The organism is Enterobacter sp. ODB01, from assembly GCF_001623605.1.
Classification (GTDB): domain Bacteria; phylum Pseudomonadota; class Gammaproteobacteria; order Enterobacterales; family Enterobacteriaceae; genus Enterobacter; species Enterobacter kobei.
Window position 1 is genome coordinate 2352133 of sequence record NZ_CP015227.1, and the last position, 57671, is coordinate 2409803.

A 57671-nucleotide genomic window follows, 5' to 3' on the forward strand; every position below is an offset into this window, starting at 1 on the left:
CTCAGTTTTGGAAACGCATTAATAGCAAGCACGTCGGGGTGGGCAGATTTGAGGGCGTCACTGAACTGCCCCAGCAGAGGGGCATCGTCGGAAAAGAGCCCGATAATTCCCGCCTGTTGGGTTTTCTCCTTCAGCAGGTTGAAAACATCCTGATGATAAGGCACCAGAAAATCGCCGTTTGAGCGGACGATCTTCCGAAAGGGCGGATTTTTAAAATTAAAGTGCTTCTGATACATAACGACTTACCGTCTCTGATTGGGAATAGCAACAGGACGAGAAAGTAAAGCAACGCCAGGGGGTGGTCAATTTACACACAGGGTAAAAATATCCACTGGACGACGCCTAACATCTGGATTTTATACGGTCAATAGTTTTCTGTATGAAAGTTAGTGGCAAAGTCAGTGGTCGAATTTACAGCAGCTCATTACTATTTCCTCACATGTTAGCGCAGCACGACGCTGCTTATTTTCGCTTTGCTATAGGCCAGATGAAAAATGAGGTTCTCATTTCTGTCACGGTGGATAACCCCCTGTATTATGTTTGCGCTGTTGCTATTTTGCGGCCAACAAGGGTATCTGACGTTTAAAGATTATAAAAAAGTTACAAATAAGTTGGCTAATTCTGATGTGCAGCCGCTGAAAAAACGTCGCGAAGAAAAATTCTTCACGCTTTTCACGGCTGCTGTTCGCCAGGATAACGTCGAGATAGCGGCAAAAGCGCCGCTGGCAGCGGAGATCGAAGGTATCGTGCGCAGTGATGATGCCTGGCTCTCCTTCGCCGTCATTAAAACCCCCGGAGGGGCGAGAAGCTACCGGGAGGGCGAGCCGTTGACCGGTTTTACCGACGCGTTTGTTCAGGAAATTAATAAAGATAATGTGGTGGTTAATTATGAAGGTGCTACGCAGGTACTCGCATTAAATAAGCCGGATTATTTTAAGGGCGGCGTTGACAGCGGCCCGGTGACGAAATCGACGAAGGATGCAGGCGCGGAAAGCGTGCATCTGGATGATTATCTGGTGTTAAAACCTCTGATCGAAAAAGGCCAGCTGGAAGGCTACAACATTAATCCAAGGAACGCCTCCGCCTTCTTCAGCCATTCAGGACTGGAAAAGGGGGATGTGGCGGTAAAAGTAAACTCTGTCGATATGACCGATGAAGCAAAGGCAAAAAATATTATTGCCAACTGGTCGAAAATGAAAGAAGCGGAGGTCGTCGTCAGACGTCACGCTCACCTTGAAAATATTCGGATTAATGTTCTAAACAATTAACAAGTGTACAGCCATGAAGAAATTTCCTTGGGCGTGCGTGGCGCTGACCGCATTGTCGTTATATTCAGGTTCGCTGTTCGCGGCGAACTTTAGCGCGAGCTTTAAAAATACCGATATTCGGGAGTTTATCGATACGGTAGGCCGCAATCTTAATAAAACCATTCTTGTCGATCCGTCCGTTCAGGGCACGGTATCCGTAAGAACCTATAACGTGCTGACGGAAGATGAGTATTACCAGTTCTTCCTGAGCGTGCTGGACCTGTACGGCCTGTCGGTGATCCCGATGGACAACGGCATGGTCAAAGTGGTGCGTTCAAGCGTCGCCCGCACCGCCGGGGCGCCGCTGGCGGACAGCAGCAACCCGGGCAAAGGGGATGAAATCATCACCCGCGTCGTGCGCATGGAAAATGTGCCAGTACGCGAGCTTGCTCCGCTGTTGCGCCAGCTCAACGACGCAACCGGCATCGGTAACGTGGTTCACTTTGAGCCGTCCAACGTACTGCTGTTAACCGGTAAAGCCTCGGTGGTGAACCGCCTGGTGGATCTGGTGCAGCGCGTGGATAAAGACGGTGTTCAGCGCCGTGAAATTGTGCCGCTGCGCTTTGCCTCTGCCAAAGAGCTCTCAGACATGTTGAACAACCTCAACAACGAAGAGCAGAAAGGGCAGAACGCACCGCAGCTGGCCACGAAAGTGGTTGCGGATGACGAGACCAACAGCCTGGTGATCAGCGGCTCGGAAGCGGCGCGCACCCGCACCCGCTCTCTGATTCATGAGCTGGATCGCGAGCAGAACAACGAAGGGAATACCCGCGTGTTCTATCTCAAATACGCCAGCGCCACCAAGGTGGTGCCGGTGCTGACCGGGATTGGCGAACAGCTGAAAGACAAAGCGGGCGCGCCAAAGGCGAAAACCGCCGCCGCGTCCAGCGATCTGAATATTACCGCCGACGAGTCAACCAACTCTCTGGTGATCACCGCGCAGCCTAACGTGATGAACTCCCTGGAGAAGGTGATCGATAAGCTCGATATCCGCCGTCCGCAGGTGCTGGTGGAAGCCATCATTGCGGAAGTACAGGACGGTAACGGCATGGATCTGGGCGTGCAGTGGACCAGCAAGCACGGCGGCGTCCAGTTCGGATCCACCGGCCTGCCAATCGGGCAGGTCAAAAATGGCACGATGAAAGGGTTGTCGTATACCGGTCTGGCAACCGGCTTCTTTAACGGTGATTTTGGTGCGCTGATGACCGCGCTCTCCACCGGGTCCAAGAACGACATTCTTTCTACGCCAAGCGTGGTCACGCTGGATAACAAAGAAGCGTCGTTCAACGTCGGTCAGGATGTGCCGGTACTGTCCGGCTCGCAAACGACCAGTGGCGACAACGTCTTTAACTCCGTTGAGCGTAAGACGGTGGGGACCAAGCTGAAAATCGTGCCGCAGATTAACGACGGCGACATGATTCATCTGAAGATTGAACAGGAAGTCTCCAGCGTTGACGCTAACGCGACTGAAGACGCCAGCCTCGGCCCAACCTTCAACACTCGTACCATCAACAACGAAGTGATGGTACACAGCGGCCAGACCGTGGTGTTGGGCGGTCTGATGGAAAACGTCACCAAAGAGACCGTCTCCAAGGTGCCGCTGCTGGGCGATATTCCGCTGGTGGGCCAGCTGTTCCGCTACACCTCTGAGGATACCTCTAAACGTAACCTGATGGTGTTCATCCACACCACGGTGCTGCGCGACGACGACAACTACAGTGCGGCGTCGAAAGAGAAATATGACCAGATCCGTGCTCGCCAGCAGCAGCGCATGGAGGAGAAAAAGCTGGGCATCGTAACGAACAGCAATAACCCGGTGATGCCAGCATATCCGTCCGCGCCTTCTGCAGACGCGGTGCCGGTGAAAACCAGCGCAGCCGCAACGCGCAACCCGTTTAAACAGTAAGGCGGAGGGGCAACGTGGACGAACTGAGTAAAACCCTGTGTAGCAGCAGCTATGCAAAAGATAACGGCGTTTTATTTTACAACAATGACGTCTTTATCCGTGAAGACACCCCGGCATTTGCGCTGCTGGAAGTGCGCCGGGTGCTGGGACGCACGTTCGTCCCGGTGACTCTGACGCCAGAGGCCTTTGACGAGCTGCTGGCGAAAATCTGGCAGCAGAGCAGCGGCGTCTCTCAGCAGCTGGTGGACGATATGGACGCGGATATCGATCTGATGGCGTTAACTGAGGAGATCCCGGACAACGAGGATTTGCTCGACAACGACGAAAACTCGCCGGTGATCCGCCTGATCAACGCCATTCTTGGCGAGGCGGTCAAAGATGGCGCGTCGGATATTCATATCGAAACCTTTGAGCGCACGCTGAGCATTCGTTTTCGCGTCGACGGCGTGCTGCGCCCGGTGCTCCAGCCAGCGCGCAAGCTCGCGCCGCTGCTGGTGTCGCGCATCAAGGTGATGTCAAAACTCGACATCGCCGAGAAGCGTTTGCCGCAGGATGGACGTATCTCCCTGCGCATCGGCCGTAAGGCAATCGACGTGCGTGTATCGACCATTCCTTCGCAGTACGGCGAGCGTGTGGTGATGCGTCTGCTCGATAAAAGCAATCTGAAGCCCGACATCAACAAGCTTGGCCTGATTGATGAAGAGCTGGAAAAGTTGAAAGGGCTGATTGACCGCCCGCACGGCATCATCCTGGTCACCGGGCCGACTGGCTCCGGTAAAAGTACCACCCTGTACGCCATTCTTTCGGCGCTGAACGGTCACGAACGCAACATTCTGACCGTAGAAGACCCGATTGAATACGAACTGGAAGGGGTGGGGCAGACGCAGGTTAACCCGCGCGTGGACATGACCTTTGCCCGCGGACTGCGCGCCATTCTGCGTCAGGATCCGGACGTGGTGATGATCGGGGAAATTCGTGACGGTGAAACCGCGCAAATTGCGGTGCAGGCGTCGCTCACCGGTCACCTGGTCATGTCTACGCTGCACACCAACAGCGCCGCGGGGGCGATCACCCGTCTGCGGGATATGGGGCTGGAATCCTTTTTAATTGGTTCATCGTTGCTCGGTGTCATTGCCCAGCGTCTGGTGCGTCGGCTGTGTACGCACTGCCGGACCACCAGTCCGCTGGACGCCAATGAGAAAGCGCTGTTCAGCTTTATGGACACACCGCCAAAAGCCATCTACCGCGCGGTGGGCTGTGAACACTGCCGCCAGAGCGGCTACCAGGGGCGCGCCGGTATTCATGAGTTTCTGGTGGTGGACAGCACCATGCGCCGCGCCATTCATGAAGATAAAGACGAAATGTCCATTGAAACGCAGCTCTTTAAGCAGGCCTACAGCCTGCGTGAGAACGGCCTGCTGAAGGTCATTAGCGGCGTGACATCTCTCGAAGAGGTGATGCGCGTTACCGCCGAGCGTGGAGGAGATGCGTAATGGCCTTCTACGCCTGGACGGCAACGGATGCAGCGGGGAAAACCCAGCGCGGCACGCTGCAGGCTGAGGGGCAAAAGCAGGTTCGCCAGATGTTGCGCGAGCAAAAGCTGATGCCCGTCAGCATCAACGAAACCCGTGAGGCTGCGTCTGCCGGAAAAGCGAAAACCGGCGCAAAGCTCTCTACGCCGGTGCTGTCGATGTTTACCCGCCAGCTTTCCACGCTGGTCAACGCGGCGCTGCCGCTGGAGAGCGCGCTCAAAGCGATTTCCAAACAGACGGAAGACAAAAAGCTGGCGGCGATGGTGGTTGAAATTCGCGAGAAGGTGGTGGAAGGGCACACGCTGTTTGACGCCTTCAGCCAGTTTCCGCGCACCTTCGACAAACTCTACTGCACGCTGGTGATGGCCGGTGAAAAGACCGGTCACCTGGGCGACGTGCTGGAAAAGCTGGCCGAATACAACGAGCAGCGTCAGAAGATGAAAAGCAAGCTGACGCAGGCGATGGTCTACCCGATTACCCTGACGGTAGTGGCCATTGCGGTCATCAGCATTCTGCTGGTCGCGGTGGTGCCGCAGGTGATCGAACAGTTCACCCACATGAAGCAGCAACTGCCGATCACCACCCGCACGCTGATTGCAGTGAGTGATTTCCTGCAGGCTTACGGGATTTATATCGCGGGCGGCATCGGCGGGGGGATTGTCGGTTTCAAAGCCTGGGTCAGAAACGTCAAAAACCGCTTTCGCTGGCACAGCTGGCTGGTGAACGGTTCGCCGATCAAAAAACTGGTGTGCGCCATCAACAGCGCCCGCTATATCCGAACTCTGAGTATTCTGCAGGCCAGTAGCGTGCCGCTGCTGGAGGGGATGTATATCGCGATGGACGGTATCGAAAACCTCTACGCCCGGCAGGTGCTGGAGCAGGCGGCGGATACCGTCCGCCAGGGGGCATCGCTGTATGCCGCACTGGAGCAGGCGAGACTCTTCCCGCCGACCATGCTGTATATGATTGCCTCCGGGGAAGAGAGCGGCGAATTAGGTAATTTAATGGACCGCGCGGCGGAAAACCAGGAATCGGGATTACAGCATCGCATTACGTTAACGCTGTCGGTATTTGAACCGGCGCTGGTGGTATCCATGGCAACGATTGTTTTATTCATCGTGCTGTCAATATTACAACCGCTTCTGCAACTTAATAATATGGTAGGTTAAATCATGGCTTTAAAACGTAAAAACCTGGCTCGCCAGGCGGGCTTCACATTGCTCGAATTAATGGTGGTCATTGTTATTCTCGGCGTACTGGCGAGTATGGTGGTGCCCAATTTAATGGGTAATAAAGAAAAAGCGGATGCCCAAAAGGCGACCAGCGATATTGTCGCGCTCGAAGGTTCGCTGGATATGTATAAGCTGGATAACCACCGTTATCCGACAACCGAACAGGGCCTGCAGGCGCTGGTGACCAAGCCGGAAATCGCGCCAATCCCGAACGGCTACCGCGCGGATGGCTATATTCGCCGTCTGCCGCAGGACCCATGGGGTAATGATTATCTCCTCGTAAGCCCGGGTGAGCACGGTGCGGTTGACGTCTTCTCGTCTGGCCCGGACGGTGAAGCCAATACCGCCGATGATATTACGAACTGGTCTCTGGATAAGAAAGAGAAATAATGAAAAATCAACGCGGCTTTACGTTGCTGGAAATTATTCTGGCGCTGGTGATATTTGCCAGCTGCGCCATGATGGTGGTTTCAACAATACCTTCGCGCAGCGGTGCGGATATATTTGGCCAGCAATTAAAAGCCCTCGTTGATTATGGTTCAGACCGTGCGGTGATGGACGGAAATATCGTCGGGCTGGTGATCACCACGGATAACTATCAGCTGGTGACGCTCGAAGATAAAGAGGGCGAGCGTCGCTGGGTACCGTTATCCGCGGGCCGTATCACCACCAAAGGTGATTTCCCGGAGGAGATGCACGTATCGCTCTCGCCGCAGCGCCTGGCCGCGACGCTGACGTCCGATCCGCAGGTGCTTTTTTTGCCGGACGGCGAAATCAGCCGCTTCACGCTGACGCTGCAAAGCTATGACAAAGAGCACCATTTCCGCGTGGTGTCGCAAGGCGCGGCGCCCGTATCGGTAGAAAACGATGGCTAACGGTAAGAAAAAGCAAACGGGGATGACGCTGCTGGAGGTCATGGTGGCGCTGGTCATCTTCTCCACCGCCGCGCTGGCGCTGATGAACTCGGTGTCTCTGAACGTGCGTTTCACCCACGGCCTTGCCGATACGCTGCAGGCCAGCTGGGTGGCGGAAAACCAGCTGGCGGAAGTGCAACTGACTAAAAGCGACTTTCCCGATGCCGAAGAACGGGGAAGCGAAACCATGGGCGGGCGCGGCTGGACGTGGCGTAAACAGCGCATCAAAACGGCGGACAACCGCTGGGCAAACGCCATCAGCGTTTATGCGGAAGGTGACGACAGCCAGCCCGTGATATCGCTGCAGATTGTGCCGCCGGGAGAGATCAAGTGAACAAAGCCCGACGCCAGCGCGGATTTACCCTGCTGGAGATCATGATTGCGCTGACCATTTTTGCGGTGATCAGCACCCTGGCCTGGCAGATTCTGGACGGCGCGATGCGCACCAGTTCGGCAACCGACGCCAGCGCGGCGAAGCTCAATCAGCTTCAGCGCGCCTGGAGCCTGATGGAGCGCGATTTTTACCAGCTTCAGGCGCGCGCGCCGCGCAACGAGCCGGACCTGTTCCGTCAGGTCTATGATGCGCTGGAACTGACCACGCTCAACGGCGTGAGCGGTACGGTGCAACTCGAACGCGTGCGCTGGCGGCTGGAAGAGGGGCGTCTTTACCGCGATGTCTGGCCGGTCATTGACAGCCCGGCGGACGTTAAACCGGACGAAGTGCCGATCGTCAGCGAGGTGAAATCCCTGGCGTGGCGTTTTTACCGTCAGGGCTGGCAGAAAAGCTGGAGCGACCCGGCGCATCTGCCGGACGGGGTTGAGCTGACGCTGACGATGGAAAACGGTGATACCTGGCGCTGGGTCTTCACGACCCCGGGCGATCTGCCTGCGGTGGCTGCACCGGCACCTGCCACCGGGTCAGAAGCCGCGTCTGCCGCCGCGCCAGAGGCAGGGACTGCGCCGCAACCCGCGCCACAACCTGCTCCGGAGGCGAAACCATGAGTGCCTTACGCAAACAGAAAGGGGGGGCGCTGCTGGTGGTGTTGATCCTGCTGGTGATGATGTCGGCCCTGGCCGCCAAAATCAGCCAGCAGTTCTGTCGCAACCTGCAGAAAACGCATTACCAGGTCAGCCAGCAGCAGCTGCGCTGGGCGATGCAGGCCCAGGAAAAAGTGGTCAAAGACCGTCTGCAGAGTGACGCCAGCGGCGAGAGCAACGCGCTGTCACCGGAAGGGGACTGGCAGCAGCCGCTGGAAACGCAGGGGGAAGATTACACGGTGGTAAGCCAGGTCGAAGATGCCCAGGACTGCTTCAACGTTAATAACCTGCTGGCAGCAGAAAAGCCTGCCCAGGGGCAAGCGCAGACTGCCGTGCCGGAAAAGCCGCGCAACGAGCGAATTGTTGAGCAGATCCTGACGCAGAGCGGGCTAAGCCAGTCCACGGCGGAAGAAGTTTACCTCCAGCTGGTGGACTACCTCGATGGCGACACGACGACGGCCAAAGAAGGCGCCGAGAGTGATGCCTGGGCAGGCGTCGTGCCTGCCCGTCAGCCGGCTAACCAGATGATGCGCACCATTGCGGAGATCAAACTGCTGCCTGCGTTCCCGGCGGCGGCATATCCGAAGGTAAGCAAACTGCTGTGCGCGTTACCGGACACCGCCAGCAAGGTGGATGTGAATACCCTGAAACCGGAGCAGGCCGCCTTACTGGCCGCCCTGTTCCCGGAGAAATTAACTGAAGATGACGCCCTTCGCCTGATTGAATCGCGTCCTGAAAGCGGCTGGGAAAATATGGAGACCTTCAGCAAAGCGCTGGAGCAAACCTTCCCGCAGCTGAAAGATGACCTTCCGCAGGTGGCAGAGCTTCTCTCAATAAATAGCCGGTATTTCCGCGTTAACTACACCGGCAATACCGATGAATTAACGCTTCGTGTGGTAAGCCAGCTTCAGGTTAATAACGAAGCCGGTGAGATCGTGACGTGGCAGCGTCGTTACCGAATGATTGAATAAGAAAAGTAGATCGCTATGAAACAGGTACTTTTTGTTCGTCCCGACAGCTTCGAGGGCGGGAAAATAATGTGGTGTGTCTCCGGCACTCAGCAGGTGGAAACCGTGGCTAGCCTGGAGGCACTGGCGGATCATCCGCTGGCGACGCGCGTATGTCTGCTGTTGCCGGCCAGCAGCAAGATCTTCCGCCATTTTACGTTGCCGAAAAAGGTCGCTTCTCTGGCGACGGCGTTCTCGTGGATGGCCGAAGAGACGCTGATTGGTGACGTGGACACGCTTCACTGGACCGTGCTTAGCAAAAAGGGCGCAGAGGTCGACGCGGTGGCGATCGATGCCGACAGTCTTCAGGCGTGGTTAACCCGCTGTCAGGAGGCGGGTCTGACGGTGGTGCAGGCGCTACCGGATGCCTGGCTGCTGCCCGTGACGGCGGGCGGCAGCACGCTGGTTGCCGAAGGTGAAACCTGGTGGCTGCGGTTATCTCCGCACGTCGCGGGTGAAATGGAGGCCAACCTGCTGCCGCTGCTGATGCAGAAAGCCGGAGAGGGTGAGGTCTGCTGCTACGGTGATGCACCTGCCGGTGTGGATGTCGATGTTGTGCTGCCCTGGCAGCATCCGCTGGTGCTGATTCAGCCCCAGTGGCAGGCCTGCCGCGTCACGCTTCTGCACGGGGCGTTCAGCGCCAAAGCCAGCAATGGCAAAGCCGCCAGACGGTTAAACGTGGCGATGGCCGCCGTAGGGTTGCTCTCCCTTAGCCTGCTGCTGGGGCCGCGCATTGCGATGGCCTGGATGCTGGTACAGCAGGAAAATCAGATCCAGCAGGAGATCCAGCAGGTCTACGAACACCATTTCCCGAGCATGCGTCACAAGACCAATATTAAGTACCACTTTGGTCAAAACATGAAGAAGCAGGGCAAGGGGATCTTTCTTCAGTTTGACGATCTGGAGAAAGCCCGACAGGCCGTTCCGGCAATGGAAATCGACCTGCTGGAATACGATGCGCGGCAGAATACGTTGACGCTGAGCGTCAGCGCACAAAACCAGACCGCATTACAGACGTTTGTGAACCAGGCCAGTGAGAAATTTGATTTCACCCTGCAGCCCGTGTCCACGTCAGCACCTTATACCGCCATGATCGCAGGGAAATATAAATGAAACAGCGAATTGCGCAGCTTAAGTCTCGTTACCAGAATTACAGCGCCAGGGAAAAAGTCATTTTAAAAATATGTGCCGCCGCCCTGCTGGGGGCCGCGGTCTATTACGCCGGGGTTATGCCGCTGGATAATATGATTCAAAATAGTGCTTCGACCCTGGCCAGACAAAAAGAAACCCTGAACTGGATGCGCAGTGAAATAGATAAAAACCATTTGCAGGTTCAGGTAACCAAAACAAATAACCCGCGTGCGCTGGTGGAAAATAGCGCCCAGGAGATCCATCTTCCCCTGACGGATGTGCATCAGGATGGACAAACGTTATCGTTCGTGGTCAGCCGCGTGAACGTTTATGAATTAAAGAACTGGCTGCGGGAAATTAACCAGACCTCCGGCGTCAGGCTGCAGAAAATGAACCTTACGCCGGTGGATCATCTCAGCGACGTGAAGGCTGAAGTGCAACTCACGTGGGGTGAAACCGCATGAACAGCGTTGCGCTGATGCGGGACGTCTACCTGGTGGGGTTCGCGATCGCGAGCGCGGTGTTAGGCGGCATGGTGGGCAGTTTTCTCGGCGTTGTCGCCGAACGCGTGCCGGCCATGGTAAGGGAAGAGGAGGGATGCGGAAACCTGCTCTTTCCGTCCTCGCACTGCCCGGTGTGCCAGCACGCGCTGGCGGCCTGGGAGAATATTCCGCTGGTGAGCTGGCTGCTTCTGCGCGGGCGATGCAGCCAGTGCAAAACCGCTATCCCGCTGCGAATCTTTCTGGTTGAGCTGGTTTCCGCCCTGTTTTTTGGCCTGACGGCGTGGTGTATGCCCGACGTTCAGGCGCTGTTTTCTCTGTGGCTGCTGGCCGGCTTTTTACTCCCGCTGACGATGATTGACTGGCGGCATCAATTGCTCCCGGATTGCCTGACCCAGCCGCTGCTCTGGGCGGGACTGTTGCTTCATGCGTTCGATCACCAACTGCCGCTACGCGACGCGCTGCTCGGCGCGGTGGCGGGCTATATGTCTCTTTGGTTGCTGTACTGGGCGTTTCGTCTGGCTACCGGGCGGGAAGGACTGGGATACGGTGATTTCAAGCTGCTGGCGGCATTAGGTGCCTGGTGCGGCTGGCAGGCTCTGCCCTCAATTGAACTCGCGGCCGCGTTGAGCGGTATCGTTGGGTATTTTGCCTTAAATAATTTAAATAAAAATAACCTCACTATTTCTTTCGGACCTTATCTTTCTTTTGCTGGAATAGTTGTGTTTATTGGGCAGCAGTTTGCTTTCATATTTTAAATATACAGGTCAAGCTTTTTTATAAATTTTTTCGGCGGTGGAAGAGAAGGACGTCTCTTTGCGCTCAGTGTATCGTAAAGGATATAAGCTACACGGAATTTGGGCTTGTATCTTTTTATGGAGGAATACAAAGCAGCAAAACGTTTTTTTGTCTCGGTTGTCAGGTTAGTTAAATACGCATTACGCGAAACACGCCATGTTCTCAAGGAAGGCATGGGTATTAACGTTACGAATAAATTTATCAGGAAATAAAAATGAATTTTATGAAGCCTAAATATCTGGCGCTCTTTATTGCGGCGGCAACCAGCTCCGCATTCGCAGCGGCACCAGGCGCACCGTCCATTGGTTCCGGCAATGACAAATTTGCGCTGGTTGAAGTGGATCAGGCCGCTCAGGATTATAACAGTCTGGTTAAAGTCCATAATGACGGCGTAGATGTCAAAGTCGAGTGGAACGTCTGGAGCGGCGATGCGCCAACTTCAGCCAAAGTGCTGTTGGACGGTAAAACCGTGTGGACCGGTGCCGGCGGCGCGGCAGGTTCCGCAACGTTCAAAGTGAAAAAAGGCGGACGTTATCAGGAGCAGGTTGAAGTCTGTAACAACAGCGGCTGTACGAAAAGCGCCAGCAAGCTGATCATCGTTGCGGATACCGACGGTAGCCATCTGCTGCCGCTGAACACGACAATGCACGAGAACAACAAATCCTTCGCGCAGCATACCGATAAAGTGGTTGCGGCCTACTTCCCTGAGTGGGGCGTTTACGACCGTAACTTCCCGGTTGACAAAATTCCTGCTGCGAACCTCAACCACATTCTGTATGGCTTTATTCCAATCTGTGGCGGTGACGGCATCAACGACGGCCTGAAAACCGTAGAAGGCGGCAACAGCTACGGCGTGCTGCAGCGCGACTGCCAGGGACGTCCTGACTTTACCGTGGCGATCCACGATCCATGGGCTGCCCTGCAAAAACCGCAGGCTGGCGTGTCCAACTGGGACGACCCGTACAAAGGTAACTTTGGTCAGCTGATGGCGCTGAAAAAAGCGCATCCGGACCTGAAAGTACTGCCATCTATCGGTGGCTGGACCCTGTCCGATCCGTTCTTCCACATGGGCGATCCGGCTATCCGCGCACGCTTTGTCTCCTCTGTTAAAGATTTCCTGCAGACCTGGAAATTCTTCGACGGTGTGGATATCGACTGGGAATTCCCGGGCGGCGGCGGTGTGACCGAGACGAAAGGCAACCCGCAGCAGGATAAAGCGACCTATACGGCGCTGATGCACGATCTGCGCGCGATGCTGAACGAGCTGTCTGCCCAGACTGGCCGTACCTATGAGCTGACCAGCGCAATCGGTGCGGGTAAAGATAAGATTGAAGACGTGGACTACACCACTGCTCAGCAGTACCTCGACCACATCTTCCTGATGAGCTACGACTTCTACGGCGGCTGGAGCAACACCGAGCTGGGCCACCAGGCTGCGCTGCATGCGCCAGCATGGCGACCAGACACCAACTACACCACGGAAAACGGGGTTGATGCCCTGCTTCAGCAAGGCGTACAGCCTGGCAAGATCGTGGTCGGTGCGGGCATGTATGGCCGCGGCTGGACGGGTGTACACGGCTACACCGGTAACAATCCATTCACCGGTACCGCGACCGGTATGGTGAGAGGTACCTGGGAACCGGGCGTGGTTGACTATCGTCAGATCGTTAACGAGTACAAAGGCAAACCAGGCTGGGAATACGGCTACGACGCGGATGCAGAAGCGCCATACGTGTTCAACAAAACGACGGGTGACCTGATCACCTATGAAGACGCGCGTTCTACTGCTGCAAAAGGCAAATACGTGCTTCAGAAAAACCTGGGCGGTCTGTTCGCATGGTCCATTGACTCCGATACCGGCGACATCCTGAACGCCATGAACGAAAGCCTGCTGGGTGGCGGCTCTACGCCGGTTGATCCTGTTGTGACCAACCATGCGCCAATCGCCTCTTCTGCAGACCAGAACGTTTCTGGCCCGGCAACCGTTACGCTCGATGGTTCCGCGTCCAGCGATCCAGACGGCGATGCAATTACCTACAAATGGACTCAGGTTTCTGGCCCATCGGTCACCCTGACCAACAGCACCAAAGCGAAAGCGACCTTCAACGTCGCGGCTGCGACCAGCGATCAGACCATGGTGTTCCGCCTGACGGTTACCGACGCCAAAGGCCTGAGCAACGCGATTGACGTGCAGGTTGTTAACAAGGCGCCGAAGGCTAACCAGGCACCGGTTGTGAACCCAATGGAAGCGGTGACGCTGCAGGCGGGTGAAACCTATGTTGTGCATGCACAGGCTGCGGATCCAGACGGTGATAACCTGACCTATACCTGGAGCGTTCCGGCAGATATGCACGCGACCGGTACTGACACCGCGAACGTGACCATCACTGCGCCAGAAGTGGCTTCTACCTCTTCCTACACCCTGAGTGTGGTGGTAGGCGATGGTAAAACCAGCGTGCAGTCTAACGTCCAGGTAACGGTTAATCCGAAACCAGCCGACGTGACGCCGCCAGCTGATGACGTGACTCCGCCGTCTGACGAAGTTACACCACCTGCTGATGACGTGACTCCGCCATCTGACGAAGGCACTGCAACCGGCAGCTGCGACGCACCGGTTGACGCTAACGCCGGCAACTACGCCGCGTGGGATTCCAGCAAAATCTACAACACTGGCGATACCGTAAGCTTCGACCATCTGGTGTGGAAAGCGAAGTACTGGACTCAGGGCAACCAGCCTGGCTTCGGCGTGGACGCATGGGAACTTGCGAGCAACGTGAAGATGAACTGGCGTTCTGATCTGGTGTACAACGGCGGCGAAACCACTACTTACCAGGGCAACGTTTACCGTGCCAAATGGTGGACCCGTGGTGACAACCCAGCGAACAGCGATGTATGGGTCAAAGAAGGCCCAGCGACAGATTGCCAATAATCTGAGCTGATAAAGACTCCCCCCGTATAAGGGGGGAGTAAATCAAAAATGATTTTACAGGATGTTGTTAAGGAGAAATAAACGAAACGGTCAGCAGGTAAAAATGAAAAAGTTAATTTTTTTATTATTGATTATCAGCCAAAGCGCGCTGGCAAACTGTTGGGATAAAGCGGCACATTATTATCACGTCGATCCTTATTTACTGTACGCCATTGCCAATGTGGAGTCGGGAATGAACCCGTATGCGGTCGGCAGAAACCATGACGGTACGCGTGACGTGGGGTTGATGCAAATTAACAGCTCACATTTTTCGGCACTGGAGAGCAGGGGGATAGATGAATATCGGCTAATAACCGAACCCTGTACCTCGATTATGGTTGGCGCATCGATTTTATCCAGCATGATTAAAGTGTATGGCTATAACTGGGAGGCGGTCGGCGCCTATAACGCCGGATTAAAGAAAGAAAATTATCCGCAACGCATGATATACGCCCACAAAGTGTGGAAAAAATATCAGGAACTGAAAGCGACAGCAAACGAATGAGTTTTTTATTTTTGAAGAATTCCTGAGGGTGTTCTTCGAAAAGAGAAAACAGCTGTCTGCGGTTTATTTATTAACGGATTAATACATAAGCCTGGATTATTATTATTTAACTTAAATAAACAGGAATAGTGAAATGAACAAAAGGACGTTACTGAGTGTTCTCGTTGCCGGCGCATGCGTAGCACCGTTTATGGCGCAGGCTGCCTCGCTGCAAGCGACCACCAGTGAACCATACACCATGAACGCCAGCGATCTGGCGAAGAAAGAGAAAGAGCTGACCAGCTTCCCGCTGATGGATGCCGTAAAGGAAACCATTAAGACGCTGGACAACGCCCAAGTTGAACTGATTGAACCTGGTCGTGCGGCGAACCCGGAGAACGTGAAACGCGTGGAAGGGATCGTGAAAGCCAGCGACTGGGAATATCTCTTCCCGCTGCGCGCGCAGGCGTACACCTACAGCAACTTCCTGAAAGCGGTTGGTAAATTCCCGGCGCTGTGTAAGACCTACAATGACGGTCGCGACAGTGACGCTATCTGCCGTAAAGAGCTGGCAACCATGTTTGCCCACTTTGCTCAGGAAACGGGCGGTCACGAAAGCTGGCGTCCGGAAGCCGAATGGCGTCAGGCCCTGGTTCACGTGCGTGAGATGGGCTGGAGCGAAGGCCAGAAGGGCGGCTATAACGGCGAATGTAACCCGGACGTCTGGCAGGGTCAGACCTGGCCGTGCGGTAAAGATAAAGACGGCGACTTCCTGAGCTACTTCGGTCGCGGTGCGAAGCAGTTGTCCTACAACTACAACTACGGCCCGTTCTCTGAAGCGATGTACGGCGACGTGCGTACGCTGCTCGACAAACCTGAACTGGTGGCGGATACCTGGCTGAACCTGGCGAGTGCGATCTTCTTCTTCGCCTATCCACAGCCGCCTAAACCAAGCATGCTGCAGGTTATCGACGGTACATGGCAGCCGAACGATCACGATAAAGCCAACGGTCTGGTCCCTGGCTTCGGCGTGACCACCCAGATCATCAACGGTGGCGTTGAGTGCGGTGGTCCAACTGAAATTGCACAGTCTGAAAACCGTATCAAGTACTACAAAGAGTTCGCGAACTACCTGAAGGTCCCTGTTCCGGCGAACGAAGTGCTGGGCTGCGCGAACATGAAGCAGTTCGACGAAGGCGGTGCTGGCGCGCTGAAGATTTACTGGGAGCAGGACTGGGGATGGAGCGCGGATACGCCAAGCGGCGAAACCTACTCTTGCCAGCTCGTTGGTTACCAGACGCCGTTCAGCGCGTTCAAAGAGGGTGATTACAGCAAGTGCGTGCAGAAGTTCTTTAACGTGAACATCGTTAACGACGACGGTTCCGTTACGCCGGATGAAACCCCGGTAACGCCAACGCCTACGCCGTCAGAAGACGAAACGCCGGCGCCAGCGCCAGTTCCGGATGAAACCCCGGCTGAACCTGCTGTGGTGAATCACGCGCCGGTGGCGCATATCGCGGGTCCAATCGGCGCCGTTGAGGCGGGTGCACATGTCTCTCTGAGCGCGGAAGGTTCTACCGATGCAGACGGCAACGCGCTGACCTACACCTGGCGTTCCCAGGACGGTCAGACCGTAACCGGTCAGGATAAAGCGGTTGTCACCTTTACTGCTCCAGAGTCTGCAACGGCTCAGCAGATTGAAATCAGCCTGACCGTGAGCGACGGTGAGTTGAGCAGCACGACCTCTTATCTGCTGAACGTGAAAGCCAAAGCAGCACCGTCTCAGGACGAAGGCACGTCTGGCGATTACGCGGCGTGGAGCGCGAACAGCAAGTACAAGGCAGGCGATATCGTGAACAACCACGGTAAACTGTTCCAGTGCAAACCGTTCCCGTACAGCGGCTGGTGTAACAACGCCCCGGCATACTATGAACCAGGCGCTGGCCTGGCATGGTCTGATGCCTGGACCGCTCTGTAATAGCAAACGGCAACCGAAAGGTTGCCGTTTTAGTTTTTGCACCCTCTCCAGCGGTACGGTGCAGTTGTAGGCCCGGTAAGGCGAAGCCGCCACCGGGCAACAGGCTAGCGGTGCAGTTTCCCATGATCCCGTAACCACGCCGCCGTGCGCACAATCCCTTCATCTAGCGTCACCACCGGCCGATACCCCAGTTCGTTCTCTGCGCGTGAAATATCCAGCGTGAAATCAAAGTTGAGTTTTGAGACGCCGTAATGCGTCAGCGCAGGTTCTTTGGCCGCTTTACTGCCAAATCGCTCCATGCTGCGGGCAATCATGTCAAGCATGGGGTAGGGGACAGAACGGATGCGGCAGTCGATCTGCAGTTCATCAATCAGCCGCTGCACAATGCTGCGTAGCGTACAGGGTTCGCCGTTGGTGATGTTATAGGCGCGGCCAGAGATCAGCTTATCGCAGTCCGGCTGGCTGGCCAGCCACATGGCGTGGACGGCGTTTTCGTAATAGGTCATATCCACCAGCGCATCGCCACCGCGCGGCAGCAGCACGCTGCCGTAGTGATGCATCATCTGCGCCAGGCGCGGAATAAACACTTTGTCGTGCGGTCCGAACAGGCTCTGCGGACGCAGTACCGTAAAGCGGGTGTGCGGGTTCGACTGCGCCAGCAGGTCGATCACCTCTTCACTGGCCGCCTTGCTGCGCGCAAATTCACAGGCAAAGCGTGCCGGACGGAAATCTTCCTGCACATCGCGATGGTGGTGATAGTCGAAATAGAGCGACGGGGAGGAGATATGAATAAAGTTACGTACCCCCCAGGCAACGGCCCATTCGCCCAGACGGCGGGTGGCCCGCACGTTGGCGAGATCGAAGGCTTCCTGGGTCCCCCACGGAGAGGTAAAACTGGAGCAGTGCCACAGCGTATCGATTCCGGCGAGCATCACCTTCGCCTGCGAGGAGACCAGCTCCGTCAGGTTGGCATGGACGAACTCTGCGCCCATTTTTTGCAGCAGTTTTCCCATCGCCTCGTTGCGACCGGTAGCCCTGACGCTAATGCCCTTGTTGCGCAGAAATTCGACCGCATTTCGGCCTAAGCCGCTGGTCGCCCCGGTAACCAGTACCTTCATATCAATCCACTGTGTTGAAAAAGAATTTCGTGCGCATTCTTTCGTGAATTACGGCGCTATGCAATGGGAAAGGTGAAAGAAAAAGCGTTTTAATGAGTTATTTTCGTTTTTTGTTCTGCCAGTTGCGCAATTCGTTTCGCCATTCCCCGGAAGATAAAAAGATGGGCGGGGATCATGAACAGCCAGTAAAAAAGGCCCGGCATCCCGTGCGGGTGCCACCAGGCGCGGACGTCCAGTTCCCGGCGATCGCCTTTATCCTTGAGGGTGAAGCAGAGTCGCCCCAGCCCCGGCGCTTTCATACCGAACAACAACGCCAGCTGCTTTTCCGGCTCGACGATGATCACTTTCCAGCTGTCCACCGCGTCGCCCACCTCAAGATACGGGCGCGCCGGTCGACCTTTCGCCAGCCTGTGCCCCACCAGCAGATCCATTGTCCCCCGCGTTTGCCAGAGGAGATTGCCGAAGAAATAACGTTCTTTGCCGCCAATTTGGTTCACCACTTCCCACAGCGCCTCAAGGCTGGCAGAGGTTTTTACCGTGCAGCCCGCCTGTTTAGGGTAATAACCGTACTCCGGCCGCCAGCGGGCAAAGGCCTGCGCGTCATAACCCCAGTCGCTGGAGTTCACCAGCTGCTCTTCTTCTTTCAGCGTATTGCGTACCGCGTCGTCAAAACGGATCAGATCCTGAGGGATTAAGGCGCGCAGCTCGCGATCGTCCGCCAGCAGATCGTGTTTCAGCCCCTGAATCAGCGCTTTGGCGGTGGTCGGCGGCACGGAGGTGATCACATTTAAAAACCAGACTGAGATCCAGCGGGTCGGGAAAGGGATGGGGATCAGCCAGCGGCGGCGTCCGCTGACGCGCATGAAATGTTCGAACTGCTGCTGATAGCTCAGCACTTCAGGGCCTGCTGCTTCAAGCACCCGGTGTTGCTCCGCCGGGTGATCGAGCAATGCCACCAGATAGTGGAGCAAGTTCGCCAGCGCAATCGGCGTGGTGCGCGAGCGGACCCAGCGCGGCGGCGTCAGTACCGGCAGGTTGTAGACCATATCGCGCATCACTTCAAAAGCGGCTGAGCCCGCGCCGACGATGATCCCTGCGCGCAGTTCGGTGACGGGGATATTCGCCCCGCGGAGGGTGTCCGCCGTCAGCTGGCGGGCGCGCAGGTGATCTGACTGCTCGCTCTCAGGCGCCTGGAGCGAACTTAAAAAAATCACCTGCTTCACCGGCGTTTGCAGCAGGGCATCGCGGACGTTCAACGCCACCTGTCGCTCGTGGGCGATAAAATCGCCGCCTTCGCCCATGCTGTGGACCAGGTAGTAAAGCGTGTCGACCTCTTCCAGCAGCGCGGGAAGCGCCTTCGGCCAGTTGAGGTCAACGTTGTGGCAGGTGACGCCCGGCAACGCCAGCTTTTGCAGGCGGTCGGTGTTGCGTGCCGCTGCCAGCACCTGATGTCCCCGCTGGCTCAATGCCGTGGTGAGATGCTGACCGATATACCCGCTGGCGCCCAGCACCAGAATGCGTTGCGGCACGTGAGGCTCCTTAGCGCTGTAAAAACGCCTGCCAGTGTTTCACCACCTCTGCCAGCTGTTCGCGGTTCACGTCGAGGTGCATGACCAGACGCACCACTGGAGAGGCGTTGATCAGCACGCCGCGCGCTTTCATAAATTCGCCCAGCGCAGCGGCATGTTCGTCGCCCACGCGAATGAACAGCATGTTGGTGTCGTGGCGCATCACGTCCGCACCGATCTCGCGCAGCTGTGTGGCCATCCATGCGGCGTTATCGTGATCGTCTTTCAGGCGCGCCACGTTATTTTTGAGAGCATACAGACCCGCTGCCGCCAGAATACCGGCCTGGCGCATGCCGCCGCCGGTCATCTTACGCCAGCGGTTGGCGCGCTTGATGTAATCCGCATTGCCGACCAGCAGGGAACCCACCGGCGTACCCAGCCCTTTGGAGAGGCAAATGGTGAACGAGTCGCAATATTGCGTAATCTCTTTCAGCTCGCAGCCGTACGCCACTACGGCGTTAAAAATGCGCGCACCGTCAACGTGCAGGCCGAGCTTGCGCTCGCGGGTGAAGTCCCATGCCGCTTTCAGGTACTCGCGCGGCAGCACTTTACCGTTGTGGGTATTTTCCAGACTGAGCAGTTTCGTGCGGGCGAAATGAATATCGTCGGCTTTGATTTTTGCCGCGACCTTATCGAGCGGGAGTGTACCGTCCGGCGCGGCGTCAATCGGCTGCGGCTGGATGCTGCCAAGCACCGCCGCACCGCCGGCTTCGTAGAGATAGTTATGCGCTCCCTGGCCGACAATATACTCTTCGCCGCGCTCGCAGTGGCTGAGCAGCGCCACGAGGTTCGCCTGCGTGCCGGTCGGCAGGAACAGCGCGGCCTCCTTGCCACTCAGCTCTGCCGCATAGCGCTGTAACGCGTTGACCGTCGGGTCATCGCCGTAGACGTCGTCCCCGACCGGGGCGGCCATCATCTCTTCGAGCATGGCACGGCTCGGGCGGGTAACGGTATCACTACGCAAATCAATCATTTCACATCCCTTTATTTTAAGAGGTCACGTGAAATGTTTTACCTGAGCCAGTTGGTTTTTGCCAGTTCGATCACTTCATCACCTCGGCCGCTGATGATGGCGCGCAGCATATAGAGGCTAAAACCTTTCGCCTGTTCCAGCTTGATTTGCGGTGGAATAGCCAGCTCTTCTTTGGCGACTACCACATCCACCAGCACCGGACCGTCGATAGAAAAGGCGCGCTGCAGGGCTTCATCCACGTCAGACGCTTTTTCCACGCGAATACCGGTGATGCCGCACGCCTCGGCAATGCGCGCGAAGTTGGTGTCATGCAGTTCGGTACCGTCCGTCAGATAACCACCGGCCTTCATCTCCATCGCCACAAAGCCCAGTACGCTGTTGTTGAAGACCACGATTTTGAGCGGCAGCTTCATCTGTACCACGGAGAGGAAATCCCCCATGAGCATGCTAAACCCGCCGTCGCCGCACATGGCCACCACCTGACGTTCCGGTGCCGTCGCTTTTGCGCCCAGCGCCTGCGGCATGGCGTTGGCCATCGAGCCGTGGTTGAACGAACCCAGCAGGCGGCGTTTGCCGTTCATCTTCAGGTAGCGTGCTGCCCAGACGGTTGGCGTGCCGACGTCGCAGGTAAAAATGGCGTCGTCGTCAGCGAAATGGCTGATCTGCTGTGCCAGGTACTGCGGGTGGATGGCTTTGTCGCTCGGTTTGGCGAGATCGTCCAGCCCCTTACGGGCATCGCGGTAGTCACTGAGGGCTTTATCAAGAAACGCGCGATCCGTTTTCTCCTCGAGCAGCGGCAGCAGGGCGGCCAGGGTGGATTTGATATCGCCTACCAGCGCCATATCCACCTTGCTGTGCGCGCCGATGCTGGCCGGATTGATATCGATCTGAATGATTTTGGCATCCGTCGGGTAAAACGCGCGGTAAGGGAACTGGGTACCGAGTAAAATCAGCGTGTCGGCGTTCATCATGGTGTGGAACCCGCTGGAGAAACCGATCAGCCCGGTCATTCCCACATCGTAGGGGTTGTCGTACTCGACGTGCTCTTTGCCGCGCAGGGCGTGAACAATGGGGGCTTTTAGCTTACCCGCGAATTCAAGTAGCTCCTTGTGCGCGCCCGCGCAGCCGCTACCGCACATCAGGGCAATATTGCTGGAGTAACGCAGCAGCTGCGCCAGCTTTTTCAGCTCTTCTTCCGCAGGCGTCACCACAGGCTGCGGGGCGTGATACCAGTGGGTGCTGGCCCCTTCTGGTGCGGACTTGAGGGCCACATCACCCGGGATAACGACCACCGACACGCCGCGGTTCAGCACCGCCTTGCGCATGGCGATAGCCAGAACCTGCGGGATCTGCTCCGGGGATGAAACCAGTTCGCAATAGTGGCTGCATTCACGGAACAGCTCCTGCGGATGCGTCTCCTGAAAATAGCCGCTACCGATTTCGGAAGAGGGGATATGGGCGGCAATCGCCAGCACCGGCACGTGGTTACGGTGGCAGTCAAACAGACCGTTGATCAGATGCAGGTTACCTGGCCCGCACGAGCCTGCACACACGGCCAGTTCACCGGTGAGCTGCGCTTCGGCTCCCGCGGCAAATGCGGCGACCTCTTCATGGCGGGTCGGCATCCATTCAATGGTTTTCATTTTGTTAAGGCTGTCGCTCAGTCCGTTCAGGGAATCGCCGGTTACGCCCCAGATACGTTTCACGCCAGCCTGTTCCAGGGTTTTCGCTATATATGCAGCCACGGTTTGTTTCATGGGTGTCCTTCTCCTTTTTGTGATATCGCTTACAAGCTTAGAAGAAAGTCGCTGTATTGCCTGCTCAATACCCCTCAATTAACAGGGTTTCCTTGCGCGATAATTCGGCATAATCTGGTGCTGACTCAGGTGAAAACAGGAATCATTTCAAATGGTTAAATCATTGTTAATTGCTGTTAATGAAAAGCTATCGTGCGACGATCTTGGCAAACTCTTGTTACGACTTGCCGTCGGTGGGTTGATGCTCTTTCACGGTTTGCACAAGTTATTCGGCGGCGTGGGCTTTATCAGCGGCATGCTGGTGGAAAAAGGGTTGCCGGGGTTTATCGCTTATGGCGTGTTGATTGGCGAAGTGGTGGCACCGATGTTGATTATTGTCGGGCTCTTTACGCGCCCGGCCGCGCTGATGCTGGCGTTTACGATGATTGTGGCATGGCTTATGGTAGGAATGGGTGAAACGCTCGCCCTCGATAAGGTTGGGGCATGGGCGATTGAAAGCCTGGTGTACTTCTTTATTGGCTCGCTGGCGGTGGCATTTTTAGGGGCAGGGCGGTTTGCGCTGGGGAAAGCACCGGCGTGGCGTTGAGGTTTGTGCTCTGGTATGAAGGAAGGGGTCTATAGACCCTTTTTTATTGGCTGTTTTTAACTTATTGATTTTATTGTGCTGAAATGTATGTGAAGAAAAAAGGGATCGAGACGATTTTTTAGGTTATTTCTTTATCTGACAACGTGATAGGTGTAGATTGTTCCAGTTCACTGCCGTACAGGCAGCTTAGAAATGTTCCGACACTGCGTTACCCGTCAGCTGCGCCGTTCACTGCCGTACAGGCAGCTTAGAAATGCAAAAATCCGCCACGTAATCAAGACTCGACGTTCACTGCCGTACAGGCAGCTTAGAAAGTTGGCAGTGGGTTCACTCTCACAACGCCTGAGTTCACTGCCGTACAGGCAGCTTAGAAATCTTCAGGCATGTTGCAAATATGAACGCGATCGTGCACTGCCGTACAGGCAGCTTAGAAAAATCACGATAGTCCGGAGTATCGAAACTCTCAGTTCACTGCCGTACAGGCAGCTTAGAAATCTTTAATCCGAGCCTCAAGGACATCGTTTGTGTTCACTGCCGTACAGGCAGCTTAGAAAGAAAACCTCCTGCACGGAGGCGCGAAAACAGATTTCATTGCCGTACAGGCAGCTTAGAAAAGTCCGACACTGTGTTTCCGTCTGTTCAGTACGTTCACTGCCGTACAGGCAGCTTAGAAAACAATCTGAACTCCTTACCTTGTCACAGATGCGCTTAGTGCAATACAGGCAGCTTATAAAGTCGCGGAATACAACGACGCCATCTATCAATAGTTCACTGCCGTACACGCAGCAACCATATGTAGTTCGGCACAAACACTGTGCCGCCTGATTATAAGCCCGGTGGCGCTAGCGCTTACCGGGCCTACGACGATCCAGCCCCTACAAGGTAGGCCGGGTAAACGCAGTGCCACCCGGCAAAAACGGGGGCACCGCATCAGATTATGCGAGGACCAGATCCCCCTGCGGATGGCATGAGCACGCCAGCACGTAACCTTCGGCAATTTCCGCGTCGGAGAGCGTCATGGTACTGGTGACAGTGTACTCACCTGAAACCACTTTCGTCTTACAGCAACCGCATACGCCCGCACGGCAGGCGGCCACTACCGGTACCTTATTGCTTTCGAGTGCCTCCAGCAAAGTCGTTCCCACGCGGCCAAAGAAGGTCTGCGCAGGCTGTAGCTTAGTAAACTGAATCCCGCTGGTTGCCGCCTCCGCTACCGGCGTGAAGAATTGCTCCTTGAAGAAGCGGGTCACGCCAAGCGCCTTCACTTCTTTCTCGACGATATCCATGTAAGGCGCCGGGCCGCAGGTCATCACGGTACGGTGCGCAATATCCGGCACGCTTTGCAGCAGCTCGCGGCTCAGACGGCCGGGCACAAAACCGTGGACCGCATTGTGTTCTGCCACCAGTGTTACCGGATAATTACGCCACTCCTCGGCAAAAATGACATCTTCCGGAGAGCGAACGCTAAAGATCACCTGCACGTCGGCCTGCGGACGGTTTTTCGCCAGCCAGCGGCGCATGGACATAATCGGCGTGACGCCACAGCCCGCCGCCAGCAGCAGGAATTTATCTTCCGCCTTGTCGTCACAGGTGAAATCGCCCTGGGCGTCTGACAGCCAGATATAGTCTCCGCGCTTCACGTCACGGGTCAGCCACTGCGAGCCGGCACCGTCATCAATACGGCGAATGGTAAGCGTGATGTATTCGCTCACGCCCGGCGTTGAGGAGATCGTGTAGGCACGCAGGGTGTCCGCCGAATGGCGGACACTGACCAGCGCATACTGACCGGCACGGTACGGATAGTAATCGTGGCAAATCAGTGAGAGCGTCCACACATCCGGCGTCTCCTGGTGGATGTGATGAACCTGCATCCTCCACGGACATTGTGAGGTTGGCATGGTCATGAATAACTCCTTACGCGCTCAGCAGCTGCTTCATATCATCTTCAACGTTGGTGACGGAGCGCAGGCCGAATTTTTCGTTCAGTACGGCCAGCAGGTCCGGCGTCAGGAAGCCTGGCGCGGTCGGGCCGGTCACGATGTTGGTCACGCCCAGAGAGAGCAGGGTCAGCAGGATGACGATCGCTTTCTGCTCAAACCACGAAAGCACCAGCGACAGCGGCAGGTCGTTCACGCCACAGCCCAGTTTCTCCGCCAGGGTAACCGCCAGAATAATGGCCGAGTAAGCATCGTTACACTGGCCCGCATCGATCAGGCGCGGCAGACCTTCGATATTGCCGAAGTCCAGCTTGTTGAAACGGTATTTACCGCACGCCAGGGTCAGGATCAGGCAATCGTCCGGTACGCTGGTGGCGAAATCGGTGAAGTAGTTACGCTCACCGCGCGCGCCGTCGCAGCCGCCGACGAGGAAGATGTGGCGCAGCTTTTCACGGCTGACGAGATCGATCAGCGAATCTGCGGCGCCGAGCAGGGTTTCACGGCCAAAGCCGACGGTGATCAGATGCGGAATTTCGCTGTACGGGAAGCCCGCCATCTGCTGCGCCTGGGCAATAACCGGACCGAAATCGTCGCCTTCGAGGTGGCTCACGCCCGGCCAGCCGACGATGCTGCGGGTCCAGATGCGGTCGTCATACGCGCCCACGGTAGGGTCGATGATGCAGTTAGAGGTCATCACGATAGGGCCAGGGAAGCGGGCGAACTCCACCTGCTGGTTCTGCCAGCCGCTGCCGTAGTTACCGATCAGATGTTTGAATTTACGCAGCTCCGGGTAGCCGTGCGCAGGCAGCATTTCGCCGTGGGTATAAACGTTGACGCCAGTGCCTTCAGTCTGCTTCAGCAGGTTGTAGAGATCTTTCAGGTCATGACCGGAGATCAGGATACATTTACCCTCGGTCGCCTTCACGTTGACCTGCGTTGGCGTCGGGTGGCCGTAGGTACTGGTTTCACCGGCATCCAGAATGCTCATCACGCGGAAGTTCATCTGGCCGATTTCCATTGAGCACTCAAGCAGGGCGTTCATATCGGCAGGCCAGGTACCCAGCCACGCCATGATTTTGTGGTACTGCGCGTAGATATCGTTGTCGTACTGACCGAGAACGTGCGCGTGCTCCATATACGCCGCTGCGCCTTTCAGACCGTACAGGCACAGCAGGCGCAGGCCGAGAATGTTCTCGCCAATCGCCGCTTTGTCTTTATTCGGGGTAAAGTCTGCCGCCTGACGCTGGAGGTCGCCCAGGTCATCACTCGCCAGCTGGAGTTCTGACATCGGGTTGTCCACGCGAGCGTTAGCATCAGCGTTCAGGCACTGCGCTTTCAGCGCTTCACGCAGGGCGATAGCTTCACGGGCATAGCCGACGATACGAGGGGAATCAAAGTTAACGTTGGTCAGCGTAGAAAAGAATGCGCGCGGCGCGAAGCTGTCGACGTAGTGGTCGACGATGCCGTATTCGCGGGCTTTGAATGCCCATGCGGAAAGGCCTTGCAGGGCAGCAATCAGCAGGTCCTGCAGGTCTGATGTTTCTGCGGTTTTGCCGCACATACCCTGCGCGTAAGAGCAGCCATTGCCTGCCGGGGTACGGATGGTTTGTTCACATTGCACACAAAACATAATCACACCTGTTAAAGTTATATTTGATATACATGTTTAAGGTTATGCCTGTGCCAGAACGGTGAAAAGCGCTTTCTGCTACAAAATAGAGGGAGATTGATTTAGCGCAATTTTGGCGGCAGGCACCCTACCGCCAAAGAAGTATCAGGCAGAGAAGAACGCCATCAGAATGGGAACCAGTAAACTCAAAATAAAGCCGTGCACGATGGCCGCGGGCACCATTTCCAGCCCGCCTGAGCGCTGAAGTACCGGCAGGGTAAAGTCCATCGAGGTCGCGCCGCACAGACCCAGTGCGGTAGAGCGACTGCGGCGAACCAGCCCCGGGATCAGCATAATGGCAATCAGCTCACGCGCCAGATCGTTAAAGAAGGCGGCGCTGCCGATCACCGGACCGAATGATTCAGTCAGCAGAATACCGGAAAGGGAGTACCAGCCAAATCCGGAGGCCATTGCCAGGCCGGTTTTCAGCGGCAGATCGAGAATAAAAGCATTAATCACACCCGCCACCATTGAGCTGGCGACAACCATTACGGCAATAATCATTCCCCGACGGTTGAGGACAATCTGTTTCAGGGTCATGCCGTTATTTCGCAGCTGGATACCAATCAGGAACAGCAGGAAGATCAGGGTATATTCACTGGCTTCTGTCGCGTGCCGTAAAAATGCCCATCCGGTGAGACCCAGAAGAAAACCGAGCACCACGACGCCGCAGAGTTTTAATGACTCAAGTGCCATCGCAATACGGGAGGGCAGCTTTTCCTGGAGGTGATGGTTTTTCCAGGGAATGGTGCGTTCCAGCCACAGCAGTGCGGCAATATTGCACAGCAAAATAACCGTAACCGTGACGGCTGAATAATGCAAAATGGAGAGTAAATTCGCGGACAGGTTATCCAGGAAGGCCAGGCTGATCCCCATAAAGAAAAGAATGAGGTAAACAATCCCGCTGAGAAAACGGTTGATAAGCCGTAATGCGGATTCCTGACGCAGCGGAATAAGGTAGCCCGCAATCAGGGGCAGCAGAATAATGAGGAGTCCTGAAAACATGAACAGCCGGTCCTTTTGAGTGTCTGTTGAGCGCCAGAGACACTACCCAATAAAGGCTATTCAGTAAAGCGGCAAAAGAAAGCCGGGTGGCGGCTACGCCTTACCCGGCTTGTATGTGCGGCCTGTTGCCCTCACCCCGGCCCTCTCCCACGGGGAGAGGGAGGGAAAGATTAATCGCGTTTTTCCAGCAGGGTACGATACAGCACGCCGCCCAGAATACCGCCGATAATTGGCATCACCCAGAACAGCCACAGCTGCTCAAGCGCCCAGCCGCCCTGGAAGATGGCGACGGCGGTACTGCGTGCCGGGTTAACGGAGGTGTTGGTGACCGGAATTGAAATCAGGTGGATAAGCGTCAGCGCCAGACCAATAGCAATCGGGGCAAAGCCAGCAGGCGCGTGTTTGTCGGTGGCGCCGTGGATCACCAGCAGGAAGCCCGCGGTCAGCACAATTTCAATCACGATGGCAGACAGCATGGAGTAACCGCCCGGCGAGTGCTCGCCAAAGCCGTTTGAGGCGAAGCCGCTGGCGGCCGCGTCAAAGCCGGCCTTACCGCTGGCAATAACGTACAGAACGCCAGCCGCAATAATACCGCCCACCACCTGCGCCACGATGTAGCCAATGACGTCTTTAGCAGGAAAACGACCGCCCGCCCATAAACCTAACGTCACAGCCGGGTTAAAATGACCACCGGAAATATGCCCCACGGCGAAGGCCATGGTTAATACGGTTAAGCCAAACGCCAGCGCGACGCCGACAAAACCAATGCCTAATTCCGGGAACGCTGCTGCCAGAACGGCGCTACCGCAGCCACCAAATACCAGCCAGAATGTACCAAAACATTCTGCAGCCAATTTTCTAAACATAACCACCTCAAATAATTTCCGCGCGCTTTCCCGCGGGCGGGATATATCGCCATAAAGGGATGACGACTCAAAGAGCCCGTATTTTAGAAACCAACAACATCCCTTCGCCACTTAAATAAATTCGATAAATTTGATTTAAGGCAATGTGATGTCATTCCTTGTTCAAATGAGCGGTAAATAGAGCATAGACCAATTCTTGTCAGGGTGAATGTTATGCTGTCGTGACAAGATTCCTCCCGCTATACTGCTGATAACTTAAAGGAAAAAGTGTTCATTTCGCGGGGGATTTATGCTTCTCGAACGTGTGGAAATTGTCGGGTTTCGCGGTATTAACCGCCTGTCGCTGCAGCTTGAGCAGAACAACGTCCTGATCGGCGAGAACGCGTGGGGTAAGTCCAGCCTGCTCGATGCGCTGACGTTACTGCTATCCCCCGAAGACGATCTGTATCACTTTGTCCACGACGATTTCTGGTTCCCGCCCGGGGACGTGACGGGACGCGAGAAGCACCTGCATATTATCCTGACGTTCCGTGAATCCGAGCCAGGCCGTCACCGCGTGCGTCGCTTCCGCCCGCTGTCACCCTGTTGGGTGCCCTGTGACGATGATTTCCACCGGATTTTCTATCGCCTGGAAGGCGAGATGGCGGAAAACGAAGGGGTCCTGACCCTGCGCGAGTTTCTTGATGAAAAAGCCAACCCGATCCCACTGGACAACATCGACGATTTGGCTCGCCACCTGACCCGCCTGACGCCGGTATTGCGGTTGCGTGATGCGCGCTTTATGCGGCGTATCCGTAACGGCACGGTACCGAATATGCCGGAGGTGGAAGTCACCGCCCGCGAGCTGGATTTTCTGGCGCGTGAGCTGGTGTCGCGTCCGCAAAACCTGACCGATGGTCAGATTCGCCAGGGGTTGTCCGCGATGGTACAACTGCTGGAGCACTATTTTTCCGAGCAGGGGACATCGGAGTCGCGCCACAGGCTGATGCGCCGTCGCTCTCATGATGAACAACGCAGCTGGCGCTATCTCGACATCATCAACCGGATGATCGACCGGCCCGGCGGTCGTACCCATCGGGTGATTCTTCTGGGGCTGTTTTCAACACTTTTGCAGGCTAAAGGCACCGTGCGTCTTGACCGGGATGCCCGCCCGTTGCTGCTGGTGGAAGATCCTGAAACGCGGCTTCACCCCATCATGCTCTCGGTGGCGTGGCATCTGCTGAATTTGCTGCCGCTCCAGCGTATTACGACCACCAATTCTGGTGAGCTATTATCCATGACGCCGGTTGAGCATATCTGCCGTCTGGTGCGCGAGTCTTCGCGGGTCTCCGCGTACCGTCTCGGGCCTGGCGGTTTAAATGCCGAAGACGGGCGGCGCATCGCGTTTCATATTCGTTTTAATCGCGCGTCGTCACTTTTTGCCCGCTGTTGGCTGCTGGTGGAAGGGGAAACGGAGACCTGGGTCATCAACGAACTGGCGCGTCAGTGTGGGCACCATTTTGATGCGGAAGGCATTAAGGTGATCGAATTTGCCCAGTCGGGATTAAAACCGCTGATAAAATTTGCCCGCCGGATGGGTATTGAATGGCATGTGCTGGTGGACGGTGACGAGGCGGGTAAAAAGTATGCCTCGACCGTGCGTAGCCTGCTGAATAATGAACGGGAAGAAGAGCGCGACCATTTAACCATGCTCCCCGCGATGGACATGGAGCACTTTATGTATCGTCAGGGGTTTGACGATGTGTTCCACCGCATTGCGATGGTGCCGGTCGATGTTCCGATGAACATGCGCCGCGTGATCGCCAAAGCGATACACCGTTCGTCAAAACCGGATCTCGCCATTGAAGTGGCGACGGAAGCGGGAAGGCGGGGCGTGGAGGCGGTGCCCACTCTGCTGAGGAAGATGTTCTCCCGCGTGCTGTGGCTGGCACGCGGGAGGGCGGATTAACCTCGGGTCGCCTGATTCACCTGCTGAATCAGGCTGTCCAGCAGTTCGTAGCGACGGCGATATTCGGAACGTTTTTTGCTCGCGATCTCTTCCATCGGTTTACGCGGCATGACAAGCGGCAGCATAAAGTTACCGCTATCCTGCTTTTCACCGCCGAGGGAGAGCCAGAAGCTGTCATAATCAGCCAGCAGTTTTCCCTCTTTTTTCTTGCGGTAGCGCCAGCTGCGATAAATATGGGTGTCGTTACTGACGGCAACAATCTGTTCGACCGGGAAAGCGGCGCCGAGCGTCATGGCGGTTTCAACCAGCAGACGTTTCGGGAACAGCCCATGGCAGGCCTTCGTCGCTTTCTGGATCCGCTCATGGGGAACATGCGCTTTTGCGCCCTGCAAACCGCCAATGAACAGCGTCGATTTTCCGGCAAAAGGGCAGAGCGTGAAGGTTATCTCCGCCAGGACTGTATTTTGATCGTCGCAGAAGACGAGGGTGGCTTCTCCCTCTTTATCCATAAACGCATCAGCACACAGGCGAACGGTAAAGTGCTGTTCATCTTTACCGGTTAAGGTCAGCAGCGTGGCACCCTGCTTCGAAAGATAGCCCTGCAGCAGCGTCGCCGGAAGCTGGCGGCTCATGATCTGATAGTGCCAGTTAAGAGACTCCAGCGCGTGCTGACGTTCCATGTTCACCGTCAGCCACGGGCGGTGCATCCGGCAGGGCAGCCCCGGCTGAGCTTGTAATATCTGCATCAGACGCGGCTGTTTTGCCAGGCGCGTCAACAGGCGAGAGGTGGTGACGGGAGCCGCAAGCGACCGTAACACGAACTTGCGCCGATAAGCCGGATTCTGCCATGCCAGTCCTGGGGTAAGCTTACCCAAAGCCAGGTTTTTGAAAAGCTGCCAGCCGGAGGCAGGCTGCGTCAGGGGGGAATAAGGCGTATCGACGATGGAAGACATGATAAATCCTGAATCTTTTGGAATATCACTATTTCAACAAGAGGAATATCAACATCTCGTCAACAAATTAGGACGATTTCGGAGAACAGGGGTTTCGTTAAGGAGTCGTTTAGATAGAATCAACATTTATTATTGCCAGAACATTTATTTGGAATATTTATGAACCTCAAGGGAAAACGCAGAACGCTATTTCTGCTGCTGGCGGTCGTGATTTTAGTCGGTGGATTCTGGTTATGGCAGGTGCTTAACGCACCGGTGCCGCAGTACCGGACACTGATCGTTCGCCCCGGCGAACTGCAGCAAAACGTCCTGGCGACGGGTAAGCTTGATGCATTGCGCAAGGTTGACGTTGGCGCTCAGGTCAGCGGCCAGCTGAAAACGCTGTCGGTAGAGATCGGTGATAAGGTAAAAAAAGGCCAGTTGCTGGGTGTTATCGATCCTGAACAGGCCGAGAACCAGATCCGCGAGGTGGAAGCCACGCTGATGGAGCTGCGCGCCCAGCGTGCTCAGGCGCTGGCTGAACGTAATCTGGCCCAGGTCACGCTGACCCGTCAGCAGGCGCTGGCAAAAACCCAGGCCATTTCGAAGCAGGATTTAGATACTGCCACGACGGAGCTGGCGGTCAAGCAGGCGCAGATTGGCACCATCGACGCACAAATCAAACGTAATCAGGCCTCGCTGGACACGGCGAAAACCAACCTCGACTACACGCAAATCGTTGCGCCGATGGCCGGTGAAGTCACCCAGATCACCACGCTGCAGGGGCAGACGGTAATTGCCGCCCAGCAGGCGCCTAACATTCTGACGCTGGCGGATATGAGCACTATGCTGGTCAAAGCGCAGGTTTCCGAGGCGGATGTTATCCATCTGAAACCTGGGCAGAATGCCTGGTTTACCGTGCTTGGCGACCCGCAGACGCGCTATGAAGGCGTGCTGAAAGACATTCTGCCGACGCCGGAAAAGGTTAACGACGCTATCTTTTACTACGCCCGTTTTGAAGTGCCAAACCCACAGGGCGTGCTGCGTCTGGATATGACTGCCCAGGTGCATATCCAGCTGACCGGCGTGAAGAACGTGCTCACCATTCCGCTCTCCGCGCTGGGCGAATCCGCCGGGGACAATCGCTATAAAGTGAAAGTGCTGCGCAACGGCGAGACGCGCGATCGCGAAGTGGTGATTGGCGCGCGTAATGATACCGATGTGGTGGTGGTGAAAGGGCTGGAAGAGGGTGAGGAGGTGGTTGTCAGTGAAAGCCTGCCCGGAGCCGCGAAATGACCGCGCTGCTTGAGCTGAAGGATATCCGTCGCAGCTATCCGTCGGGCGACGGTCCGGTGGAGGTGCTGAAAGGTATCTCCCTGCGCGTGGAAGCGGGCGAGATGGTGGCGATTGTCGGCGCGTCAGGCTCCGGTAAATCGACGCTGATGAACATTCTCGGCTGCCTGGATAAACCCACCAGCGGGACCTATCGCGTGGCCGGGACGGATGTCTCCACGCTCGACGGCGACGCGCTGGCGAAGCTGCGCCGGGAACATTTTGGTTTTATCTTCCAGCGTTACCACCTGCTCTCACACCTGAACGCGGCGCAAAACGTCGAGGTGCCAGCCGTCTATGCAGGCGTGGAGCGGAAGAAACGTCTTGAGCGTGCGAAGACGCTGTTAACGCGTCTCGGGCTGGCTGAACGCGTGGAGTACCAGCCGTCGCAGCTGTCCGGTGGCCAGCAGCAGCGCGTGAGTATTGCCCGCGCGCTGATGAATGGCGGGCAGGTGATCCTCGCGGATGAACCCACCGGGGCGCTCGACAGCCATTCCGGTGAAGAGGTGATGGCGATCCTCCACCAGCTTCGCGATCAGGGGCACACGGTGATCATCGTTACCCACGATCCGCAGGTGGCGGCGCAGGCGGAACGCATTATTGAGATCCACGACGGCGAGCTGGTCAGCAACCCGCCGCCGCGTGCGTCCAGAGCGGCAGCCCCGAAAGAAGCTCTGCCGGCCTCAACCGGCTGGGGACAATTTTCCAGCGGCTTTCGTGAAGCGCTGAACATGGCCTGGCTGGCGATGGCGGCCAACAAAATGCGCACCCTGCTGACCATGCTCGGGATTATCATCGGTATTGCTTCGGTGGTCTCGATTGTGGTGGTGGGCGACGCCGCCAAGCAGCTGGTGCTGGCCGATATTCGCGCCATCGGTACCAATACCATTGATGTCTATCCCGGCAAGGACTTTGGCGACGACGAACCGCAGTATCAGCAGGCGCTAAAGTATGACGATCTGGCAGCGATTCAGAAGCAGCCGTGGGTAAACTCCGCCACGCCAGCCGTTTCGCAAAACCTGCGTCTGCGGGTAGGGAATGTTGACGTTGCCGCCAGCGCCAACGGCGTCAGCGGGGACTACTTCAACGTCTACGGCATGACCTTCAGCGAAGGGGCGACCTTTAATGCCGAACAGCTGGCGGGCAGGGCGCAGGTGGTGGTGCTGGATGCGAACTCGCGCAGGCAACTCTTCCCTAATAAAGCCAGTGTGGTCGGTGAAGTGATCCTGGTCGGCAACATGCCTGCCACGGTCATTGGTGTGGCGGAAGAGAAACAGTCGATGTTTGGCAGCAGCAAGATCCTGCGCGTCTGGTTGCCCTACACCACGATTTCCGGGCGGATCATGGGGCAGTCATGGCTCAACTCCATCACCGTGCGTGTGAAGGAGGGCTACGACAGCGCGCTGGCCGAACAGCAGCTTGAGCGGTTGCTTACGTTGCGCCACGGGAAGAAGGATTTCTTCACCTGGAACATGGACGGCCTCTTGAAAACGGCGGAAAAGACCACACGTACTCTTCAGCTGTTCCTCACGCTGGTGGCGGTGATCTCGCTGGTCGTCGGCGGCATCGGGGTGATGAATATCATGCTGGTGTCGGTCACGGAACGTACCCGGGAGATTGGCATCCGCATGGCGGTCGGGGCCAGAGCCAGTGATGTACTGCAACAGTTTCTGATTGAGGCTGTGCTGGTGTGCCTGGTCGGCGGGGCGATGGGGATTGCGCTCTCGATGATGATTGCGTTCGCGCTCCAGCTCTTTTTACCCGGGTGGGAGATTGGTTTCTCGCCGGTCGCCATTATTACCGCATTTTTATGTTCGACCTTTACCGGCATTTTGTTTGGCTGGCTCCCCGCCCGCAACGCGGCGCGGCTGGATCCGGTGGATGCGCTGGCTCGGGAATAACCCGAAAATAAAAATGCCAGCCGATCGGGCTGGCATTTTGACTGCGGGATGTACACAATAAAACAGAGCGCTATGCAACCGTCTCTGCTTCAATGGGTACGATAAGGCTTGCATGATTGCCTTTTGGTCCCTGGTGTACATCGAACCGGACGGACTGCCCGGCTTTGAGCGTTCTGTAACCATCCATCTGAATGGTGGAATAGTGAGCGAAGATATCCTCGCCGCCGCCTTCGGGGCAGATGAAGCCAAACCCTTTGGCGTTGTTGAACCACTTAACAGTACCCATTTCCATGCTTCGACATCCTTCGTAAATCTTATAAGTTAAGATGGAATGAACCGGTGGTGGAGTGGGGGCTGTTCAAAACCTCGCCATCTCACGCTTGTACAATTTAGAGAAACGAAAGACGTCGTCAAGCGTTTGGCGCTGGAGATGGGACAATAATCAACCAAAGTTTGAAGCAGTTAACGCTATTGCAACGGTTTGTGACAGACATCGCGGATGACAGTAATAGATGATTGTTATCTAACATCTGAGGTAGATTCAAAGTGGTTATGCAAAATGGGTAAGACCAACGACTGGCTGGATTTTGACCAGCTGGCGGAAGATAAAGTGCGTGACGCGCTAAAACCGCCATCTATGTATAAAGTTATGTTAATGAACGATGATTACACGCCGATGGAATTTGTTATTGACGTGCTACAAAAGTTCTTTTCTTATGATGTAGAACGTGCAACGCAACTGATGCTTACCGTTCATTATCGAGGCAAAGCCATCTGCGGCATCTTTACGGCAGAAGTGGCGGAAACCAAAGTGGCGATGGTGAACGACTATGCGAGGGAGAACGAGCATCCGTTGCTGTGTACGCTGGAAAAGGCCTGATAAGGCATAAAATTGGGGGAGGTGCCTATGCTCAATCAAGAACTGGAACTCAGTTTAAACATGGCTTTCGCCAGAGCGCGTGAGCACCGACATGAGTTTATGACCGTCGAGCATTTACTGCTCGCACTGCTTAGCAACCCATCTGCCCGCGAAGCGCTGGAAGCCTGCTCCGTGGATCTGGTGGCGCTACGTCAGGAACTCGAAGCCTTCATCGAACAAACCACACCGGTGCTGCCAGCCAGTGAAGAGGAGCGCGACACGCAGCCGACGCTCAGCTTCCAGCGCGTGCTGCAGCGCGCGGTATTCCACGTCCAGTCTTCCGGACGTAGCGAAGTGACTGGCGCAAACGTCCTGGTCGCCATCTTCAGCGAGCAGGAGTCACAGGCGGCCTACCTGCTGCGCAAACACGAAGTCAGCCGACTCGACGTGGTGAACTTTATTTCTCACGGAACGCGCAAAGACGAGCCTAACCAGGCATCGGATTCCAGCAATCAGGTCAATAACAATGAAGAGCAAGCAGGCGGGGAGGATCGTATGGAAAACTTCACCACCAATCTTAACCAGCTTGCTCGCGTTGGCGGTATCGACCCGCTGATTGGTCGCGATAAAGAGCTGGAGCGCGCGATCCAGGTGCTGTGCCGTCGCCGCAAAAACAACCCGCTGCTGGTGGGTGAGTCAGGCGTGGGGAAAACCGCGATTGCGGAAGGTCTGGCCTGGCGCATTGTGCAGGGCGACGTGCCGGAAGTGATTGCCGATTGCACCATCTACTCGCTGGATATTGGCTCGCTGCTGGCGGGCACCAAATACCGCGGCGATTTTGAAAAACGCTTCAAGGCGCTGTTAAAACAGCTGGAGCAGGACACCAACAGCATTCTGTTTATCGATGAGATCCACACCATCATCGGCGCAGGTGCGGCGTCCGGTGGCCAGGTGGATGCCGCTAACCTGATCAAACCGCTGCTCTCCAGCGGCAAGATCCGCGTGATTGGCTCCACTACCTACCAGGAGTTCAGCAACATCTTCGAAAAAGACCGTGCGCTGGCGCGCCGCTTCCAGAAAATTGACGTGACCGAACCGTCCGTTGAGGAAACGGTGCAGATCATCAACGGTCTGAAGCCGAAGTATGAAGCGCACCACGACGTGCGTTACACCGCGAAAGCGGTCCGTGCGGCGGTGGAGCTGGCGGTGAAATACATCAACGATCGTCATCTGCCGGATAAGGCGATTGACGTGATTGATGAGGCAGGGGCGCGAGCGCGCCTGATGCCGGCCAGCAAGCGTAAGAAAACGGTTAACGTGGCGGACATTGAGTCCGTGGTGGCCCGTATCGCACGTATTCCTGAGAAGAGCGTCTCTCAGAGTGACCGCGACACGCTGCGCACCCTCGGCAATCGCCTGAAAATGCTGGTCTTTGGTCAGGATAAAGCCATTGAGGCCTTAACCGAAGCGATCAAGATGGCCCGCGCCGGGCTGGGGCATGAGCACAAGCCTGTCGGGTCCTTCCTGTTCGCTGGCCCAACCGGCGTCGGGAAAACCGAGGTGACGGTCCAGCTTTCCAAAGCGCTGGGCATTGAGCTGCTGCGCTTTGATATGTCCGAGTACATGGAGCGCCACACCGTCAGCCGCCTGATTGGTGCGCCTCCGGGCTACGTGGGCTTCGACCAGGGCGGCCTGCTCACCGACGCGGTGATCAAGCATCCGCACGCGGTACTGCTGCTCGATGAAATCGAGAAAGCGCACCCGGATGTGTTCAACATCCTGCTGCAGGTGATGGACAACGGGACGCTGACCGACAACAACGGGCGCAAGGCGGACTTCCGCAACGTGGTGCTGGTGATGACCACCAACGCCGGTGTGCGTGAAACCGAGCGTAAATCCATCGGCCTGATCCATCAGGACAACAGTACCGATGCGATGGAAGAGATCAAAAAGATCTTCACGCCGGAGTTCCGTAACCGTCTGGACAACATTATCTGGTTCGATCACCTGTCTACCGAGGTGATCCATCAGGTGGTGGATAAGTTCATCGTCGAGTTGCAGGTACAGCTGGACCAGAAAGGCGTATCGCTGGAAGTGAGTCAGGAGGCCCGCAACTGGCTGGCTGAGAAAGGCTACGACCGTGCGATGGGTGCCCGTCCGATGGCGCGTGTGATTCAGGACAACCTGAAGAAACCGCTGGCGAACGAGCTACTGTTTGGCTCGCTGGTAGACGGCGGTCAGGTGACCGTGGCGCTGGATCAGGCGAAGAACGAGCTGACGTACGACTTCCAGAGTGCGGCGAAGCACAAGCCGGAAGCGGCTCACTGAGTAGTAAGGTAAAAGCAAAACGGCAACTTCGGTTGCCGTTTTTTATTGTTTGCTCCCTCTCCCTGTGGGAGAGGGCCGGGGTGAGGGCAACAGGCAGCAGAGGAATTTTGCGAGGCGCTTTCCAATTTCTTTCGATGTCTGTTGCTGGATGAATCCACAGTAATAAAATGGCGGCGCACCTGCAAAATCAGGTGTCGGGATTGGCGTCCTGAAAGCGTGTGCACAGACAATCTTGCGTGCATAAAGGATCACATATGACTGATATTAATGGCTTCACCCAACTCTACACCGAACTCTCCCTCAATCCCGATCTTCCAACCCTTGCTGAGCGCTGCAAACTACTCACCGAAATCCTCCTCGACTGCAAATCACTCCCGCAGACGCAGCCCGTGTGCCGTTGCCTTGGTGCATACCTGGAAGAAATGAAAACCGGCCTCACAGAATCAATGCGTGACTTTCAGGTGGTGGAATTTGAGCACGAAGCGGAAGAACCGCGACAAAAAGAGTGGCTGCTGGAAGATACAGAAACGAAATGCGACTACTGCCGGGCATTAAACCATGTGCTGCTGGTATCGCATTTTGACCGCGATATGTTGCCGCACCTGACGGGATTACTGCATGATATGGTTCATTCTATGGCGGTGGATTTAATCACTACTGTACAGCCGTGGATGACAATACATCTTCCGGTACAGCAACACTAGAGCCATAAATAAAAAAGGCCGGGATGATCCCGACCTTTTAAATATTCATCTGCCATTACAGGCGAAAACAATTAGCGACTACGGAAGACAATGCGGCCTTTGCTCAGGTCGTACGGGGTCAGTTCAACAGTCACTTTGTCGCCCGTTAAAATGCGGATATAGTTTTTGCGCATTTTACCGGAGATGTGCGCAGTTACCACGTGACCGTTTTCCAGCTCTACGCGAAACATGGTGTTAGGCAACGTATCAAGTACGGTACCCTGCATTTCAATATTGTCTTCTTTGGCCATCTAATCCTCTGGGGTATCACTACCAAGTTTTGAACCGGCAAGATAATGCCGAAATTCATCAATTAAGTAAAGAATTGCGCGTTTAAAACGCAGCAAAACAGTTTCGGCGCATTGCCCAAGCGTCACGGTACAACCGAACGGAAAGCGCATTCGTAAAGGGGATACAACAGGATAAACGTCAGGACGTTATCTGAAGCGAAGGTCCCAAACGGCGGCGGGGCAACAGGCAGAAGCTACTCTGCGGCATAATTATAACACCCTCACAAAAAATATGCGGAAAACATTTAGGCATTGGGCATAAAGAGCGTTCTCGGTATCCAGAAGTCGCGCGGGAGCTTCTGCTGGCGGCTGGCATCCAGATGTTCGATGTACTGGCGTCGCGGGATCTCAACGGCGCCGAGGGAGGCCGTATGCTCATTGAGGACCTGACAATCGATCAGGTTTCCGCCGCGTTGCGCGAATTCCTGGCAGAAAATGAGCAGCGCAGTTTTCGAGGCATTCACCGCGCGAGAGAACATCGACTCGCCGCAAAACAGCGTCCCTTGCGCCACGCCGTACATGCCGCCGACGAGTATGCCGTCTTCCCATACTTCGATGGAGTGAGCGTAGCCAAGCTCATGAAGCTGGTGGTAGGCGGTAATAATATCGCGGGTTATCCACGTCCCTTCATGGCGGTCTTGCGCACAGCCTTCAATGACCTGACCAAACGCGTGGTTGAGCGTGACGCGGTATGGAGATTTGGCATGGAAACGCTTCATGCTGCGGCTGAGGTGAAACTGCGCTGGCCACAGCACGGCGCGCGGATCGGGTGACCACCATAAAATCGGGTCGCCGGGCGAAAACCACGGGAAGATGCCGCGCTGGTAAGCCATCAAGAGCCGTGCAGGGCTGAGGTCCCCACCCAGGGCCAGCAGCCCATTGGGCTCACGTAGCGCTCCCTCCGGCGACGGGAACGCAATGTTATGACGAGAAAGCTGGACCAGGCGCATGACAGCAAAACTCCAGTACGCGAGTGAGGACGCTACAAATATAGTCTACAGACGCTGTTTAAACTGGTAGTAGCGACCCTGTTTCGTCAACAGCTCTGCGTGACTACCTTGCTCAATAATGTGTCCGTTGTCCATTACAATTATCCGATCAAAACTTGCCAGTCCACGCAGGCGGTGTGTGACCATCAGCACGGTTTTCCCTGCCATCACATTCGCCAGTAAATCAAGGATTTGACTCTCAGTCGTCGCATCCAGTCCTTCAGTCGGTTCGTCGAGCAGCATCAGCGGTGCATCATGCAGCAGCGCACGCGCAATCGCCAGACGACGCAGTTCTCCACCGGAGAGCTGACGACCACCTTCACCCAGCCAGCTGTTCAGCCCGTCGTCCTCAAGCAGTTTTTGCAGCCCGACCTGTTCCAGCGTGGCGCGAAGCGCGTCGTCCGAAGCCTCCGGCGCGGCCAGTAACAGGTTATCGCGCAGGGTGGCGCTAAACAGATGCACACGCTGTGGAACGACGCTGACGGTCTTACGTAGCGCCTGCTCGCTGAAATCTGTCAGCAACGTATTATTGAAGCGAATCTGGCCGTGCTGCGGATCCCAGGCGCGGGTCAACAACTGTAGCAGCGTCGATTTACCGCAGCCGGTGCGGCCAAGGATCGCAATCCGCTGCCCCGCATCAACTGACAGAGTGATACCTTCCAGCGCATTCTGCGCCTGTTTGTCATAGGCGAAGGTCACGTCATCAAGCGTCAGCGTCACCTGCTCAGGCACCGCGGTCTGCGCTGCGCTGAACGTTACCTCAGGCTCCTGCTCGGCAATCTGGGTGATGCGCAGGGCAGAGGCGATCACCTGACCAAGATGCTGGAAAGCGCCCGTTACCGGTGCCAGCGCTTCAAAAGCGGCCAGTGCGCAGAAAACGAAGAGGGCAATAAGCGGACCTGGCTGAGGATTACCGCCAACTCCGCCGGAAGCCAGCCACAGCATGGCAATCACCGCCACGCCGCCGATCAACATCATCAGCGCCTGAGAGAAGGCCGTCAGTTCAGACTGACGGCGCTGGGCTTCGTGCCAGTTCAGCTCCGTACTTTCCATCCGGGCGCGATAGCGCTTGCTGGCGCCAAAAATGGTCAGCTCTGCCTGCCCCTGAAGCCAGGAGGTCAGCTGCTGGCGGTAATCGCCGCGCAGACGCGTCAGGTTTTCCCCCGTGGATTTTCCGGCGCGGTAAAACAGCGGCGGCAGAATAATGAGCGTTAACAGCATGATCCCGCCGAGCGTTAGCGCAACGGGAACATCCAGAACAGCCAGCCCCAGCGTGACCACCACAATCACCACAAACGCGCCCACGATCGGGGAGATCACGCGCAGGTAAAGGTGATCCAGCGTATCGACATCCGCAACGACACGGTTCAGTAATTCACCCTGACGAAAACGCGCCAGCCCGGCAGGGGAGAGGGGCAGCAGTTTGCTGAAGGTGTAGATACGCAGATGCTGCAGGACGCGGAACGTGGCGTCGTGGCTGACTAAACGCTCGAAATAGCGTCCGGCCGTGCGGGTAATGGCTGTACCGCGAACACCTGCCGCCGGAAGCATATAGTTGAAGCTGTATAATCCGGCGAACCCCGCCACGGCCGAGGCCGACAGAAACCAGCCGGAAAGCGTGAGCAGGCCGATACTGGCGAGCAGCGTCACAATGGCCAGCACAATCCCCAGCGTCAGCATCCATTTATGGCGTTTATAGAGTGCAAGATAAGGCAGCAGAGCACGCATCAGATGTCCTCCTGACGGTTTGCCAGCAGGGCGGCAAACGGCCCCTGCGCGGCAACGAGTGAGGCGTAATCGCCTTGTTCAACAATACGTCCGTTTTCCATCACCCAGATCTCGTCCCAGTCAGCAATCCCTTCCAGCTGATGGGTAACCATCAGCGTGGTTTGTTGCAAGGAGGCGGCGTTCAGCGCCGCCATGACGCGCTGCTCACTGTGTGCGTCCAGACTGGCTGCGGGTTCATCCAGCAGCATCAGCTGGCACGGGTTAAGCAGAGCGCGGGCAACGGCCACGCGCTGCGCCTGTCCAACCGACAGCCCGGCAGACTGGTCGCCGACCACGGTATCTATACCTTGCGGGAGCATCGGCAGAAACTCGCTGACCCAGGCGCGGTCGAGAACCGATTGCAGTTCATCTTCACGCGCATCCGGGCGCGCCAGCAGAACGTTTTCACGCAGCGTAGAGGCAGGCAGTTGCGGGTTTTGCCCCACCCAACTGAGCTGTTGACGCCAGGCGTCAGGATCGAGATGACGCAGTTCGGTTTTGTTGATCCGCAGTGAACCGGTGTAGGCCATAAAACCGGATAACGCATTCAGCAGAGAACTTTTCCCGGAACCGCTGGTGCCAACCAGCACCACGCGCTTTCCGGCCGGCAGGGTGAAGTTCAGCGGGCCTGCCAGCACTTTCCCTTCCGGCGAGAGGATGCAGAAATCGCTCGCGTCGAGGGTTACCGGCTCTTTGCTGTTCAGCGTCACGTCACCCCGATCCGGATGCGCCAGCGGCGTCTCCAGGAATGTTTTCAGGCTGTCAGCTGCGCCAACTGCCTGCGCTTTGGCGTGATAGAACGTCCCCAGGTCGCGAAGCGGCTGGAAAAATTCCGGGGCCAGGATCAGCGCCAGGAAACCGGCGGAAAGGGTCACTGCCGTGCCGTAATGACCGAAATCCAGCGCGCCCAGATAGGAGAAGCCAAAGTAGACCGCCACGAGGGCAATAGACAGCGAGGTAAAGAACTCCAGTACGCCGGACGACAGGAATGCCAGGCGTAACACCTCCATGGTGCGCTGACGGAAGTCCTGCGATGCCCGACGAATGTTTTCGGTTTCCGCTTCACCACGACCAAAAATGCGCAATGTTTCCATGCCGCGAAGACGGTCCAGGAAATGGCCGCTTAAGCGCCCCAGTGCCAGGAAGTTACGGCGGTTGGCATCCGCAGCACCCATTCCGACCAGCGCCATAAAGAGGGGAATCAGCGGCGCGGTGCCCATCAGGATCAGCGCAGCCATCCAGTTCACCGGGAAGATGGCGATCACAATCAGCAGCGGAACGAAGACGGCAAGCGCCATCTGTGGCAGATAGCGTGCGTAGTAGTCGTGCATATCGTCAATCTGTTCAAGGATCAACGTCGCCCAGCTTCCGGCCGGTTTACCCTGGATCCACGCGGGCCCGGCTTCCTGCAGACGATCGAGCACCTGACGGCGGATCTCGTAGCGGATATGCTGTCCGGCATGGAAACCGACGCGCTCGCGCAGCCACACCACCCATGCGCGCAGGATAAAAATCAGGACCAGGACGATAAAAGGCATCAGGAGCGCTTCGCGCGGAATGTTCTCCATGATCATGTGGTTAAGAATGCGGGCCAGCAGCCATGCCTGGGCAACAATCAACAGACCACTGACAAACCCCAGAACACGGGAGATCGTAAGCCAGCGGCGGGAAATAACGCTTTGCTGTTTCAGCCAGCGTGTTAACTCTTGTTGACGGGTTTTTTCCATTGCGTATTTTGCAGGTGACGTTATAAGAAATTAGACATCTGCATGTTACACGCGAGCAAAAATAAAGGCGACCTGTGGCCGCCTTTATTTACGTTTGTTACTGACTTGTAAAGATTATTTACCTTGTTCAGCCAGTCCATCAAGATAGCGTTCTGCGTCCAGCGCGGCCATACAGCCGGTGCCCGCAGAGGTGATCGCCTGACGGTAAATATGGTCCATCACGTCACCAGCAGCGAACACGCCAGGGACGCTGGTTTGAGTTGCATTACCGTGAATACCAGACTGCACCTTGATGTAGCCGTTTTCCAGTTCCAGCTGACCTTCGAAGATAGCGGTATTCGGGCTGTGACCGATTGCCACAAACAGGCCAGCCACGTCCAGCGTTTCGACGTTATCGGTGTTCTGGGTGTCACGAATGCGCAGTCCGGCAACGCCCATCTGATCGCCCGTTACTTCTTCCAGGGTGCGATTGGTGTGCAGCACGATGTTGCCGCTCGCCACTTTATCCATCAGACGTTTGATCAGGATCTTCTCGGCGCGGAAAGTGTCACGACGGTGGATCAGGTGCACTTCAGAGGCGATGTTTGCCAGGTAGAGCGCTTCTTCCACGGCGGTGTTGCCGCCGCCGATAACCGCGACTTTCTGATTGCGATAGAAGAAACCGTCGCAGGTTGCGCAGGCAGAGACGCCGCGGCCTTTAAACGCTTCTTCAGACGGCAGGCCGAGGTAGCGGGCAGAGGCGCCGGTGGCAATAATCAGCGCGTCACAGGTGTACTCGCCGCTGTCACCCGTCAGGCGGAACGGACGGTTCTGAAGATCGACCTTGTTGATATGGTCGAACAGGATTTCAGTTTCGAATTTCGCGGCATGCTCGTGCATGCGCTCCATCAGCAGCGGCCCGGTCAGGTCGTTCGGGTCGCCTGGCCAGTTTTCCACTTCTGTGGTGGTGGTCAGCTGACCGCCTTTTTCCATACCGGTGATCAGTACCGGTTGCAGGTTAGCGCGTGCAGCATAGACCGCCGCGGTATATCCCGCAGGTCCGGAACCAAGGATTAGCAACTTACTGTGTTTGGTCGTGCCCATGAGATCCCCATTGTTGTTGGCAGGCAATGGGCTGGATTGTAGGGAATTTGTTGCCGTAAAAAAAGAGCACTGGAGTTTTGCTTTCGATATATGCAATAGCCACGCCCGATGGATCTGGCGCAGTGTTATCACGTCTGCTGCTGAAAATCGCGCGTTTATAAGTCAGTAAAATGAGGATTAATACCCCTCCGTAATGAATATCCGGCATCTTGTACTAAAAATCGATGTTTTGCTTTGACAATCCCCTGCGCTTTTGCGAAAACATTCAAGGAAGAAAAAAAACCGCGTTAACCGTATGCCGCATAGGCATGCACGTAAATGCCATTTTTACCGTGTCAGTGAAATCTACGCATGGCGTGGACAGACGCCATACGTGATGTCGGTGACGGCCTTCGGGCAACGGTCTTCTTACCAATAGAACCCGAATCCGCATCGCGTCAAATACATAACCAGGCGATGTGATGACTAACGGGTACAGGCTCTGAACAGTGATGTGCACAGGGTCCAGGCAGGAGTAGGGAAGGAATACAGAGAGACAATAATAATGGTAGATAGCAAGAAGCGCCCTGGCAAAGATCTCGACCGTATCGATCGTAACATTCTTAATGAATTGCAAAAGGATGGGCGTATTTCCAACGTCGAGCTTTCAAAACGTGTGGGTCTTTCCCCGACGCCGTGCCTTGAGCGTGTGCGCCGACTGGAAAGACAGGGTTTTATTCAGGGCTATACGGCTCTGCTGAACCCGCATTATCTGGATGCCTCACTTCTGGTATTTGTTGAGATTACTCTGAATCGTGGTGCACCGGATGTGTTTGAGCAATTTAACGCCGCTGTACAAAAACTTGAAGAAATTCAAGAGTGTCACCTGGTGTCCGGTGATTTCGACTACCTGTTGAAAACCCGTGTGCCTGATATGTCCGCCTACCGTAAGCTGCTGGGGGAAACCCTGCTGCGTCTGCCAGGCGTGAACGACACCCGTACTTATGTGGTGATGGAAGAGGTCAAACAGAGCAATCGTCTGGTTATTAAGACGCGCTAACACGGAACAGGTGCAAAATCAGCGTAGTTTGATTACACTCCTGTTAATCCATACAGCAACAGTGCCGGGGAGTCCCGGCGCTGTTGTCCGTTTTAGCAAACAGGCAGGATATGCCTGATACCTGGAGAGCCTTTCTTGAGCCAGGAATACACTGAAGACAAAGAAGTCACACTATCGAAGCTAAGCAGCGGACGTCGTCTCCTCGAGGCTTTGCTGATTGTTATTGCCCTTTTTGCCGTCTGGCTGATGGCAGCCTTACTCAGTTTCAACCCTTCCGATCCCAGCTGGTCACAAACCGCATGGCATGAACCTATCCATAATTTAGGTGGTGTACCCGGTGCCTGGCTTGCGGACACGCTCTTTTTCATATTCGGTGTGATGGCCTACACCATTCCCGTCATTATCATCGGCGGATGCTGGTTTGCATGGCGTCATCGTCAGAACGATGATTACATCGACTATTTTGCGGTTTCCCTGCGCCTGATTGGCGCGCTGGCACTGATCCTCACCTCCTGCGGGCTGGCGGCGATTAACGCCGATGACATCTGGTACTTCGCCTCCGGCGGGGTCATTGGTAGCCTGCTCAGTTCTGCGTTACAGCCCATGCTGCACAGCAGCGGTGGCACGCTGGCGCTGCTGTGCATCTGGGCGGCAGGATTGACGCTGTTTACCGGCTGGTCATGGGTGAGCATTGCCGAAAAAATCGGCAGCTTTATTCTCACGATCCTGACGTTCGCCAGCAACCGGACCCGCCGCGACGATACGTGGGTCGATGATGACGACTATGAAGAAGAGTACGAAGAGGAAGACGAGGCCCCGGTACCGCGTCGTGAATCTCGTCGTGCCCGTATTCTGCGCGGTGCCCTGGCGCGTCGCCAGCGCGTCGCGGAAAAATTTGCCAACCCGCTTGGACGCAAAACGGATGCCGCGCTCTTCTCCGGTAAACGTATGGATGAAGACGAGCAGGTTGAGTACCGTGCCGCGGGTGCCGCTGTCGATCCTGATGATGTGCTGTTCTCCGGCAGCCGTGCTACCCCGGGTGAATTTGACGAATACGATCCGCTGCTGAACGGCCATTCGGTCAGCGCACCGGTTGCGGCAGCCGCAGCCGCCACGACGGCCGCGCAGGCGTATGCCGCGCCTGTCGAAGCCGTGATGCCATCCGCGCCGGTTCCACCACCAGAATCCGTTATTCAGCAGCCAAACGTTGTGTGGCAGACCGCGCCCGGTGTTCATACGCCGGAGCCCGTCATCGCGCCTGAACCTGAAAGCTATATTCCTGTGCAGCAGGAACCGTGGCAGCAGCCTTACCAGCCGCCGCAACCTGAGTATGAACCGCAGCACTATGAGCAGCCTGTGGCCCAGCCGTATCAGGAGTATGTGCCTGAACCGGTTGAACCTGCGCAGCCATATGCAGAGCCTCAGCCTGAACCTGAGGTGATGGAAGAGGTGAAACCGTCTCGTCCGCCAATGTACTATTTTGAAGAAGTTGAAGAACGCCGCGCCCGTGAACGCGAGCAGCTGGCGGCCTGGTATCAGCCTGTGCCTGAACCCGCGCAGGAGCCCGTTACGAAGGCACCTTCAGTTTCGGTTCCGCCGGTCGACGCGACGCCTGCGGTTGCACCTGTCGCCGAAAGCGTGAAGCAGGCCACCGTGGCCGCTGCTGCTGCCGCACCTGTCTTCAGCCTGGCTACGGGTGGCGCACCGCGTCCTCAGGTGAAAGAGGGGATTGGTCCACAGTTGCCACGCCCTAACCGCGTTCGCGTTCCTACCCGTCGTGAACTTGCCTCTTACGGCATCAAACTGCCATCCCAGCGTATGGCCGAAGAAAAAGCACGTGAGTCGGACTACGAAGATGACGCAGATGACATGCAGCAGGACGAACTGGCTCGCCAGTTCGCGGCACAGCAGAATCAACGCTACGGTGAAGAATACCAGCACGATGAGCCCGCTCTGGACGATGAAGATGAAGATGAAGCTGCAGAGGCAGAGTTAGCGCGTCAGTTCGCGGCAACGCAACAGCAGCGCTACTCCGGGGAACAGCCAACGGGTGCCAACCCGTTCTCATTGTCTGATTTCGAGTTCTCACCAATGAAAGACCTGGTGGATGATGGTCCGAGTGAGCCTTTATTTACCCCGAGCGTGATGCCTGAAGCTGAACCTGTGCGTCAGCAGCCTGCCCCGCAGGCCTACGCGCAGCCGCAACAACCGGTTCAGCAGCCGTATGCTCAACCGCAGCAGCCACAACACCAGCCGCCGCAGTTCCAGCAGCCAGCGCCACAGCCGCAGGAGAGCCTGATTCACCCGCTGCTGATGCGTAACGGTGACAGCCGTCCGCTGCAGCGTCCAAGCACGCCGCTGCCGTCACTGGATCTGCTGACGCCACCTCCTGCTGAAGTCGAGCCGGTTGATACTTTTGCTCTGGAGCAGATGGCCCGTCTGGTGGAAGCCCGTCTGGCTGACTTCCGCATTAAGGCGGATGTGGTGAACTACTCCCCGGGTCCGGTCATCACCCGTTTCGAACTGAACCTGGCGCCGGGCGTAAAAGCCGCGCGTATTTCTAACCTGTCTCGTGACCTGGCGCGTTCTCTGTCGACCGTGGCGGTGCGTGTGGTGGAAGTGATTCCGGGTAAACCGTACGTGGGTCTTGAACTGCCGAACAAAAAACGTCAGACCGTCTACCTGCGTGAAGTGCTGGACAACACCAAGTTCCGTGATAACCCATCCCCACTGACCGTCGTGCTGGGTAAAGATATCGCCGGCGATCCGGTGGTGGCAGATCTTGCGAAAATGCCTCACCTGCTGGTGGCCGGTACGACCGGTTCCGGTAAGTCCGTCGGGGTGAACGCCATGATCCTCAGCATGCTCTACAAAGCGCAGCCGGAAGATGTGCGTTTCATCATGATCGACCCGAAAATGCTCGAACTGTCCGTCTACGAAGGTATCCCGCATCTGCTGACGGAAGTGGTCACCGACATGAAAGACGCTGCCAACGCCCTGCGCTGGAGCGTCAACGAGATGGAACGCCGCTACAAGTTGTTGTCTGCATTGGGCGTGCGTAACTTGGCCGGTTATAACGAGAAAATCGCCCAGGCGATGCGCATGGGACGTCCGATTCCGGATCCTTACTGGAAGCCGGGCGATAGCATGGATGCCCAGCATCCGGTGCTGGAAAAACTGCCTTACATCGTCGTGCTGGTGGATGAGTTTGCTGACCTGATGATGACCGTCGGTAAGAAGGTGGAAGAGTTGATTGCTCGTCTGGCGCAGAAAGCGCGTGCGGCCGGTATTCACCTTGTGCTGGCCACCCAGCGTCCTTCGGTGGACGTTATTACGGGTCTTATCAAAGCGAACATTCCGACGCGTATCGCCTTTACCGTATCAAGTAAAATTGACTCCCGTACCATTCTTGACCAGGGCGGCGCAGAGTCGCTGCTGGGTATGGGTGACATGCTCTATTCCGGCCCGAACTCCACCTCTCCGGTGCGTGTCCACGGTGCGTTCGTCCGCGATGAAGAAGTTCACGCCGTCGTGCAGGACTGGAAAGCACGCGGTCGCCCACAATATGTGGACGGTATTACCAGCGATACGGAAAGCGAAGGCGGCGGCGGTGGCTTTGACGGCGGCGAAGAGCTGGATCCGTTATTCGATCAGGCGGTTAATTTCGTCACCGAAAAACGTAAAGCCTCGATCTCTGGCGTCCAGCGTCAGTTCCGCATTGGCTATAACCGCGCGGCGCGTATCATCGAACAGATGGAAGCCCAGGGCATCGTGAGCGAGCAGGGGCATAACGGTAACCGCGAGGTGCTGGCGCCGCCGCCGTTTGATTAACCTTCAGCGATTGCAAAGAAGGGTAAATCAGCCAAAATTAAGCATTTTCTTCTGTCGCCTGCCTTCGGGCAGGTCCAGAATAGATGACGGAAACCCCATTTCGGGAAGACGTATTTTAAGGAATAACAATGAAAAAAATCGCCATCGCCTGTGCATTACTCACCAGTTTTGTTGCCAGCAGCGTCTGGGCTGATGCGGCCAGCGACCTTAAAAGCCGACTGGATAAAGTGAGCAGCTTCCACGCCAGCTTCACGCAGAAAGTGACTGACGGCAGCGGCAACGCGGTGCAGGAAGGTCAGGGAGATTTGTGGGTAAAACGCCCGAATCTGTTTAACTGGCACATGACTCAGCCGGATGAGAGCATCCTGGTCTCTGACGGTAAAACACTGTGGTTCTTCAACCCGTTCGTTGAGCAGGCCACGGCAACCTGGTTGAAAGATGCCACCAGCAATACGCCCTTTATGCTGATTGCCCGCAACCAGGCCAGCGACTGGCAGCAGTACAATATTAAGCAGAACGGTGATGAGTTTGTCCTGACGCCGAAAGGCAGCAACGGCAACCTGAAGCAGTTCACCATCAACGTCAGCACCAACGGGACCATCAATCAGTTCGGCGCGGTTGAGCAGGACGATCAGCGCAGCAGCTACCAGCTCAAGTCTCAGCAGAACGGCGCCGTGGATGCATCGAAATTCACCTTCACCCCGCCGCAGGGCGTAACGGTGGACGACCAACGCAATAAGTAAGAGGCATGAGTGAGCAATCTGTCGCTCGATTTTTCAGATAATGCGTTTCAACCTCTGGCCGCTCGTATGCGGCCAGAAAATTTAGCGCAGTACATCGGCCAGCAGCACCTGCTGGCTGCGGGGAAACCTTTGCCGCGGGCCATTGAGGCCGGGCATTTGCACTCCATGATCCTCTGGGGACCACCCGGGACCGGCAAAACGACCCTCGCTGAAGTGATTGCCCGCTATGCCAACGCTGACGTCGAACGTATCTCGGCGGTCACGTCCGGCGTAAAGGAGATCCGCGAGGCAATCGAGCGCGCGCGCCAGAACCGTAATGCCGGGCGCCGCACCATCCTCTTTGTCGACGAAGTTCACCGCTTCAACAAGAGCCAGCAGGATGCTTTTCTGCCGCATATTGAAGACGGCACAATTTTCTTCATCGGCGCGACCACCGAAAACCCCTCGTTTGAACTGAATTCGGCGCTGCTCTCTCGCGCCCGCGTTTACCTGCTCAAATCCCTGACCGCCGAGGATATCGAAAAGGTTCTGACCCAGGCGATGGACGATAAAGCACGCGGCTACGGCGGGCAGGATATCGTTCTGCCTGACGAAACGCGCAGGGCGATTGCGGAGCTGGTTAATGGCGATGCGCGCCGCGCGCTGAACACCCTGGAAATGATGGCCGATATGGCCGAAGTGGATGATGCCGGAAAGCGGGTGCTGAAGCCGGAACTCCTGACCGAAATTGCCGGTGAGCGCAGCGCGCGTTTTGATAATAAAGGCGATCGTTTCTACGACCTGATCTCGGCATTGCATAAGTCCGTCCGCGGCAGCGCCCCGGATGCGGCGCTTTACTGGTACGCGCGCATAATCACCGCGGGTGGCGATCCGCTGTACGTGGCGCGCCGCTGTCTGGCGATTGCCTCAGAAGATGTCGGCAATGCTGACCCGCGCGCCATGCAGGTTGCCCTTTCTGCCTGGGACTGCTTTACCCGCGTGGGCCCGGCAGAAGGCGAGCGTGCGATTGCGCAGGCGATTGTCTATCTGGCCTGCGCGCCGAAAAGCAATGCTGTCTATACCGCCTTTAAGGCCGCGATGTCGGACGCACGTGAACGCCCGGATTACGATGTGCCGGTTCATCTGCGCAACGCGCCAACCAAACTGATGAAGGAGATGGGCTACGGGCAGGAGTATCGCTATGCGCATGACGAGCCCAACGCCTATGCCGCCGGGGAGGAGTATTTCCCGCAGGAAATGGCACAAACCCGCTATTATCACCCTACAAACAGAGGTCTTGAGGGCAAGATTGGTGAAAAGCTCACCTGGCTCGCCGGACAGGATCAAAATAGCCCTATAAAACGCTACCGTTAGTTCGATCGTTGCGGTAATGTTGGCATAGTATCCTTGTGACCGCAGGCTGTGGTCACATTTTCCTATTTTAATTCGATAAGCACAGGATAAGCATGCTCGATCCCAATCTGCTGCGTAATGAGCCAGACGCAGTCGCTGAAAAACTGGCACGCCGGGGCTTTAAGCTGGATGTAGATAAGCTGCGCGCTCTTGAAGAGCGTCGTAAAGTTCTGCAGGTACAAACTGAAAATCTGCAGGCAGAGCGTAATTCTCGATCGAAATCCATTGGCCAGGCGAAAGCGCGCGGGGAAGATATTGAGCCATTACGCCTGGAAGTGAACAAACTGGGTGAAGAGCTGGATCAGGCGAAAGCCGAGCTGGACGTTCTTCAGGCCGAAATTCGCGATATTGCGCTGGCGATCCCGAACATTCCTGACGACAGCGTGCCTGTCGGCAAAGACGAGAACGACAACGTTGAAGTGAAACGCTGGGGTACGCCTCGCGAGTTCGACTTCGAGGTGCGCGATCACGTCACGCTGGGCGAAATGCACGCGGGTCTGGACTTTGCGGCCGCGGTTAAGCTGACCGGTTCTCGCTTCGTGGTGATGAAAGGCCAGATTGCCCATCTGCACCGTGCGCTGGCCCAGTTCATGCTGGATCTGCACACCGAGCAGCACGGTTACAGCGAAACCTACGTCCCGTATCTGGTCAACCACGATACGCTGTACGGTACGGGTCAGCTGCCGAAATTTGCCGGCGACCTGTTCCATACCCGTCCGCTGGATGAAGAAGCAGACAGCAGCAACTATGCGCTGATCCCTACCGCAGAAGTGCCGCTGACTAACCTCGTCCGTGATGAGATCATCGACGAAGACGAACTGCCGATCAAACTGACCGCACACTCTCCGTGCTTCCGTTCTGAAGCGGGATCTTATGGCCGCGACACGCGTGGTCTGATCCGTATGCACCAGTTCGATAAAGTCGAGATGGTGCAGATTGTTCGTCCGGAAGACTCCATGGACGCGCTGGAAGAGATGACGGGTCACGCCGAGAAAGTCCTCGAGCTGCTGGGCCTGCCGTATCGTCGTATGGCGCTGTGTACCGGTGATATGGGCTTTGGTGCCTGCAAAACCTTCGACCTGGAAGTGTGGGTACCTGCGCAGAACACCTACCGTGAAATCTCCTCCTGCTCTAACGTCTGGGATTTCCAGGCGCGCCGCATGCAGGCACGCTGCCGCAGTAAATCTGACAAGAAAACCCGTCTGGTGCATACCCTGAACGGCTCTGGTCTGGCTGTGGGTCGTACGCTGGTTGCCGTGCTGGAAAACTATCAGCAGGCAGATGGCCGTATTGAGATCCCTGAAGTGCTGCGCCCATACATGAAAGGTCAGCAGTACATTGGCTAAATATGTGCCTCAAAACAAAAAAAGCGCCTTCGGGCGCTTTTTTTATGCCTGTGAATTGATACGACGCAATACCCCCTGCCTCTAAAGTAGTAATACTCCTCCGAATGAAAGTCAGCAGAAAAAGCTGATAACGAATAATTTCGTTATATATAAAACTACATAGCGGTTTGTGCCGCCTCTCTTTTCTTTGTGAGCAACCAAAGTGAGTCTCTATGAAAATCAACGCGCCTGAAGAATTGCTGGCTGCCGAGGTCACTCGCCGTGGTTTGATGAAAACCACGGCAATAGGCGGCCTGGCTGTAGCCAGCAGCGCTTTCACGCTCCCTTTTACCCGACTGGCGTCAGCGGCGGATGCACTATCCCCGGCCTCAGTCCCGGAAAAAGTGGTGTGGAGTGCCTGTACGGTAAACTGCGGTAGCCGTTGCCCGCTGCGTATGCACGTAGTGGATGGCGAAATAAAATATGTCGAAACCGACAATACCGGGGACGATAACTACGAAGGGTTACACCAGGTTCGCGCCTGTCTGCGTGGCCGCTCCATGCGTCGTCGCGTCTATAATCCGGATCGTCTTAAGTACCCAATGAAGCGCGTGGGTAAACGTGGGGAAGGGAAGTTCGAGCGCATTAGCTGGGATGAAGCCTACGATATTATCGCCACCAATATGCAGCGGCTGATCAAAGAGTATGGCAACGAATCCATCTACCTGAACTACGGTACCGGAACGCTGGGCGGCACGCTAACCCGCTCCTGGCCACCGGGAAAAACGCTGGTGGCGCGTCTGATGAACTGCTGCGGCGGTTATCTTAACCACTATGGTGACTACTCCTCTGCACAAATCGCCGCAGGACTGAATTACACCTACGGTGGCTGGGCAGACGGCAACAGCCCGTCTGATATCGAAAACAGCAAGCTGGTCGTTCTGTTCGGGAACAATCCGGGTGAAACGCGTATGAGCGGCGGCGGGGTGACCTACTACCTCGAACAGGCGCGTGCTAAATCCAATGCCCGCATGATCATTATCGATCCGCGCTATACCGACACCGGTGCAGGACGCGAAGATGAGTGGATCCCAATCCGCCCAGGTACCGATGCCGCGCTGGTCTCCGCGCTGGCGTGGGTGATGATCACTGAAAATCTCGTCGATCAGCCGTTCCTGGATAAATACTGCGTCGGTTATGACGAGAAAACCCTGCCAGCCAGTGCCCCAGCTAATGGCCACTACAAGGCGTATATTCTCGGTCAGGGCAGCGACGGCGTGGCGAAAACGCCGGAGTGGGCGTCCACCATCACCGGTATTCCGGTCGAGCGTATTGTTCAACTGGCGCGTGAGATTGGCTCAGCCAAACCGGCCTATATCAGCCAGGGGTGGGGACCGCAGCGTCATGCGAACGGTGAAATTGCCACCCGCGCAATCTCCATGCTCTCCATTCTGACCGGCAACGTGGGGATTCATGGTGGTAACACTGGTGCGCGTGAAGGCTCATATGAAGTCCCGTTTGAACGTATGCCAACGCTGGACAACCCGGTACAAACCAGCATTTCCATGTTTATGTGGACCGATGCGATTGAACGTGGCCCGGAAATGACCGCCTTGCGCGACGGCGTGCGCGGTAAGGACAAGCTGGACGTGCCGATCAAGATGATCTGGAACTACGCCGGTAACTGTCTTATCAACCAGCATTCGGAAATCAACCGCACTCATGAAATCCTGCAGGACGACAAGAAGTGCGAGATGATTGTGGTGATCGACTGCCACATGACCTCCTCGGCAAAATACGCCGACATTCTGCTGCCGGACTGCACCGCGTCTGAGCAGATGGACTTCGCGCTGGATGCCTCCTGCGGCAACATGTCTTACGTGATCTTCACCGATCAGGCGATCAAACCGCGCTTCGAGTGCAAAACCATCTATGAGATGACCTCCGAGCTGGCGAAGCGTCTGGGCGTTGAGCAGCAGTTTACCGAGGGACGTACTCAGGAAGGCTGGATGCGCCATCTGCATGAACTCTCCCGCAAAGCCATCCCAGACCTGCCGGATTTCGATACCTTCCGCAAGCAGGGCATGTACAAACAGCGCGATCCTGAAGGGCATCACGTTGCCTACAAAGCGTTCCGCGAAGATCCGCAGGCGAACCCGCTGACTACGCCATCGGGCAAAATTGAAATCTACTCCGAAGAACTGGCAAAAATTGCGTCTACCTGGGAGCTGCCGGAGGGGGACGTTATCGATCCGCTGCCGATCTACACGCCAGGATTCGAAAACTATAACGACCCGCTCACGGCGAAATTCCCGCTGCAGTTGACCGGTTTCCACTATAAAGCACGCGTTCACTCCACCTACGGTAACGTCGACGTACTGAAAGCCGCCTGCCGCCAGGAGATGTGGATCAACCCGATGGATGCGAAAGCGCGTGGTATTAACAATGGCGATCGCGTGCGCATCTTCAACGGCCGCGGTGAGGTACACATTGAAGCCAAAGTCACGCCACGCATGATGCCAGGCGTCGTGGCGCTGGGAGAAGGGGCATGGTACAGCCCTGATGCCAACCGCATCGATCAGGCAGGCAGCATTAACGTACTGACCACGCAGCGTCCGTCGCCGCTGGCGAAAGGCAACCCGTCTCACACAAACCTTGTTCAGGTTGAAAAGGTTTAAGGAGTAACCGATGACAACCCAGTATGGATTTTTCATTGATTCCAGCCGTTGCACCGGGTGCAAAACCTGCGAGCTGGCCTGTAAAGATTACAAAGATCTCACCCCAGACGTGAGTTTCCGTCGCATCTACGAATACGCCGGAGGTGACTGGCAGGAAGATAACGGTGTCTGGCATCAGAACGTGTTTGCCTATTACCTGTCGATTGCCTGTAACCACTGCGAAGACCCGGCCTGTACGAAGGTCTGTCCGAGCGGGGCGATGCACAAGCGTGAAGACGGTTTCGTGGTCGTGGATGAAGATGTTTGTATCGGCTGCCGCTACTGCCATATGGCCTGCCCGTACGGCGCGCCTCAGTACAATGCCGCCAAAGGGCATATGACCAAGTGCGACGGCTGCCACTCTCGCGTCGCGGATGGCAAAAAACCGATCTGCGTCGAGTCCTGTCCGCTGCGCGCGCTGGACTTTGGCCCTATTGAAGAACTGCGTCAAAAACATGGTCAGCTTGCTGCGGTAGCACCGCTGCCGTCCGCGCACTTCACGAAGCCAAGTATTGTGATTAAACCTAACGCCAACAGCCGTCCAACAGGTGATACCACCGGCTACCTGGCAAACCCGAAGGAGGTGTGAGATGGGAAGTGGATGGCATGAATGGCCGCTGATGATCTTCACGGTCTTTGGTCAGTGCGTGGCGGGTGGCTTCATCGTGCTCGCGCTGGCACTGCTGAAAGGTCAACTCACTGCTGAACAGCAGCAGCGTTTAGTGTTGAGCATGTTTGGCCTGTGGGTGCTGATGGGGATTGGTTTTATCGCCTCTACGCTGCACCTGGGCTCACCGATGCGCGCGTTTAACTCGCTTAACCGCGTGGGGGCATCGTCCCTCAGTAACGAGATTGCCAGCGGGGCGATTTTCTTCGCCATCGGCGGGCTGGGCTGGTTGCTGGCAGCGCTTAAAAAATTGCCTGCAGGTCTGCGTAGCCTCTGGCTGATCGTGACCATGGTGCTGGGCGTGGTGTTTGTATGGATGATGGTGCGTGTCTATAACACCATTGATACCGTCCCTACCTGGTACAGCGTCTGGACGCCAATGAGCTTCTTCCTGACGATGTTTATCGGCGGGCCGCTGCTCGGCTATCTGCTGTTGCGCGTGGCGGGGGTAGACGGCTGGGCAATGCGTTTGCTGCCAGCCGTATCGCTGCTGGCGCTGGTAGTGAGTGCAATCGTTGCTCTTATGCAGGGTGCTGAGCTGGCCACCATTCATAGCTCGATTCAGCAGGCCTCTGCGCTGGTGCCGGATTACGGTTCTCTGATGGCCTGGCGTATCGTGCTGCTGGTAGCGGCGTTGGTATTCTGGATCGCGCCTCAGCTAAAAGGCTACCAGCCTGCTCTGCCGTTGTTATCACTGGCCTTTGTGCTGGTGCTGGCAGGGGAGTTGATTGGTCGTGGCGTCTTTTATGGTCTGCATATGACGGTCGGTATGGCCATCGCCAGCTAATCTTATTTTTTGTTATAAAAGCCGGGACATAGCGCCCGGCTTTTCTTTTTTCATTCATGAAATTTTTCGACTGTCGTTTTGTTTTAATTTCTACCATTAATAAATAAAAACAGAGACATAATTAATATCTATAGCAGGCACTGCATTAGCAGGATAAGTTTTTTAAATCGACAGGGAACATATCGTGCGAGCCGGCTAAATCAGTGGATTGACTTTGTTTTTGCCAGTGGCATGATGCGCACGAAATCTGAACTTCCTCACGGTTTTTAATCCATGACCACCTATACCCGGCCAGTGCTACTGTTGCTCTGTGGCCTGCTTCTGCTGACCCTGGCGATCGCAGTGTTGAATACGCTCGTCCCGCTGTGGCTCGCCCATGAAAACTTACCGACCTGGCAGGTGGGTATGGTTAGCTCGTCCTTTTTCACCGGGAACCTGTTGGGCACATTATTAACCGGTAGCCTGATTAAACGCTTTGGCTTTAATCGCAGCTATTATCTGGCTTCGCTGATTTTCGCCGCCGGGTGTGCCGGGTTGGGCCTGATGGTCGGCTTCTGGAGCTGGATGGCGTGGCGCTTTATCGCCGGTGTCGGTTGCGCGATGATTTGGGTGGTTGTTGAAAGTGCGCTGATGTGCAGCGGCACGTCACGTAACCGCGGGCGCCTGCTGGCAGCCTATATGATGGTTTACTATGTGGGCACCGTGCTGGGACAACTGATGGTCAGCAAACTGCCAACGGACCTGATGAGCGTGCTGCCATGGGTAACCGGTATGGTGCTGGCGGCGATCCTGCCGCTGCTCTTTACGCGTATCGTTAACCAGAAAAGTGAGCATCAGGAAGCGACCCACATCTGGCCGATGCTGAGGCTGCGCCAGGCGCGTCTGGGAGTGAATGGCTGTATTATCTCGGGGATTGTTCTGGGCTCGCTCTATGGTCTTATGCCGCTCTACCTGAACCATCAGGGTGTCAGCGATGCCGGGATTGGTTTCTGGATGG

General features: G+C 56.2%; 47 protein-coding genes and 1 CRISPR repeat array (2 of these 48 only partly in view). Of the genes, 31 read left to right on the forward strand and 16 right to left on the reverse strand.

Going from position 1 to position 57671, the window contains the following annotated elements; all coding sequences use genetic code 11:
* Window positions 1-236, reverse strand: the beginning of a protein-coding gene (locus A4308_RS11225; protein WP_045281077.1) for an ExeA family protein. 1330 nt of this gene lie to the left of the window's left edge; only the first 236 of its 1566 coding nucleotides appear in the window; it begins with the start codon at window positions 234-236; its stop codon lies beyond the left edge, outside the window.
* 300 nt (window positions 237-536) lie between these two features.
* Here A4308_RS11225 and gspC point away from each other — a divergent pair, with 300 nt between their 5' ends.
* The 15 genes from gspC to A4308_RS11300 all read left to right on the forward strand — a co-directional run bounded on the left by gspC (window position 537) and on the right by A4308_RS11300 (window position 16795).
* Window positions 537-1268: a type II secretion system protein GspC gene (gene gspC / locus A4308_RS11230; RefSeq protein WP_045281076.1), complete on the forward strand. Its 732-nt coding sequence runs from the start codon at window positions 537-539 to the stop codon at window positions 1266-1268.
* Between the two features lie 13 nt (window positions 1269-1281).
* Complete coding sequence (gspD, locus tag A4308_RS11235) at window positions 1282-3213, forward strand: type II secretion system secretin GspD (RefSeq protein ID WP_014883171.1); 1932 nt, start codon at window positions 1282-1284, stop codon at window positions 3211-3213.
* Between the two features lie 14 nt (window positions 3214-3227).
* Window positions 3228-4706, forward strand: coding sequence for a type II secretion system ATPase GspE (gspE, locus tag A4308_RS11240; protein WP_014883172.1), 1479 nt, complete (start codon window positions 3228-3230; stop codon window positions 4704-4706).
* On the forward strand, window positions 4706-5914 hold the full coding sequence (gene gspF / locus A4308_RS11245) for a type II secretion system inner membrane protein GspF (protein WP_014883173.1): 1209 nt from the start codon (window positions 4706-4708) through the stop codon (window positions 5912-5914). Before gspE ends, gspF begins: the two co-directional genes overlap by 1 nt.
* A 3-nt stretch (window positions 5915-5917) precedes the next feature.
* Window positions 5918-6367, forward strand: coding sequence for a type II secretion system major pseudopilin GspG (gene gspG, locus A4308_RS11250; RefSeq protein WP_014883174.1), 450 nt, complete (start codon window positions 5918-5920; stop codon window positions 6365-6367).
* Window positions 6367-6852, forward strand: coding sequence for a type II secretion system minor pseudopilin GspH (gene gspH, locus A4308_RS11255; RefSeq protein WP_014883175.1), 486 nt, complete (start codon window positions 6367-6369; stop codon window positions 6850-6852). Before gspG ends, gspH begins: the two co-directional genes overlap by 1 nt.
* Window positions 6845-7225: a type II secretion system minor pseudopilin GspI gene (gene gspI, locus A4308_RS11260; protein WP_023332514.1), complete on the forward strand. Its 381-nt coding sequence runs from the start codon at window positions 6845-6847 to the stop codon at window positions 7223-7225. Before gspH ends, gspI begins: the two co-directional genes overlap by 8 nt.
* Complete coding sequence (locus tag A4308_RS11265; RefSeq protein ID WP_045281075.1) at window positions 7222-7893, forward strand: type II secretion system protein GspJ; 672 nt, start codon at window positions 7222-7224, stop codon at window positions 7891-7893. The genes gspI and A4308_RS11265 overlap by 4 nt, the downstream gene beginning before the upstream one ends.
* Complete coding sequence (gspK, locus tag A4308_RS11270) at window positions 7890-8900, forward strand: type II secretion system minor pseudopilin GspK (protein WP_045281074.1); 1011 nt, start codon at window positions 7890-7892, stop codon at window positions 8898-8900. The genes A4308_RS11265 and gspK overlap by 4 nt, the downstream gene beginning before the upstream one ends.
* A gap of 15 nt (window positions 8901-8915) precedes the next feature.
* Window positions 8916-10049 (forward strand): type II secretion system protein GspL, encoded by a 1134-nt coding sequence (gene gspL, locus A4308_RS11275; protein WP_045281073.1) that lies wholly within the window; start codon window positions 8916-8918, stop codon window positions 10047-10049.
* The gene (gspM, locus tag A4308_RS11280; protein ID WP_045281072.1) at window positions 10046-10531 is read left to right on the forward strand and encodes a type II secretion system protein GspM; all 486 of its coding nucleotides are present in this window, start codon (window positions 10046-10048) and stop codon (window positions 10529-10531) included. Before gspL ends, gspM begins: the two co-directional genes overlap by 4 nt.
* A complete protein-coding gene (locus tag A4308_RS11285; RefSeq protein ID WP_045281071.1) occupies window positions 10528-11325 on the forward strand; it encodes a prepilin peptidase in 798 nt (265 codons plus the stop codon). The genes gspM and A4308_RS11285 overlap by 4 nt, the downstream gene beginning before the upstream one ends.
* A 254-nt stretch (window positions 11326-11579) precedes the next feature.
* A complete protein-coding gene (locus tag A4308_RS11290; protein WP_045268545.1) occupies window positions 11580-14294 on the forward strand; it encodes a glycosyl hydrolase family 18 protein in 2715 nt (904 codons plus the stop codon).
* Window positions 14295-14397: 103 nt separating this feature from the next.
* Window positions 14398-14838, forward strand: a complete 441-nt coding sequence (gene iagB, locus A4308_RS11295) for a type III secretion system invasion protein IagB (protein ID WP_014883183.1) — start codon at window positions 14398-14400, stop codon at window positions 14836-14838.
* Window positions 14839-14971: 133 nt separating this feature from the next.
* Window positions 14972-16795 (forward strand): glycoside hydrolase family 19 protein, encoded by a 1824-nt coding sequence (locus A4308_RS11300; protein WP_023336996.1) that lies wholly within the window; start codon window positions 14972-14974, stop codon window positions 16793-16795.
* A gap of 104 nt (window positions 16796-16899) precedes the next feature.
* On the opposite strand, the gene A4308_RS11305 is transcribed toward A4308_RS11300, so the two are convergent.
* The 4 genes from A4308_RS11305 to poxB all read right to left on the reverse strand — a co-directional run bounded on the left by A4308_RS11305 (window position 16900) and on the right by poxB (window position 22211).
* The gene (locus A4308_RS11305) at window positions 16900-17913 is read right to left on the reverse strand and encodes an NAD-dependent epimerase/dehydratase family protein (RefSeq protein WP_045281069.1); all 1014 of its coding nucleotides are present in this window, start codon (window positions 17911-17913) and stop codon (window positions 16900-16902) included.
* An 89-nt stretch (window positions 17914-18002) separates the two neighbouring features.
* Window positions 18003-19442: an SDR family oxidoreductase gene (locus A4308_RS11310; RefSeq protein ID WP_045281068.1), complete on the reverse strand. Its 1440-nt coding sequence runs from the start codon at window positions 19440-19442 to the stop codon at window positions 18003-18005.
* Window positions 19443-19452: 10 nt separating this feature from the next.
* Window positions 19453-20454, reverse strand: coding sequence for a low-specificity L-threonine aldolase (ltaE, locus tag A4308_RS11315; protein WP_045268543.1), 1002 nt, complete (start codon window positions 20452-20454; stop codon window positions 19453-19455).
* Window positions 20455-20492: 38 nt separating this feature from the next.
* Window positions 20493-22211 carry a ubiquinone-dependent pyruvate dehydrogenase gene (poxB, locus tag A4308_RS11320; protein ID WP_023332523.1) on the reverse strand — a complete coding sequence of 573 codons (1719 nt, stop codon included), beginning with the start codon at window positions 22209-22211 and terminating at the stop codon, window positions 20493-20495.
* A 151-nt stretch (window positions 22212-22362) separates the two neighbouring features.
* Here poxB and A4308_RS11325 point away from each other — a divergent pair, with 151 nt between their 5' ends.
* The gene (locus A4308_RS11325; RefSeq protein WP_023332524.1) at window positions 22363-22797 is read left to right on the forward strand and encodes a DoxX family protein; all 435 of its coding nucleotides are present in this window, start codon (window positions 22363-22365) and stop codon (window positions 22795-22797) included.
* Between the two features lie 165 nt (window positions 22798-22962).
* Window positions 22963-23471: direct repeats of the CRISPR family, unit length 28 nt; unit sequence GTTCACTGCCGTACAGGCAGCTTAGAAA.
* A 261-nt stretch (window positions 23472-23732) separates the two neighbouring features.
* Here A4308_RS11325 and hcr read toward each other — a convergent pair.
* From hcr to aqpZ, 4 genes are all read right to left on the reverse strand, one after another.
* Window positions 23733-24701 carry an NADH oxidoreductase gene (hcr, locus tag A4308_RS11330; RefSeq protein WP_023337002.1) on the reverse strand — a complete coding sequence of 323 codons (969 nt, stop codon included), beginning with the start codon at window positions 24699-24701 and terminating at the stop codon, window positions 23733-23735.
* A 10-nt stretch (window positions 24702-24711) separates the two neighbouring features.
* Complete coding sequence (hcp, locus tag A4308_RS11335; RefSeq protein WP_014883191.1) at window positions 24712-26364, reverse strand: hydroxylamine reductase; 1653 nt, start codon at window positions 26362-26364, stop codon at window positions 24712-24714.
* A 144-nt stretch (window positions 26365-26508) separates the two neighbouring features.
* Window positions 26509-27408, reverse strand: a complete 900-nt coding sequence (locus A4308_RS11340; RefSeq protein WP_023332526.1) for a lysine exporter LysO family protein — start codon at window positions 27406-27408, stop codon at window positions 26509-26511.
* Window positions 27409-27578: 170 nt separating this feature from the next.
* Complete coding sequence (gene aqpZ, locus A4308_RS11345) at window positions 27579-28274, reverse strand: aquaporin Z (RefSeq protein WP_014883193.1); 696 nt, start codon at window positions 28272-28274, stop codon at window positions 27579-27581.
* Window positions 28275-28563: 289 nt separating this feature from the next.
* Here aqpZ and A4308_RS11350 point away from each other — a divergent pair, with 289 nt between their 5' ends.
* A complete protein-coding gene (locus tag A4308_RS11350) occupies window positions 28564-30222 on the forward strand; it encodes an ATP-dependent endonuclease (protein WP_014883194.1) in 1659 nt (552 codons plus the stop codon).
* Here the strand turns inward: A4308_RS11350 and A4308_RS11355 are convergent.
* Window positions 30219-31175 carry a VirK/YbjX family protein gene (locus tag A4308_RS11355; protein ID WP_023332528.1) on the reverse strand — a complete coding sequence of 319 codons (957 nt, stop codon included), beginning with the start codon at window positions 31173-31175 and terminating at the stop codon, window positions 30219-30221. The genes A4308_RS11350 and A4308_RS11355 overlap by 4 nt on opposite strands.
* Before the next feature lie 159 nt (window positions 31176-31334).
* Between A4308_RS11355 and macA the strand changes: the two genes are divergently transcribed.
* Complete coding sequence (gene macA / locus A4308_RS11360) at window positions 31335-32450, forward strand: macrolide transporter subunit MacA (protein ID WP_014883196.1); 1116 nt, start codon at window positions 31335-31337, stop codon at window positions 32448-32450.
* A complete protein-coding gene (gene macB / locus A4308_RS11365) occupies window positions 32447-34387 on the forward strand; it encodes a macrolide ABC transporter ATP-binding protein/permease MacB (RefSeq protein ID WP_023332529.1) in 1941 nt (646 codons plus the stop codon). Before macA ends, macB begins: the two co-directional genes overlap by 4 nt.
* 70 nt (window positions 34388-34457) lie before the next feature.
* Here macB and cspD read toward each other — a convergent pair whose 3' ends face one another.
* Entirely contained in the window at window positions 34458-34679 is a 222-nt protein-coding gene (cspD, locus tag A4308_RS11370) for a cold shock-like protein CspD (RefSeq protein WP_008499993.1), read from the reverse strand.
* Between the two features lie 267 nt (window positions 34680-34946).
* Here cspD and clpS point away from each other — a divergent pair, with 267 nt between their 5' ends.
* From clpS to A4308_RS11385, 3 genes are all read left to right on the forward strand, one after another.
* Window positions 34947-35267: an ATP-dependent Clp protease adapter ClpS gene (gene clpS / locus A4308_RS11375; protein ID WP_006174393.1), complete on the forward strand. Its 321-nt coding sequence runs from the start codon at window positions 34947-34949 to the stop codon at window positions 35265-35267.
* Window positions 35268-35294: 27 nt separating this feature from the next.
* Entirely contained in the window at window positions 35295-37574 is a 2280-nt protein-coding gene (clpA, locus tag A4308_RS11380; RefSeq protein ID WP_014831269.1) for an ATP-dependent Clp protease ATP-binding subunit ClpA, read from the forward strand.
* Window positions 37575-37828: 254 nt separating this feature from the next.
* Complete coding sequence (locus tag A4308_RS11385) at window positions 37829-38278, forward strand: hypothetical protein (RefSeq protein WP_023332531.1); 450 nt, start codon at window positions 37829-37831, stop codon at window positions 38276-38278.
* A gap of 71 nt (window positions 38279-38349) precedes the next feature.
* Here A4308_RS11385 and infA read toward each other — a convergent pair whose 3' ends face one another.
* The 5 genes from infA to trxB all read right to left on the reverse strand — a co-directional run bounded on the left by infA (window position 38350) and on the right by trxB (window position 44173).
* A complete protein-coding gene (infA, locus tag A4308_RS11390; RefSeq protein WP_002211347.1) occupies window positions 38350-38568 on the reverse strand; it encodes a translation initiation factor IF-1 in 219 nt (72 codons plus the stop codon).
* Between the two features lie 284 nt (window positions 38569-38852).
* Window positions 38853-39557: a leucyl/phenylalanyl-tRNA--protein transferase gene (gene aat, locus A4308_RS11395; RefSeq protein WP_014883199.1), complete on the reverse strand. Its 705-nt coding sequence runs from the start codon at window positions 39555-39557 to the stop codon at window positions 38853-38855.
* 45 nt (window positions 39558-39602) lie between these two features.
* Entirely contained in the window at window positions 39603-41324 is a 1722-nt protein-coding gene (gene cydC / locus A4308_RS11400; RefSeq protein WP_045281067.1) for a heme ABC transporter ATP-binding protein/permease CydC, read from the reverse strand.
* Window positions 41324-43090 carry a heme ABC transporter permease/ATP-binding protein CydD gene (cydD, locus tag A4308_RS11405; RefSeq protein WP_023332534.1) on the reverse strand — a complete coding sequence of 589 codons (1767 nt, stop codon included), beginning with the start codon at window positions 43088-43090 and terminating at the stop codon, window positions 41324-41326. The genes cydC and cydD overlap by 1 nt, the downstream gene beginning before the upstream one ends.
* 114 nt (window positions 43091-43204) lie before the next feature.
* A complete protein-coding gene (gene trxB / locus A4308_RS11410) occupies window positions 43205-44173 on the reverse strand; it encodes a thioredoxin-disulfide reductase (RefSeq protein ID WP_023332535.1) in 969 nt (322 codons plus the stop codon).
* 544 nt (window positions 44174-44717) lie between these two features.
* Between trxB and lrp the strand changes: the two genes are divergently transcribed.
* From lrp to A4308_RS11455, 9 genes are all read left to right on the forward strand, one after another.
* The gene (lrp, locus tag A4308_RS11415; RefSeq protein WP_000228469.1) at window positions 44718-45212 is read left to right on the forward strand and encodes a leucine-responsive transcriptional regulator Lrp; all 495 of its coding nucleotides are present in this window, start codon (window positions 44718-44720) and stop codon (window positions 45210-45212) included.
* A gap of 135 nt (window positions 45213-45347) precedes the next feature.
* The gene (locus A4308_RS11420) at window positions 45348-49043 is read left to right on the forward strand and encodes a DNA translocase FtsK 4TM domain-containing protein (RefSeq protein WP_063308519.1); all 3696 of its coding nucleotides are present in this window, start codon (window positions 45348-45350) and stop codon (window positions 49041-49043) included.
* A gap of 128 nt (window positions 49044-49171) precedes the next feature.
* Complete coding sequence (gene lolA / locus A4308_RS11425) at window positions 49172-49786, forward strand: outer membrane lipoprotein chaperone LolA (protein WP_014883204.1); 615 nt, start codon at window positions 49172-49174, stop codon at window positions 49784-49786.
* 9 nt (window positions 49787-49795) lie between these two features.
* On the forward strand, window positions 49796-51139 hold the full coding sequence (gene rarA / locus A4308_RS11430) for a replication-associated recombination protein RarA (protein ID WP_014883205.1): 1344 nt from the start codon (window positions 49796-49798) through the stop codon (window positions 51137-51139).
* Window positions 51140-51231: 92 nt separating this feature from the next.
* On the forward strand, window positions 51232-52524 hold the full coding sequence (gene serS / locus A4308_RS11435) for a serine--tRNA ligase (RefSeq protein WP_023332538.1): 1293 nt from the start codon (window positions 51232-51234) through the stop codon (window positions 52522-52524).
* Window positions 52525-52736: 212 nt separating this feature from the next.
* Window positions 52737-55181, forward strand: coding sequence for a dimethylsulfoxide reductase subunit A (gene dmsA, locus A4308_RS11440; RefSeq protein ID WP_023338208.1), 2445 nt, complete (start codon window positions 52737-52739; stop codon window positions 55179-55181).
* Window positions 55182-55191: 10 nt separating this feature from the next.
* The gene (locus tag A4308_RS11445) at window positions 55192-55809 is read left to right on the forward strand and encodes a DMSO/selenate family reductase complex B subunit (protein ID WP_014883208.1); all 618 of its coding nucleotides are present in this window, start codon (window positions 55192-55194) and stop codon (window positions 55807-55809) included.
* 1 nt (window position 55810) lies between these two features.
* Window positions 55811-56674 carry a dimethyl sulfoxide reductase anchor subunit family protein gene (locus tag A4308_RS11450; RefSeq protein ID WP_014883209.1) on the forward strand — a complete coding sequence of 288 codons (864 nt, stop codon included), beginning with the start codon at window positions 55811-55813 and terminating at the stop codon, window positions 56672-56674.
* A 273-nt stretch (window positions 56675-56947) separates the two neighbouring features.
* Window positions 56948-57671 carry the 5' portion of an MFS transporter gene (locus A4308_RS11455; RefSeq protein ID WP_045282256.1) on the forward strand. The gene runs 425 nt beyond the window's last position, so 724 of the gene's 1149 nt are visible here — the first part of the coding sequence; the start codon lies at window positions 56948-56950; the stop codon falls past the right edge of the window.

Excerpts from the sequence above, each read along its gene's own strand:
- A4308_RS11290 (WP_045268545.1), top strand. The coding sequence starts at position 11,580 with ATGAATTTTATGAAGCCTAAATATCTGGCGCTCTTTATTGCGGCGGCA.
- hcp (WP_014883191.1), bottom strand. The coding sequence starts at position 26,364 with ATGTTTTGTGTGCAATGTGAACAAACCATCCGTACCCCGGCAGGCAAT.
- gspI (WP_023332514.1), top strand. The coding sequence starts at position 6,845 with ATGGCTAACGGTAAGAAAAAGCAAACGGGGATGACGCTGCTGGAGGTC.
- cydC (WP_045281067.1), bottom strand. The coding sequence starts at position 41,324 with ATGCGTGCTCTGCTGCCTTATCTTGCACTCTATAAACGCCATAAATGG.
- dmsA (WP_023338208.1), top strand. The coding sequence starts at position 52,737 with ATGAAAATCAACGCGCCTGAAGAATTGCTGGCTGCCGAGGTCACTCGC.
- poxB (WP_023332523.1), bottom strand. The coding sequence starts at position 22,211 with ATGAAACAAACCGTGGCTGCATATATAGCGAAAACCCTGGAACAGGCT.
- cydD (WP_023332534.1), bottom strand. The coding sequence starts at position 43,090 with ATGGAAAAAACCCGTCAACAAGAGTTAACACGCTGGCTGAAACAGCAA.
- aat (WP_014883199.1), bottom strand. The coding sequence starts at position 39,557 with ATGCGCCTGGTCCAGCTTTCTCGTCATAACATTGCGTTCCCGTCGCCG.
- A4308_RS11385 (WP_023332531.1), top strand. The coding sequence starts at position 37,829 with ATGACTGATATTAATGGCTTCACCCAACTCTACACCGAACTCTCCCTC.
- gspD (WP_014883171.1), top strand. The coding sequence starts at position 1,282 with ATGAAGAAATTTCCTTGGGCGTGCGTGGCGCTGACCGCATTGTCGTTA.
- A4308_RS11355 (WP_023332528.1), bottom strand. The coding sequence starts at position 31,175 with ATGTCTTCCATCGTCGATACGCCTTATTCCCCCCTGACGCAGCCTGCC.
- cspD (WP_008499993.1), bottom strand. The coding sequence starts at position 34,679 with ATGGAAATGGGTACTGTTAAGTGGTTCAACAACGCCAAAGGGTTTGGC.
- infA (WP_002211347.1), bottom strand. The coding sequence starts at position 38,568 with ATGGCCAAAGAAGACAATATTGAAATGCAGGGTACCGTACTTGATACG.
- macB (WP_023332529.1), top strand. The coding sequence starts at position 32,447 with ATGACCGCGCTGCTTGAGCTGAAGGATATCCGTCGCAGCTATCCGTCG.
- iagB (WP_014883183.1), top strand. The coding sequence starts at position 14,398 with ATGAAAAAGTTAATTTTTTTATTATTGATTATCAGCCAAAGCGCGCTG.
- gspK (WP_045281074.1), top strand. The coding sequence starts at position 7,890 with ATGAGTGCCTTACGCAAACAGAAAGGGGGGGCGCTGCTGGTGGTGTTG.
- gspG (WP_014883174.1), top strand. The coding sequence starts at position 5,918 with ATGGCTTTAAAACGTAAAAACCTGGCTCGCCAGGCGGGCTTCACATTG.
- gspL (WP_045281073.1), top strand. The coding sequence starts at position 8,916 with ATGAAACAGGTACTTTTTGTTCGTCCCGACAGCTTCGAGGGCGGGAAA.
- gspM (WP_045281072.1), top strand. The coding sequence starts at position 10,046 with ATGAAACAGCGAATTGCGCAGCTTAAGTCTCGTTACCAGAATTACAGC.
- A4308_RS11350 (WP_014883194.1), top strand. The coding sequence starts at position 28,564 with ATGCTTCTCGAACGTGTGGAAATTGTCGGGTTTCGCGGTATTAACCGC.
- hcr (WP_023337002.1), bottom strand. The coding sequence starts at position 24,701 with ATGACCATGCCAACCTCACAATGTCCGTGGAGGATGCAGGTTCATCAC.
- A4308_RS11305 (WP_045281069.1), bottom strand. The coding sequence starts at position 17,913 with ATGAAGGTACTGGTTACCGGGGCGACCAGCGGCTTAGGCCGAAATGCG.
- aqpZ (WP_014883193.1), bottom strand. The coding sequence starts at position 28,274 with ATGTTTAGAAAATTGGCTGCAGAATGTTTTGGTACATTCTGGCTGGTA.
- lrp (WP_000228469.1), top strand. The coding sequence starts at position 44,718 with ATGGTAGATAGCAAGAAGCGCCCTGGCAAAGATCTCGACCGTATCGAT.
- A4308_RS11325 (WP_023332524.1), top strand. The coding sequence starts at position 22,363 with ATGGTTAAATCATTGTTAATTGCTGTTAATGAAAAGCTATCGTGCGAC.
- ltaE (WP_045268543.1), bottom strand. The coding sequence starts at position 20,454 with ATGATTGATTTGCGTAGTGATACCGTTACCCGCCCGAGCCGTGCCATG.
- lolA (WP_014883204.1), top strand. The coding sequence starts at position 49,172 with ATGAAAAAAATCGCCATCGCCTGTGCATTACTCACCAGTTTTGTTGCC.
- trxB (WP_023332535.1), bottom strand. The coding sequence starts at position 44,173 with ATGGGCACGACCAAACACAGTAAGTTGCTAATCCTTGGTTCCGGACCT.
- gspF (WP_014883173.1), top strand. The coding sequence starts at position 4,706 with ATGGCCTTCTACGCCTGGACGGCAACGGATGCAGCGGGGAAAACCCAG.
- clpS (WP_006174393.1), top strand. The coding sequence starts at position 34,947 with ATGGGTAAGACCAACGACTGGCTGGATTTTGACCAGCTGGCGGAAGAT.
- gspC (WP_045281076.1), top strand. The coding sequence starts at position 537 with ATGTTTGCGCTGTTGCTATTTTGCGGCCAACAAGGGTATCTGACGTTT.
- A4308_RS11300 (WP_023336996.1), top strand. The coding sequence starts at position 14,972 with ATGAACAAAAGGACGTTACTGAGTGTTCTCGTTGCCGGCGCATGCGTA.
- serS (WP_023332538.1), top strand. The coding sequence starts at position 51,232 with ATGCTCGATCCCAATCTGCTGCGTAATGAGCCAGACGCAGTCGCTGAA.
- A4308_RS11285 (WP_045281071.1), top strand. The coding sequence starts at position 10,528 with ATGAACAGCGTTGCGCTGATGCGGGACGTCTACCTGGTGGGGTTCGCG.
- gspH (WP_014883175.1), top strand. The coding sequence starts at position 6,367 with ATGAAAAATCAACGCGGCTTTACGTTGCTGGAAATTATTCTGGCGCTG.
- macA (WP_014883196.1), top strand. The coding sequence starts at position 31,335 with ATGAACCTCAAGGGAAAACGCAGAACGCTATTTCTGCTGCTGGCGGTC.
- A4308_RS11445 (WP_014883208.1), top strand. The coding sequence starts at position 55,192 with ATGACAACCCAGTATGGATTTTTCATTGATTCCAGCCGTTGCACCGGG.
- A4308_RS11450 (WP_014883209.1), top strand. The coding sequence starts at position 55,811 with ATGGGAAGTGGATGGCATGAATGGCCGCTGATGATCTTCACGGTCTTT.
- clpA (WP_014831269.1), top strand. The coding sequence starts at position 35,295 with ATGCTCAATCAAGAACTGGAACTCAGTTTAAACATGGCTTTCGCCAGA.
- A4308_RS11340 (WP_023332526.1), bottom strand. The coding sequence starts at position 27,408 with ATGTTTTCAGGACTCCTCATTATTCTGCTGCCCCTGATTGCGGGCTAC.